The 56,671-nt window shown below is 74.5% G+C and carries 48 protein-coding genes and 1 pseudogene (2 of these 49 only partly in view); 25 read left to right on the forward strand and 24 right to left on the reverse strand.

Annotation, left to right across the window (positions count from 1 at the left end; genetic code table 11):
* On the reverse strand, positions 1 to 481 hold the 5' end (the start) of the coding sequence (locus tag ACZ4U4_RS06090) for an MFS transporter (RefSeq protein ID WP_467869410.1). 758 nt of this gene lie to the left of the window's left edge; the window shows 481 of its 1,239 coding nt (coding positions 1-481); it begins with the start codon at positions 479 to 481; its stop codon lies beyond the left edge, outside the window.
* Positions 482 to 579: 98 nt separating this feature from the next.
* On the opposite strand from ACZ4U4_RS06090, the gene ACZ4U4_RS06095 reads away from it, so the two are divergent.
* The gene (locus tag ACZ4U4_RS06095) at positions 580 to 1,374 is read left to right on the forward strand and encodes an AraC family transcriptional regulator (RefSeq protein WP_467869412.1); all 795 of its coding nucleotides are present in this window, start codon (positions 580 to 582) and stop codon (positions 1,372 to 1,374) included.
* Positions 1,375 to 1,414: 40 nt separating this feature from the next.
* Here the strand turns inward: ACZ4U4_RS06095 and ACZ4U4_RS06100 are convergent, their stop codons facing one another.
* On the reverse strand, positions 1,415 to 2,410 hold the full coding sequence (locus ACZ4U4_RS06100; RefSeq protein ID WP_467869793.1) for an alpha/beta hydrolase: 996 nt from the start codon (positions 2,408 to 2,410) through the stop codon (positions 1,415 to 1,417).
* Between the two features lie 338 nt (positions 2,411 to 2,748).
* Here ACZ4U4_RS06100 and ACZ4U4_RS06105 point away from each other — a divergent pair, with 338 nt between their 5' ends.
* From ACZ4U4_RS06105 to ACZ4U4_RS06125, 5 genes are all read left to right on the forward strand, one after another.
* Positions 2,749 to 5,721 (forward strand): AfsR/SARP family transcriptional regulator, encoded by a 2,973-nt coding sequence (locus tag ACZ4U4_RS06105; RefSeq protein WP_467869414.1) that lies wholly within the window; start codon positions 2,749 to 2,751, stop codon positions 5,719 to 5,721.
* Positions 5,722 to 6,024: 303 nt separating this feature from the next.
* Complete coding sequence (rsgA, locus tag ACZ4U4_RS06110) at positions 6,025 to 7,245, forward strand: ribosome small subunit-dependent GTPase A (RefSeq protein ID WP_467869416.1); 1,221 nt, start codon at positions 6,025 to 6,027, stop codon at positions 7,243 to 7,245.
* A 250-nt stretch (positions 7,246 to 7,495) separates the two neighbouring features.
* Positions 7,496 to 8,662, forward strand: a complete 1,167-nt coding sequence (locus ACZ4U4_RS06115; RefSeq protein WP_467869418.1) for an acyl-CoA dehydrogenase family protein — start codon at positions 7,496 to 7,498, stop codon at positions 8,660 to 8,662.
* Between the two features lie 35 nt (positions 8,663 to 8,697).
* Positions 8,698 to 9,060 carry a hypothetical protein gene (locus tag ACZ4U4_RS06120; RefSeq protein WP_467869420.1) on the forward strand — a complete coding sequence of 121 codons (363 nt, stop codon included), beginning with the start codon at positions 8,698 to 8,700 and terminating at the stop codon, positions 9,058 to 9,060.
* On the forward strand, positions 9,057 to 9,830 hold the full coding sequence (locus ACZ4U4_RS06125; RefSeq protein WP_467869422.1) for an SDR family NAD(P)-dependent oxidoreductase: 774 nt from the start codon (positions 9,057 to 9,059) through the stop codon (positions 9,828 to 9,830). The genes ACZ4U4_RS06120 and ACZ4U4_RS06125 overlap by 4 nt, the downstream gene beginning before the upstream one ends.
* Positions 9,831 to 9,898: 68 nt before the next feature.
* Here ACZ4U4_RS06125 and ACZ4U4_RS06130 read toward each other — a convergent pair whose 3' ends face one another.
* From ACZ4U4_RS06130 to ACZ4U4_RS06140, 3 genes are read right to left on the reverse strand one after another with little or no spacing between them, the layout of a single operon-like run.
* The gene (locus tag ACZ4U4_RS06130; protein WP_467869424.1) at positions 9,899 to 10,900 is read right to left on the reverse strand and encodes a 3-hydroxyacyl-CoA dehydrogenase NAD-binding domain-containing protein; all 1,002 of its coding nucleotides are present in this window, start codon (positions 10,898 to 10,900) and stop codon (positions 9,899 to 9,901) included.
* Entirely contained in the window at positions 10,897 to 12,009 is a 1,113-nt protein-coding gene (locus ACZ4U4_RS06135; protein WP_467869426.1) for an NAD/NADP-dependent octopine/nopaline dehydrogenase family protein, read from the reverse strand. The genes ACZ4U4_RS06130 and ACZ4U4_RS06135 overlap by 4 nt, the downstream gene beginning before the upstream one ends.
* Before the next feature lie 34 nt (positions 12,010 to 12,043).
* Complete coding sequence (locus ACZ4U4_RS06140; protein WP_467869428.1) at positions 12,044 to 13,429, reverse strand: MFS transporter; 1,386 nt, start codon at positions 13,427 to 13,429, stop codon at positions 12,044 to 12,046.
* 312 nt (positions 13,430 to 13,741) lie between these two features.
* Here ACZ4U4_RS06140 and ACZ4U4_RS06145 point away from each other — a divergent pair, with 312 nt between their 5' ends.
* Positions 13,742 to 15,208: an AlkA N-terminal domain-containing protein gene (locus ACZ4U4_RS06145; protein ID WP_467869430.1), complete on the forward strand. Its 1,467-nt coding sequence runs from the start codon at positions 13,742 to 13,744 to the stop codon at positions 15,206 to 15,208.
* A 16-nt stretch (positions 15,209 to 15,224) separates the two neighbouring features.
* On the opposite strand, the gene ACZ4U4_RS06150 is transcribed toward ACZ4U4_RS06145, so the two are convergent.
* Positions 15,225 to 15,707: a DUF456 domain-containing protein gene (locus ACZ4U4_RS06150; RefSeq protein WP_467869432.1), complete on the reverse strand. Its 483-nt coding sequence runs from the start codon at positions 15,705 to 15,707 to the stop codon at positions 15,225 to 15,227.
* Between the two features lie 2,497 nt (positions 15,708 to 18,204).
* Between ACZ4U4_RS06150 and ACZ4U4_RS06155 the strand changes: the two are divergent.
* The 3 genes and pseudogenes from ACZ4U4_RS06155 to ACZ4U4_RS06165 all read left to right on the forward strand — a co-directional run.
* Positions 18,205 to 18,585 (forward strand): annotated as a pseudogene (locus ACZ4U4_RS06155) (PP2C family serine/threonine-protein phosphatase); the annotation flags it as partial.
* A 121-nt stretch (positions 18,586 to 18,706) separates the two neighbouring features.
* Positions 18,707 to 20,449: a pyruvate dehydrogenase gene (locus ACZ4U4_RS06160; RefSeq protein WP_467869434.1), complete on the forward strand. Its 1,743-nt coding sequence runs from the start codon at positions 18,707 to 18,709 to the stop codon at positions 20,447 to 20,449.
* Positions 20,450 to 20,626: 177 nt separating this feature from the next.
* The gene (locus tag ACZ4U4_RS06165) at positions 20,627 to 21,100 is read left to right on the forward strand and encodes an ATP-binding protein (protein WP_467869436.1); all 474 of its coding nucleotides are present in this window, start codon (positions 20,627 to 20,629) and stop codon (positions 21,098 to 21,100) included.
* Positions 21,101 to 21,145: 45 nt separating this feature from the next.
* Here ACZ4U4_RS06165 and ACZ4U4_RS06170 read toward each other — a convergent pair whose 3' ends face one another.
* From ACZ4U4_RS06170 to ACZ4U4_RS06190, 5 genes are all read right to left on the reverse strand, one after another.
* Entirely contained in the window at positions 21,146 to 22,249 is a 1,104-nt protein-coding gene (locus tag ACZ4U4_RS06170) for a DUF2637 domain-containing protein (RefSeq protein WP_467869438.1), read from the reverse strand.
* A 182-nt stretch (positions 22,250 to 22,431) separates the two neighbouring features.
* Positions 22,432 to 23,778: a ricin-type beta-trefoil lectin domain protein gene (locus tag ACZ4U4_RS06175; RefSeq protein WP_467869440.1), complete on the reverse strand. Its 1,347-nt coding sequence runs from the start codon at positions 23,776 to 23,778 to the stop codon at positions 22,432 to 22,434.
* Positions 23,779 to 23,876: 98 nt separating this feature from the next.
* On the reverse strand, positions 23,877 to 25,406 hold the full coding sequence (locus ACZ4U4_RS06180; RefSeq protein ID WP_467869442.1) for a DUF6056 family protein: 1,530 nt from the start codon (positions 25,404 to 25,406) through the stop codon (positions 23,877 to 23,879).
* Positions 25,407 to 25,461: 55 nt separating this feature from the next.
* Positions 25,462 to 26,913, reverse strand: a complete 1,452-nt coding sequence (locus ACZ4U4_RS06185; protein WP_467869444.1) for a glycosyltransferase — start codon at positions 26,911 to 26,913, stop codon at positions 25,462 to 25,464.
* Positions 26,914 to 27,260: 347 nt separating this feature from the next.
* Positions 27,261 to 27,863, reverse strand: coding sequence for a TetR/AcrR family transcriptional regulator (locus ACZ4U4_RS06190; protein WP_467869446.1), 603 nt, complete (start codon positions 27,861 to 27,863; stop codon positions 27,261 to 27,263).
* A gap of 39 nt (positions 27,864 to 27,902) precedes the next feature.
* Between ACZ4U4_RS06190 and ACZ4U4_RS06195 the strand changes: the two genes are divergently transcribed.
* Positions 27,903 to 28,913: a hypothetical protein gene (locus tag ACZ4U4_RS06195; protein WP_467869448.1), complete on the forward strand. Its 1,011-nt coding sequence runs from the start codon at positions 27,903 to 27,905 to the stop codon at positions 28,911 to 28,913.
* Between the two features lie 7 nt (positions 28,914 to 28,920).
* Here ACZ4U4_RS06195 and ACZ4U4_RS06200 read toward each other — a convergent pair whose 3' ends face one another.
* A complete protein-coding gene (locus ACZ4U4_RS06200) occupies positions 28,921 to 29,760 on the reverse strand; it encodes a (2Fe-2S)-binding protein (RefSeq protein ID WP_467869450.1) in 840 nt (279 codons plus the stop codon).
* Between the two features lie 127 nt (positions 29,761 to 29,887).
* On the opposite strand from ACZ4U4_RS06200, the gene ACZ4U4_RS06205 reads away from it, so the two are divergent.
* Positions 29,888 to 30,703 (forward strand): GntR family transcriptional regulator, encoded by an 816-nt coding sequence (locus ACZ4U4_RS06205; protein WP_467869452.1) that lies wholly within the window; start codon positions 29,888 to 29,890, stop codon positions 30,701 to 30,703.
* 44 nt (positions 30,704 to 30,747) lie between these two features.
* On the opposite strand, the gene ACZ4U4_RS06210 is transcribed toward ACZ4U4_RS06205, so the two are convergent.
* From ACZ4U4_RS06210 to ACZ4U4_RS06220, 3 genes are all read right to left on the reverse strand, one after another.
* Entirely contained in the window at positions 30,748 to 31,614 is an 867-nt protein-coding gene (locus ACZ4U4_RS06210) for a hypothetical protein (RefSeq protein WP_467869454.1), read from the reverse strand.
* A gap of 335 nt (positions 31,615 to 31,949) precedes the next feature.
* A complete protein-coding gene (locus ACZ4U4_RS06215) occupies positions 31,950 to 32,873 on the reverse strand; it encodes a hypothetical protein (RefSeq protein WP_467869456.1) in 924 nt (307 codons plus the stop codon).
* Between the two features lie 395 nt (positions 32,874 to 33,268).
* Entirely contained in the window at positions 33,269 to 34,921 is a 1,653-nt protein-coding gene (locus tag ACZ4U4_RS06220; RefSeq protein WP_467869458.1) for a PucR family transcriptional regulator, read from the reverse strand.
* Between the two features lie 298 nt (positions 34,922 to 35,219).
* Between ACZ4U4_RS06220 and ACZ4U4_RS06225 the strand changes: the two genes are divergently transcribed.
* From ACZ4U4_RS06225 to ACZ4U4_RS06245, 5 genes are all read left to right on the forward strand, one after another.
* Positions 35,220 to 36,107: an FAD binding domain-containing protein gene (locus ACZ4U4_RS06225; protein ID WP_467869460.1), complete on the forward strand. Its 888-nt coding sequence runs from the start codon at positions 35,220 to 35,222 to the stop codon at positions 36,105 to 36,107.
* A complete protein-coding gene (locus ACZ4U4_RS06230; RefSeq protein WP_467869462.1) occupies positions 36,098 to 36,685 on the forward strand; it encodes a (2Fe-2S)-binding protein in 588 nt (195 codons plus the stop codon). Before ACZ4U4_RS06225 ends, ACZ4U4_RS06230 begins: the two co-directional genes overlap by 10 nt.
* A 2-nt stretch (positions 36,686 to 36,687) precedes the next feature.
* Entirely contained in the window at positions 36,688 to 39,072 is a 2,385-nt protein-coding gene (locus tag ACZ4U4_RS06235) for a xanthine dehydrogenase family protein molybdopterin-binding subunit (RefSeq protein WP_467869464.1), read from the forward strand.
* A gap of 164 nt (positions 39,073 to 39,236) precedes the next feature.
* Entirely contained in the window at positions 39,237 to 40,694 is a 1,458-nt protein-coding gene (locus tag ACZ4U4_RS06240; RefSeq protein WP_467869466.1) for an NCS2 family permease, read from the forward strand.
* 34 nt (positions 40,695 to 40,728) lie between these two features.
* Positions 40,729 to 41,898 (forward strand): XdhC family protein, encoded by a 1,170-nt coding sequence (locus ACZ4U4_RS06245; RefSeq protein WP_467869468.1) that lies wholly within the window; start codon positions 40,729 to 40,731, stop codon positions 41,896 to 41,898.
* Positions 41,899 to 41,934: 36 nt separating this feature from the next.
* On the opposite strand, the gene ACZ4U4_RS06250 is transcribed toward ACZ4U4_RS06245, so the two are convergent.
* On the reverse strand, positions 41,935 to 42,516 hold the full coding sequence (locus ACZ4U4_RS06250; RefSeq protein ID WP_467869470.1) for a GNAT family N-acetyltransferase: 582 nt from the start codon (positions 42,514 to 42,516) through the stop codon (positions 41,935 to 41,937).
* Positions 42,517 to 42,611: 95 nt separating this feature from the next.
* Entirely contained in the window at positions 42,612 to 43,445 is an 834-nt protein-coding gene (locus ACZ4U4_RS06255; protein ID WP_467869794.1) for a helix-turn-helix transcriptional regulator, read from the reverse strand.
* A gap of 128 nt (positions 43,446 to 43,573) precedes the next feature.
* Here ACZ4U4_RS06255 and ACZ4U4_RS06260 point away from each other — a divergent pair, with 128 nt between their 5' ends.
* The 3 genes from ACZ4U4_RS06260 (at position 43,574) to ACZ4U4_RS06270 (ending at position 47,755) form a co-directional block, all read left to right on the forward strand.
* Entirely contained in the window at positions 43,574 to 45,277 is a 1,704-nt protein-coding gene (locus ACZ4U4_RS06260) for an AMP-binding protein (RefSeq protein WP_467869472.1), read from the forward strand.
* Positions 45,274 to 46,941 carry an AMP-binding protein gene (locus tag ACZ4U4_RS06265; RefSeq protein ID WP_467869474.1) on the forward strand — a complete coding sequence of 556 codons (1,668 nt, stop codon included), beginning with the start codon at positions 45,274 to 45,276 and terminating at the stop codon, positions 46,939 to 46,941. Before ACZ4U4_RS06260 ends, ACZ4U4_RS06265 begins: the two co-directional genes overlap by 4 nt.
* A 172-nt stretch (positions 46,942 to 47,113) precedes the next feature.
* Positions 47,114 to 47,755, forward strand: a complete 642-nt coding sequence (locus tag ACZ4U4_RS06270; RefSeq protein WP_467869476.1) for a class I SAM-dependent methyltransferase — start codon at positions 47,114 to 47,116, stop codon at positions 47,753 to 47,755.
* A gap of 31 nt (positions 47,756 to 47,786) precedes the next feature.
* On the opposite strand, the gene ACZ4U4_RS06275 is transcribed toward ACZ4U4_RS06270, so the two are convergent.
* The 7 genes from ACZ4U4_RS06275 to ACZ4U4_RS06305 all read right to left on the reverse strand — a co-directional run bounded on the left by ACZ4U4_RS06275 (position 47,787) and on the right by ACZ4U4_RS06305 (position 54,704).
* The gene (locus tag ACZ4U4_RS06275) at positions 47,787 to 48,167 is read right to left on the reverse strand and encodes an MmcQ/YjbR family DNA-binding protein (protein ID WP_467869478.1); all 381 of its coding nucleotides are present in this window, start codon (positions 48,165 to 48,167) and stop codon (positions 47,787 to 47,789) included.
* Positions 48,168 to 48,261: 94 nt separating this feature from the next.
* The gene (locus ACZ4U4_RS06280) at positions 48,262 to 48,774 is read right to left on the reverse strand and encodes a GNAT family N-acetyltransferase (protein ID WP_467869480.1); all 513 of its coding nucleotides are present in this window, start codon (positions 48,772 to 48,774) and stop codon (positions 48,262 to 48,264) included.
* Between the two features lie 79 nt (positions 48,775 to 48,853).
* The gene (locus ACZ4U4_RS06285) at positions 48,854 to 49,579 is read right to left on the reverse strand and encodes a hypothetical protein (RefSeq protein WP_467869482.1); all 726 of its coding nucleotides are present in this window, start codon (positions 49,577 to 49,579) and stop codon (positions 48,854 to 48,856) included.
* A gap of 528 nt (positions 49,580 to 50,107) precedes the next feature.
* Positions 50,108 to 51,580: a catalase gene (locus tag ACZ4U4_RS06290; protein ID WP_467869484.1), complete on the reverse strand. Its 1,473-nt coding sequence runs from the start codon at positions 51,578 to 51,580 to the stop codon at positions 50,108 to 50,110.
* Between the two features lie 205 nt (positions 51,581 to 51,785).
* A complete protein-coding gene (locus tag ACZ4U4_RS06295; protein ID WP_467869486.1) occupies positions 51,786 to 52,925 on the reverse strand; it encodes a thiamine pyrophosphate-binding protein in 1,140 nt (379 codons plus the stop codon).
* A gap of 8 nt (positions 52,926 to 52,933) precedes the next feature.
* Positions 52,934 to 53,830, reverse strand: coding sequence for a 2-hydroxy-3-oxopropionate reductase (locus tag ACZ4U4_RS06300; protein ID WP_467869488.1), 897 nt, complete (start codon positions 53,828 to 53,830; stop codon positions 52,934 to 52,936).
* Positions 53,831 to 53,867: 37 nt separating this feature from the next.
* Positions 53,868 to 54,704, reverse strand: coding sequence for a TIM barrel protein (locus ACZ4U4_RS06305; protein WP_467869490.1), 837 nt, complete (start codon positions 54,702 to 54,704; stop codon positions 53,868 to 53,870).
* 193 nt (positions 54,705 to 54,897) lie between these two features.
* On the opposite strand from ACZ4U4_RS06305, the gene ACZ4U4_RS06310 reads away from it, so the two are divergent.
* The 5 genes from ACZ4U4_RS06310 to pucL all read left to right on the forward strand — a co-directional run.
* Positions 54,898 to 55,152, forward strand: coding sequence for a YkoF family thiamine-binding protein (locus ACZ4U4_RS06310; protein WP_467869796.1), 255 nt, complete (start codon positions 54,898 to 54,900; stop codon positions 55,150 to 55,152).
* Positions 55,149 to 55,529, forward strand: coding sequence for a helix-turn-helix domain-containing protein (locus tag ACZ4U4_RS06315; RefSeq protein ID WP_467869492.1), 381 nt, complete (start codon positions 55,149 to 55,151; stop codon positions 55,527 to 55,529). Before ACZ4U4_RS06310 ends, ACZ4U4_RS06315 begins: the two co-directional genes overlap by 4 nt.
* 170 nt (positions 55,530 to 55,699) lie before the next feature.
* A complete protein-coding gene (gene uraD, locus ACZ4U4_RS06320) occupies positions 55,700 to 56,221 on the forward strand; it encodes a 2-oxo-4-hydroxy-4-carboxy-5-ureidoimidazoline decarboxylase (RefSeq protein WP_467869494.1) in 522 nt (173 codons plus the stop codon).
* A complete protein-coding gene (gene uraH / locus ACZ4U4_RS06325; protein ID WP_467869496.1) occupies positions 56,218 to 56,622 on the forward strand; it encodes a hydroxyisourate hydrolase in 405 nt (134 codons plus the stop codon). The genes uraD and uraH overlap by 4 nt, the downstream gene beginning before the upstream one ends.
* Positions 56,623 to 56,629: 7 nt before the next feature.
* Positions 56,630 to 56,671: the 5' end (the start) of a factor-independent urate hydroxylase gene (pucL, locus tag ACZ4U4_RS06330; protein WP_467869498.1), read on the forward strand. It continues 918 nt past the right edge of the window; the window shows 42 of its 960 coding nt (coding positions 1-42); the start codon lies at positions 56,630 to 56,632; the stop codon falls past the right edge of the window.

The following is a 56,671-nucleotide window of genomic DNA, read 5'->3' on the forward strand; positions in this document are numbered from 1 at the left end:
CGCCCTGCACCGTGCCGACGATCCGGCCGCGCCCGGCCGCCGGACCGCCCGACGCGTCCGCCAGCGCCACCGCGAGCGGGGTGAGCAGCTGCGGCACCGGCGACAGCACCCCGAGCGCGAACCCCGCCACCAGCAGGCACCACACCGACGGCGCCACCGCACACACCGCGAGCGCCGCCGCCGACCCCCACCCGAGCGTGAGGATCAGCCGCCGCCGGTCGTGGCTGTCACCCGCCGGCACCAGCAGCAGAATGCCCGCCGCGTACCCCGCCTGGGTGACGGTCGGCAGCGCCCCGAGCGTCCCGGCACCCGCGCCGAACGAGCGTGCCACGGCGTCCAGCAGCGGCTGGTTGAGATAGACGTTGGCGGCCGTGACGGCGGCGGCGACCGCCAGCAACGGCACCGGCGACCGGCCGCCCGGCACCGTCAGGCCGCCCGTCGTACCGCCGCTGACCTGGGAAGAAGGAGTGGTTTGCTTCACAGCCCCCGACGCTAGGGCGGCGCCGGACGGCATACTTTCGAACCCCGGCCGTCCCCTGTCGAGAACCGGCCGGGACGGCGGCGGAAAGGAGCGGCACCGTGTACGGCAAGAGCGAGGACCGGGACGACTACCAGCACGTCCCCCGGCCGCTGGCCGCGATGGCCCGCGACCTCCCCGACGGCCACCACATCCCGCCCCACCGCCACCGCCGCCACCAACTCCTCTACGGCACCACCGGCGCGATCACCGTCACCACCGCCCACGGCGCCTGGATCGTCCCCGCCACCCGCGCCGCCTGGCTCCCGGCCGGGCTCACCCACGCGATGACCTGCGCCGGAGCCGTCGCGATGCGCACCCTCTACATCGACCCGGCCGCCGCCGGACACCTCCCCACCGACCCCGCCGTGGTCCCCGTCTCCCCGCTGCTGCGCGAACTCATCGACGAGGCCACCCGCATCCCCGTCACCTACGACCCCGACGGCCGCGACGGCGCCCTGATGCGGCTGCTCCTCCTCCAGCTCGCCCCGGAACCGCTCCCCGCACTCCATCTGCCCGCCCCCGGCGACGCCCAGCTGGACGGGGTCTGCGCGGCCGTCCGCCGCGACCCGGGCGCGCGCTGGTCCACCGCCGACCTCGCCGCCCACGCCCACCTCAGCCCCCGCGGGCTGCACCGCCGCTTCACCGCCGCGACGGGCATGAGCCCCGCCCGCTGGGTCCAGCAGGCCCGGCTGCTCCACGCGGTCACCCTGCTGGCCGCCGGCACCCCCGTCACCGCCGTCTCCGGCGCCCTCGGCTACGCCACCCCGAGCGCCTTCACCGCGATGTTCCGCCGCACCCTCGGCACCACCCCCAGCGGCTACTTCACCGCCGCGCCGCCCGCCCCGGAGCGGTGACGGGGCGGCCGGAACCACCGGACCGGCCGCCCCTGCCGTCTCACGCCTTCCGCAGCCGCGCGACGATCCCGTCGATGTCGTCCTGCGCCCGCGCGGGACGGACGAAGTGCCCACCGGGCTCCTCGTGCGCCTCGTACCGGATCCCGGCACCGTCCAGCGCGGCCCGGAACTCCTGCTGGCCGCGGAGGACCTCGGTCTCGTTGAGCAGGTCGAACGGGTCGACGGGGTTGGGGCTCGTCCCGGCGACCAGGAAGACCCGCTTGCCGCGGAAGCTCTCCAGGTGCTCCATCGGGTTGTCGGCGCTGACCTTCGCCTCGTCCCACAGCGGCGCCCCGTAGATGGTGCCGCCCGCCAGGTCCAGCGCGGCGGCGGAGACGTTCGCCCAGTTGGCGACGGCGCCCAGGTCGCGGCGGAGGCTCGGCGGACCCGAGTGCGCACTGACCGACGCGAAGCGGTCCGGGTACTTCGTCGCGTACTTCAGCGCCCCGAAGCCGCCCATCGAGAACCCGCCGACGGCCCGGCCGTCGTACTCCGCGTACGTCCGGAAGTTCGCCTCGACCCACGGCATCAGCTGGGCCATGTGGAACGTCTCCCAGTTGCGGGGCCCGGTGTTGGAGTTGACCGGGTTCGAGTACCAGCCGGCGTGGCCGCCGTCGGGCATCACGACGATCAGCGGCCGCCCGGCGGTCAGCCGGCGGATGCCGAGCCGGTCCCAGGTCATGAAGTCCTGGTCGGTGCCGCCGCCGTGGAAGAGGTAGAGGACCGGGTAGGTGCGCTCGCCGGTGTGGTAGTCGTCCGGCAGCAGGACGTTGACGGCGGGCTGCCAGGCGACGGCGTCGGTCGCGAAGCGGTAGAACCACATCCGCGCGTCGTGCTCGTCGCGCTCGACGACGCGCAGCCCGGCGCCGTCGCCCGGCGCCGCACCGGCGGGAGCCGCGGCCGCCAGGACCCCCGCCCCGCCCAGCGCCAGCGCGGCGGATACCCCGCCGACGGCCTTCAGCACGTTCCGTCGGCTCGTGCGGTGCTCGCTCAACATGACCTCCAGGTCGGAAGGCGGCACGGCCGAGGCACGTGCCGCGGAAAGCTCGGGTACGCCACCGCGGCCCGCCGCCGGGCGGTACGCCCGCGGGAGCCGGGGAGTCCGGGGGCGTGACCCGTGCGCCGGCACCCGGGAGCGCGCCGCCGCGGCACCCGGCGCACCACAGCGGGCGCACGCCCCCTGCCTCGCGTCCGCTGCCCGCCATCGCCGTTCCCCCATGCCCCGTCGGTCCCCCGTGTCCCCCGCGTCCCCGTGGCGCCGGTGGTGACGCGCCCACCCTTGCGGCGGGCGCTGAAATGCCGATGAAATTCTGTGGAGGCGACAGGGGGACGGACGTGGACGGAGACTTCGGACCGGACGGGGAAGCACGCCGGCGCATCGCGGTGCTGGGGCCGGTACGTGCCTGGCGCGACGGCACACCGCTGGAGTTGGGGCCGGTACGGCGGCGGGCGGTACTGGCCGCCCTGGCGCTGCGGCCGGACACCCGCGTCAGCCATGAGCAACTGCTCGACGACGTCTGGGGCGACCGGCCACCGCCCTCCGGCCGCCGGGTCCTGCCCAGCTACGTCTATCCGCTGCGCAAGGCCCTCGACCCGCCGGGCACCCCGCTCACGGACTCGGTGATCCGCAGCGACCGCGGCGGCTACCGCCTGTGCACCGACGCCGTCCGCCTCGACACCACGGAGCTGGCCGCCCACACCGCCGCCGCCCACCGCGCCCGCGCCGCTGGCGACCCGGCCACCGCCGCCGACCACTTCGGCCGGGCGCTCGCCCTCTTCGGCGACGAACCGCTGACCGGCCTCCCGGGCCCCTTCGCCCACGCCGAACGCCAACGCCTCGCCCGGCACCGCCCCGCGCTCCGCCACGACCGGCTGGCCTGCCTGGTCGACCTCGGCCGGTGCGCCGAAACCCTCGACGGCCTCGCCGCGCTCTGCGCCGCCGACCCCTACGACGAGGCGCTGGCCGCACTGCGGATGCGCGCCCTGTACGGCGCCGGACGGCAGGCCGCGGCGCTCGCCGTCCACCAGGAGATGCGCACCCGGCTCCGCGACGAACTCGGCGTCGACCCCGGCGAGGAGCTGCGCCGCGCCCACCAGGCGGTGCTCCGCCGCGACGACGCACAGCTCCGCGGCCCCCGCGCACCCGGCACCACACCCCCGCCCGGACCGGCGCCGCGCCCCCGCCGCACCGTCGACGACCTCCCCGCCGGACCCACCCGCCTCATCGGCCGGGACGCCGAACACGCCCTGCTCACCGAGGAGTCGCCGTCCGACGGCGTCACCGTCCTCGCCGTCGACGGCGTCGCGGGCGTCGGCAAGAGCGCCTTCGTCCTGCACACCGCCCACACCCTCCGCCACCGCCACCCCGACGGCTGCCTCTTCATCGACCTGCGCACCCACAGCACCGGCGCACGCCCCCTCGCCCCGCAGCGGGTGCTGCGGCGGCTGCTGCGCGCGGTCGGCGCGTCCGGCAGCGAGGTCCCCGAGGACCTCGACGACCTGACCGCCGCCTGGCGCGCCGCGACCAGCGCCCTGCGGCTGCTCCTCGTCCTCGACGACGTACGCGACGCCGAGCAGATACGGCCGCTGCTGCCCGCCGGGCCCGGCAGCACGGTGCTCGTGGCGGGCCGCCGGCGCCTGCCCGGACTCGACGCCGACCGCCGCGTCACCCTCGAACCGCTGGACGGCGGCGACGGACTGGCCCTCCTCCGCGACCTCGTCGGCGCCGCCCGCGCCGACCGCGAACCGGCCGCCATCCGCCAACTGGTCCGCCTCTGTGACGGCCTCCCGCTCGCCCTGCGCATCGCCGGGGCCCGCCTCCAGACCCGCCCCGCCTGGACCCTCGCCTCCCTGGTGGAGCGGATGACCGGCGACGAACGGCGGCTGGGCGAACTCCGCGCCGGCGACCGCAGCGTGGAGGCCGCGTTCCGGCTCTCGTACGACCATCTCGCCCCCGAGCAGCGGCGCGGCTTCCGGGCGCTCGGCCTCGCCCCGACCGTCGAGTTCGACGTCCTGGCCTCGACGGCGATGCTGCACCGGCCGCCCCGGGAGACCGAACACCTGCTGGAGAGCCTGGTCGACGCCGGCCTGCTCCACCAGCCGGGGCCCGGCCGCTACCGCCTGCACGACCTGGTCCGGGCGCACGCCCGCCGTCTCGCCGCGGAGACCCCCGACGAGTCCGCCGCGGCCCGCACCGCCGGACTGCGGCTCTACCTCGACGCGGGCCGCCTCACCAGCGACTGGGGCCCCGAGGGCTTCCCCACCGGCCCGCGGCCCGGCGCCGCCCCGTTCACCGGCCGGCAGGACGCCGACGACTGGCTGGACGCGGCGGGCGGTGAACTCGCCGACGTCGTCGCCCACGCCGCGGCACTCGGCGAGACCGACCACGCCTGCTGGATCGCCGAAGCGCTCAGCGACTACTTCGCCCGCCGGGGCCGCTACCACGAGTGCCGCGCCGCACTGCGCACCGCGCTCACCCACGCCGAGGCGTGCGGCGACCCGCGGATGCCCGGTGCGCTGCGCAACTGCCTGGGCATCACCGACCTCTACCAGGGCCGCCACGACCAGGGGCGCGCCTGGTTCACCGAGGTGCTGCAACGCGACGGCACCCACCCCGACCTGTACGAACAGGCCCGGGCCCTCGGCGGGTTGGGCGCCGTCGAACTCCAGGCGGGCCGCCCCGAGCACGCCCTCGTCCACCTCACCGCCGCCCTGGCCGTCGCCCGCCGCCTGGGTGACAACTGGCTCAACGCCATGGGCCTGTGCGTCCTCGGCGCTCTCCACCACACCCGCCACCGCCACGCGCAGGCGCTCGCCTGCTACACCGCCGCCCTCACCCACGCCGAGGCCAACGGCCGCCCCCGCATGATCAGCAAAACCCTCGCCTCCACCGCCGACGTCCACCTCGACCTCGGCCACTTCGGCGAGGCCCGCGCGCTCTACCGGCACGCCGCCGACCTGGCACAGCGCTCCGGCGACACCCTGCTGCACGCGATCATCCTGACCCGCATGGGCTCCGCCGAACACGGCGCCGGCAACCTCCCCGCCGCCCTCGCCCTCCACCACCAGGCCCTCGCCCGCCACCACACCCTCTCCCCGCTCACCGAACCCCACCGCGACCGCCTGGAGATGGACATCCGCAACCGCCTGGGCCGCACCTACTCCGCCGCCGGCCGCCTCCCCGAGGCCCGCGAACAGTTCCGCACCGTCCTCACCCTCCCCGGCGCCGACACCCACCCCGACCAACGCGCCCTGGCCCTGGAGGCACTCCGGGAGAGCGGGGCGGAGGGGCGGGGGGAGTTGCCGTGAGGGGCGCCGGTCGGGGCGGCCCGCCCGCGGTGAGCGGCCGCGGGGAAAACCGGTGGTGCGGGCGGGCGCCGGAGGGCTACCGTCGAGGCGTTGCGGACGGCGCCGACGGGGCCTCGTCGCAGAGGAAGAGGGAGGTGCGGCTGATGGCTGCCGTTGCGAGGGGCATCGCCCCGCTCCAGAAGCTCATACCGTCCACCTCCGTGGCCACCGGCTGACCCACGACCGACGGCGTACGCCGTCACCTCACGCCTGCCCGCACCCTGGGCCGGGGCGTGCGGCCGGGGCCCGTGCGAAGGGCCTTCCTTGTCTTCCTTCCTTTCTTCCGCTCTCTCCTCCTCTCCTTCTCCGTCCGCGGCCTCCGCGGACACCTCCTCGCCCCGCCCCGCCGTTCCCGGGGCACACACTCCGGATGCCGCGCCGACGCTCGCCGCGTACGGCTGGGACGACGGCTTCGCGGACGGCTTCGCGCCGTACGCCGACCGTGGCTTCGTCCCCGGCCGCATCATCCGCGTGGACCGGGGCCGGGTGGACGCCGTGGTGCCGGACGGTGCCGGTGTGCGGACCGTGCTCGTGGATACCGCGCCGGTGGCGACGGGCGATCCGCTGCGGGTGCCGTGCACCGGTGACTGGGCCGTCATCGACCTGGAGAACGGCCGGGTCGGGCCGCAACTCGACGGTCTCGTCCGGGCGTTGTTGCCGCGCCGTACCGCGTTCGTGCGGTCGGCGTCGTCGAAACGGTCGGACGGGCAGATCCTCGCGGCCAACGTCGATCACGCGGCGATCGCGGTGTCGCTCGCCGAACCGCTCGACCTGGGCCGGGTCGAACGGTTCGTCTCCCTCGCCTGGGAGAGCGGCGCGCAGCCGCTGCTGGCGCTGACCAAGGCGGACCTCGTGGCGGACGAGGCGTGTGCGGCGCAGCTCGTCGCGGACGTCGAAGGCGCGGCGCCGGGTGTGCGGGTGCTGGCCGTCAGCGCCGAGACAGGGGCGGGCGTCGAGGCGCTGGCCGCCGCGCTCGCCGGCGGGACCACGGTGCTGCTGGGCCGGTCCGGCGCCGGCAAGTCGACCCTCGCCAACGTCCTCGCCGGGCGGCCCGTTCAGCGGGTACAGGCCATCCGCGACCGCGACGGCAAGGGCCGGCACACCACCACGACCCGCGATCTGCTGCCGCTGCCCGGCGGTGGCGTGCTGATCGACACCCCGGGGCTGCGGGGCGTCGGCATGTACGACGCCGAGGGCGGGCTCAGCCGGACGTTCGCGGACGTCGAGGAGCTGGCCGAGCGGTGCCGCTTCCCCGATTGCGCGCACGGCACGGAGCCGGACTGCGCGGTGCGCGACGCGGTCGAGGGCGGCCGGCTGGCCGCCCGGCGCCTGGACAGCTACCGCAAGCTGCAGCGCGAGAACCGCCGCATCGTGGCGAAGACCGATGTCCGCCTCCGGGCCGAGATGCGCCGCGAGTGGCGGCTGAAGCAGGCCGAGGGGCGGGAGAGGTCGGCGCGGAAGAGGGGGACCGGCCGGCGGGGGTAGGGCCGTGCAGGGCGGGAGCGACGCCGCCGGGTCCGGAGTGTGGACCTCGGCGACGGGGCTCCCGCCCGGCGCGCGGGTGGGCCGGAACAGGTGTCGCCGCCCCCGGTGGCCGGCCATGCCGCGCAGCCCCGTAAGGAAAAGCTTCGGCCGGGTACGTCCGGCTGCCCCGTTGAGGCGTGCCATGCCCGCGCTTAGTTTGTGGGCGGGGCGATACGCAGAGGTCGCCCGGCCGTCGGCGGAGGGTGTGGTCATGACGCATGCGAAGGACGATCTCCCGTCAGCCGCTGCTCCGGTGGCGAGTTCGAGCGGCACGGCGTTCGAGCACGTCCTGGAACTGGTCGCGCGGCGGCGCGCCGAATTCGAGGAGAAGCGGCATGTTCCCCGGGATGTGATCGCCGCCTTCAAGGAGGCCGGTATCTACCGCGTCGCGACCCCACGGCGGTTCGGCGGCGAACCGCTGCCGCCGGGCCGGTTCCTCCGGATCGTCGAGCGGATCTCCGCCGTCGACGCCTCCGCCGGGTGGGTGGCCAGCTTCGGCTCCTCCCTGGGGTATCTCGCCGCGCTGCCGCCGGACACCCAGGCCGAGCTGTACGCGAACGGGCCCGATGTCGTCTTCGCCGCCGGACTCTTCCCGGTCCAGCCGGCCGAGCCGGTCGGCGGCGGCTACCGGATCTCCGGGCGCTGGAAGTTCGCCAGCGGCTGTCTGGGCGCGGATGTGCTGGGTGTGGGGATCAAGGCCGGCCAGGACCGGGCGGGCCGCCCGCTGACCGCGCTGCTGCGGCCCGAACAGGTCGAGATCGCCGAGAACTGGCAGGTCATCGGCATGCGCGGCACCGGCAGCCATGACCTCGTCGTCGACGGCGCCGTGGTCCCCGAGGAGTGGACGTTCGTCCGCGGCGGCCCGCCCACGATCGACGAGCCCCTCTACCGCTACCCGACGGTCCCCTACGCCGCGCAGGTCCTGGCGGCGGTGGGCCTCGGGGTGGCCCGCGCCGCCCTCGACCAGGTGATCTCCGAGGGCGGACGGGCGAGCTACACGGGCGGGCCGGTCGCCGCGGACCGTGCCTCGTACCGCATCTCCGTAGGACGCTCCGAGGCGCAACTGCGGTCGGTCCGCGCCTTCTTCCACGACATCACGGAGGAGGTGTGGCAGACCGTCGAGCGCGGTGACCCGGCCACCGACCGGCAGACCGGTCTGCTCCGCCTTGCCGCGGCGCATGCCGCCAAGACGTCGTTCGAGGTGGTCCGGGACGCCTACCAGCTCGCGGGAATCCGGGCCATCGCCGACGACAGCCCCATGCAGCGCTATCTGCGCGACGCCTCGGTGGTCCCGCAGCACGCGTTCCTCCAGGAGACCATGTACGACGGCGCAGGGGCCGTGCTTCTGGACGCCCGGCCCTTCCCCGGGTTTCTCTGAACACTCCGCCCGCCACCCATCGGAAAGGCACCACCATGTCCGGCACCCCTGACGCGCCCCTGCGCGTCCTCTTCTGCATCGGCGTCAACCAGAACTTCTTCGACCTGCCGACCGGGCAGCACAAGGCCGTCTGGGACGGCACCGTGACCATGCTCGAGCAGCTGCACGACATGCCCGGCGTCGAGGTGCTCGGCACGATGGACGACGACCAGCACATGGTCGGCCCGTCCGACTCCTGGCCGTGGACCTGCTACGTCCTCGCGGACGTCGCGGACCAGCGCACGGTCGCCGACGCCTGCAACCTCTTCCGCGCCGTCCAGGTCGGCGAGTACGGGCTGTGGCGCTACATGAAGATCGAGGCCCGTATCGGCCGCCCGCTGCCGGAGGTGACGCGATGAGCCCCGAGACGACGGACGGGAACGCCCCCGCCCGGCAGGTGGCCCTGGTCACGGGCGCGGCGGGCGGACTCGGCAGCTGTATCGCCCGGCGCCTGCACGACCGGGGATTCCGGGTGGCGCTGACCGATCTGGACGCCGCTGCGGCCGACGGCGCGGCGAAGGAGCTGGACCCCACCGGCGGGAGCGCAGTCGGACTGGCTCTGGACGTACGCGACAAGGACGCCTTCGCCGCCGTACGCGACGTGCTGACCGAACGGTGGGGCGCCGTGCACGTCCTGGTGAACAACGCGGGGCACTCCAAGGTCGAGGCGCTGATGGAGATCACCCCGGAGAGCTTCTCCGGGGTGATCGACACCAATCTCAACGGCACGTTCTACGGCTGCCAGGTGTTCGGCCAGTACTTCGCGGAGCGCGGCTACGGACGCATCGTCAACATCGCCTCCCTCGCCGGACAGAACGGCGGCACGGCCACCGGGGCCCACTACGCCGCGGCGAAGGGCGGCGTCGCCACGCTCACCAAGGTCTTCGCCCGCGATCTGGCCCCCCGGGGCGTGACGGTCAACGCCATCTCGCCCGGCCCGCAGGAGCTGCCCGTCGTCCGGCGCACCGTCGCCCCGGAGAAGCTGGCGCAGACCGAGGCCATGATCCCGGTGGGGCGGCTGGGGCGCCCGGAGTTCATCGCGGACATGGCCGTCCTGCTGTCCTCGGCGCACGCGGACACGGTCACCGGCGCCTGCTGGGACGCCAACGGCGGCCTCCACATGCGCTGACCCGGCCTTACGAGTCCCCGCGGGCACCGGCACCGACCGCCGTGCCCGCGGGGGCCTTCCGGCGCGGCTCAGCCCTGCTCCGGCGGCGCGGCCGGCCGCTCCGGAAAGGCGGCGTCGGCACGGAGCCCGGCCTCCCGGAGGCGGAGCAGCTCCTCGAACTCCCGGATGCGGCCCGCCTGGTACGCGGGGACGTCCTCGGACACGTAGTCGTAGAAGCCGGCGCCGTCCTGGAGGCCCCGGCGCCGGGCCGTCATGTTCTCCTCGACCACCGCGGGCGCGCGGAACCGGTCGCCCAGTTCGGCGGCGAGGTAGCGCGACGCGTAGTACAAGGTGTCCCCGCCGCCCCAGTCGATGAATTCGAGCGGGCCCAGCACGGAGAAGCGGGGGCCGAGCCCGGCGCGTACCGCCTGATCGATGTCGGCAGCGCTCGCGACGCCCTCCTCGACCATCCGCGCGGCCTCGTTCATCACGAGGGCCTGGAGCCGGGGGACGATGTACCCGGCCGTCGGCCCGCAGACGACCGGGACCTTGCCGATGTCCCGCAGCAGCGCGGTCAGCCGGGTCACCTGGCCGGGGTCGGTGCGGTCGCTGCGGCTGACCTCGACCAGCGGCATGAGGTCGGCGGGGTTGAGCCAGTGGGCGTTCACCACACGGCTGCCGTCGCCGACCAGTTCGGCGAGGTCCGTGACGAGGAACGTCGAGGTGGTGGAGGCGATGACCGCCGTACCCGGCGCGGCGGCGGCCACCCACGCCAGCACGGACCGCTTGACCTCCAGGACCTCGGGGACCGCCTCGAAGATCACATCCGCCGCGGCGAGCGGGGCCGCGGCCGCCGCGCGGCCGCACACGGTGAGCCGTGGCGCCCGCCCGGGCACGGGGGCGGGACGCGCACCCAGCCGTTCCAGGACCTTGCGCTCGGCCGCTCGCCGGTAGCCGACCCGGTCCTCGTCCGTCTCCTTGACGTCCGCCAGGGTCACGTCCCGCCCCGCGGCCAGGAAGGCGAGCGCGATGCCCTGCCCCATACGGCCCGCGCCGACGATCACCACGCGGAGGTGCTCCGTGTCCGTCACCGTGAAAACCCTTCCTGCAACAGCTCGGTGAGTGCGGGACGCGTCAGACCGGCGAGCCCCGACGACTCCAAGGTGCGGCCCCGGGCGTACAGATCGGTACCGGTGACGGCCGAGGCGATGCTCAGCAGGCCCTGTGCGACCGGCGTCGGGCACCCCGCCCACCTCCCCACGGACACCAGGAACGACAGTCCGAGGCGGGTGTCCTCCTGGAGGTAGCGGTGGTGGAGCAGATCGATCGGCTCCCGCCAGTCGCCGCTGTCGGTGAGCCTGCCGTGGGCCGTGCGCCCGTACATCCACTCCTCGCCCGCCGTCGCGTAGTGGTCGGCGAGCGGGAAGTGCGGGGCGCCGTACCCCAATGCCTCGCGCACCGCGATGCGTTCGGCGTCGAGGGCGTCGGTCACCCGCCGGACCGACGGCTGGGTGCCTTCGGCATGGATGTCCCAGGAGCCACCGTGCTCCAGGGGGCCGGCGTTCATGAGGATCAGCGGCGGATGGATCACCGGCCCCGCGTTCATGAGCGCACCGCTCAGGGCGTCCTCGACCGGTTCGACCGACGGATACGCCGCGCGCAGCACCCGGAACGCGGCGTCGGCCGACCGGGCGGGGAAGACGCCGGTGGGCAGCCGGGTGGCGTACGCGCTGACCGCCACCTCGTCCGGACCACGGGTGCGGGCGAGATAGGGCAGCGTGCCACTCTCGGCGAACGCGACCTCCGCGCGGTTCCCCGCATCGGCCAGGGCCCTGGCGAACAGCACCGTGCCGAACGTGCCGGGCGGCAGCAGCACCACCTGTCCGTCACCGAGCAGCGGCGCCAGACGGGGCGCCAGGTCCGCGTGCGCGGTGGCCGGCAGCGGGACGACCACGAGCCGGGCGCCGCGCACCGCCTCCGCCAGGTCCGCCACGGGCCGGACCGCCCCGGCCCGTGGCACGGCGCCGACCGGGATCCGCCGCAGGCCCCGGTGGTCCCGGAGCCCGAGGGCGCCGCGCTCGCCCAGGGCGGCCAGGGCCGGGGTGTTCCGTCGCCACCAGCGCACGGTGTGGCCGCCGTCCGCGAGCGCGGCGGCCGCGGCGAAGGCGCCGTGCCCGCCGCCGAGAATGGTGAGGTCCATGGGGTGCCGTTCCCTTCGGTGGGGCGGACCGTGCTCAGCCGACCGCGCCGTCCGGGACCGTGTCCAGCGGTTCCCGGGCGGCCAACCGCTCCTGACGGGCCATGCTGTGGCGGAAGGGCGCACAGCCGAGCCACAGCAGGACGATGCTGAGGACGCCGGCGATGCCGTACACGAGCGACAGCGACGTACCGATACGTGTCTCGGAGCCGAGGACCTTGTCGGTGACCAGGGCGACCAGCGTGGTGCCGCCGCCCACGGCGCTCAGGCTCAACACCATCAGGAACAGCGCCGACACCTGGGCGCGCACCTGGTTCGGGCTGAGCACCTGCATGGCGGCGGTCGACGCGGGCATCGCGAACGAGCCGAAGAACATGGTGACCGCGAGCAGCGCCAGCGACAGCCACACCGGCCTGACGTGCGGGAAGAGGACGACCGGGAGCAGCATGCCGACGGCTCCGACCACCCCGGCGCGCATCGCCCCGTCCGGGTGACCGCGGTGGGTGAGCCGGTCGACGAGCCAGCCGCCGAAGAGGACCCCCGCGCCGTTGGCCACCAGCACGACGGCGCCCAGCGCGTACCCCACCCGGGTCGGGTCCATCCCGAACGTACGGATGTAGAAGGCCGGTGCCCACGACATGAGGCCGAGGAGCACCATTCCGTAGAGGGAGAAGCCCACGACGTGGTAGGAGAACGTCTTCGTATGGCTGCGGAGGAAGGCGAACGCCTCGCGCAGCGCCACCTTCCGCACGGCCCCCGAGGCGTCCCGGGCCAGTCCGTGCCGGGCCGGGTCGCGTACCGTCAGCAGGAACAGCAGCGCCAGCAGCAGCCCGGGCAGACCGAGGACGAAGAAGGTCAGCTGCCAGGCGTGGACGTCACCGACCAGCGGCAGGGAGAGCGTGTCGACGTCCTTGACCAGGCCGATGACGTATCCGCCGATGAAGAAGGCGGCGCTGCCCCCGAGGAACGAGCCGAGCGCGTAGACGCCGAGGGCGCGGCCCAGCCGCTCCTTGGGGAACATGTCGCTGAACATCGAGTAGGCGGCGGGCGTCAGCGCCGCCTCCCCGACGCCCACGCCCACCCGGGCGAGGAACATCTGCGCAAAGCTCCTGCTGAGGCCGGAGAGCGTGGTGGCCAGGCTCCACAGGGCGATACCGACGGAGATGATCACGGGGCGGGAGCGGCGGTCCGCCAGCGTGGCGATGGGCAGTCCCATCACCGCGTACAGGATGGAGAAGGCGAGCCCGCTGAGCAGGCTGAACTGGGTGTCCGTCAGGCTGAGATCGCGCTTTATGGGCTCGATCATCAGGGACAGTGCCTGGCGGTCGACGAACGACAGCACGTACGCGGCCGTACATATGGCCACGACATAGCTCCGGTACCGCGTGGAGCCGGGGTTCTCAGGGGTCAGTTGCTCGGTCATGAACGGCGCCTCATCGGGGGACGGTGGTGCCCGGAACGCGGTGGAGCCTGGAAGGAGCGAAGGCCCATACCGTAACCGTGCTCCCACGGCCCGGCCAGGTCGGGAATCCCGGTGCCGCAGCGGGGACTTCCCGCACCGGAACCAGGGAATCTGCGTCGTCCGCGGAGCCGTGTCCGCCAGATATCAATGGCCGGGAACCAATCATTTGTGTCGCATTGGATCGCTCGGTGGGTGATGCACCGCCCGCTCCGTCCCACCCCCACGTCCGATTTCCGCCGGTCCGGGCCCGGGGCGCGGCGCACACTGGAACACGTGAGGGATGACGAGACCAGGTACGAAGCGGTGTCGAGCCGGGACGCGCGGTTCGACGGGGAGTTCTTCTTCGCCGTGACGACGACCGGCATCTACTGCCGGCCGAGCTGTCCCGCGGTCACCCCGAAACGCGCCAACGTCCGGTTCTTCCCGTCGGCCGCCGCCGCGCAGGCGGGCGGTTTCCGGGCCTGCCGCCGCTGCCGCCCGGACGCCGTACCGGGCTCCGCCGAGTGGAACGTCCGGGCCGACCTGGTCGGCCGGGCCGTGCGCTTCATCGGCGACGGCGTCGTCGACCGCGAGGGCGTCGCCGGGCTCGCCCGCCGCCTCGGCTACAGCACCCGCCAGGTGCAGCGGCAGCTCACCGCCGAGCTGGGCGCGGGCCCGGTGGCGCTGGCCCGGGCGCGCCGCGCGCACACCGCGCGGGTGCTGCTCCAGACCACCGAGCTGCCCGTCACGGAGCTGGCGTTCGCCGCCGGATTCGCCTCCATCCGGCAGTTCAACGACACGATGCGGGAGATCTACGCCGCCACCCCGCGCGAGCTGCGCGCCGCCGCGCCGCCCGGCCCGGCCCGCTCCGGCACCCGGCGCGCGGCGGACGGCCCCGCGCCCCACGGCATACCGCTGCGCCTGGCCCACCGCGGCCCGTACGCCGCCACCGCGCTCTTCGACTTCCTCGCGGCCGAAGCCGTGCCCGGGATCGAGGAGACGGTCGGCCCGCGCGGCCGCCGCACCTACCGGCGCACCCTGCGGCTCAGCTACGGCACCGCCATCGCCGAGGTCGACGAGGCCACCGGCGGCGCGGCCCGGCGGCGGCCGCGCGCGGGGGAGCGGGCCCCGGACGGCGGCGGCTGGCTGGAGTGCCGGCTGCGGCTGACCGACCCGCGTGATCTGGCCACCGCCGTCGAGCGGCTGCGGCGCCTCTTCGACCTGGACGCCGACCCGTACGCCGTCACCGAGCGGCTCGGCGGCGATCCGCTGCTGGGCCCGCTCGTCGCCGCCTGCCCGGGGCTGCGGTCACCGGGCGCGGCCGACCCCGAGGAACTGGCCGTACGGACCGTGCTCGGCGGGCCCCCGGAGCGCGCCGCGGAGCTGGTCGCCGCCCACGGCAAGCCGCTGGACGCCGCCGACGGCGGCCTCACCCATGTGTTCCCGGCCCCCGGCGCCCTCCTCTCCGCCGAGGTCCCGGCCCCGGTACGGGCGCTGTGCGCGGCGCTCGCCGACACCACCCTCGACCTCGGGGCGGGCGCCGACCGCGCCGCGGCCGCACACGTCCTGCGGACGCTGCCGGGTGTCGGTCCCCGGGCCGTCGGCCACGTCCGGATGCGGGCCCTGGGCGACCCCGACGCGGGCCCGGACGGCGCGCCCGAGGCATGGCGGCCGTGGCGCGCCTACGCCCTGCACCACCTGTGGAACGCGGGGCTGGTCCCGCCCGGCGAGTTCGCCCTGCCCGCGCCCGCCACCCGGTGACCGCCGGGACCACGCCTCACCCCGCGAGCACCGCCCCGGCCCACGCCCCCACCACCAGCAGACAGGCGAACAGCTCCACCAGCACGCTCAGCCCGACGGCCCGCATCGCCGTACGGGTGGCGGCCCAGGCGTCGCCGTGGCTGCCCAGCCGGACCCGTTCCAGCAGATAGTGCGCGCCGAGGGCACAGAGCGGGGCACCGATCACGGGGATCACGAAGAACCCGACGATCCCGGCGGCGCCGGAGAGGAACAGCACGCGGTACGGGGTCCCCACGGCCCGCAGGCTGCGCGTCGGCAGCAGGAACTTCACCGCCTGCTGGATCAGGAGCAGCGCGGTGGCGGCGATCAGCACCGTCCACGCCAGTGACGTCTGCTCCGTCATCGCCCACCACAGCACCCCCGCCCAGACGATGGGCGTCCCGGGGACGCCGGGCACCAGCACCCCGAACAGTCCGAGCAGCAGCACCAGCCCGACGGCGCACAGCTGCCACCCGCTCATGAAGCGCCCCCACCGGGCCGTTCCACCGTCCCCGCCACGGCGGTGCCCCGTTCCGGCACGCTGCGCACGCTCATGGCCCAAGCCTGCCGGACGTGACCCGAACGCGCTCCCCGGACCGGTCCCACCGGGACGCCCGGCCCCCGCTCCCGTGGTACGCGCCCGCCGGGCCCGCTCCGCCACTCGGCCGGGGTGGCCCGAGGACCGGGTGGGCCGTCCGGCGGAACGTCCGGGCGAACACATCTTCGCGCCCTGTTTCCCCGCCGCCGGCGCGTGGACAATACGGCGCATGAACCAGCAGGGCGCACCATGCCGCGGACCGGAGGACGACTGGTGGCGGCAGCTTTACGGCGACATCCGTCCGGACCGGGACCCTCCGGGCCACGGCCCCGGCACCCCGGTCCCGGCCCTCCCCGCACCCACCGACACCGGCCCGTCCGGAGCCACCGACACCCTGGACGAACGTGTCGCATCGGCGCTCCGGGCGCTGAACGCGCCACCGGGGGTGTCGCCGGATGCGCCGAGCGCGCACAGTGCGCCGAGTGGGCCGAGTGTCCTGAGCGGGCAGGGCGTCCCGGGGGGCCTGAGCGGGCAGGGCGTCCCGGGTGCCTTGAGCGGCCATGGCGTTCCGGGGGCCCTGGGCGGCCAGGGCGTACCGAGTACCCCGGTTGCCCCGGCCGGTCCCGCGGGGCCGACGGTGCCGGGCCCGGCTGTGGGGGCCCCGGATGCCGCGACGGTGTCCCCGGGTTCCTCGTCTTCCTCCGTTCCCCCCGCTTCCTCCGTGACGTCTCAGGATGCGCCCGTCCCGCCGCCCGAGCCCTCCACGGCGGGCCCGGAGCTGCCCGCCGCGACGGGGGACTCGGCCGCCACGGTTCCGCCGCCCTCCGCCCCGGTGTCCCCGGACGGGGCGCCTCCGCTCCCGGCCGGGCCGGTGGCCGATGCGCCCCGCCCCGCCCCGCTGCCGACCGTCGGGCTGCTCCCGCCCGGGCTGCTGCCGCCGGAGGAGCTGCCGGTCGGCCTGTCCGCCGCCGACGCACCGCCATGGCCGTTCCGCTCCGGGACGCTGCCGCCCGGACTGCTGCCCCCGGAAGAACTGCCCTCCGCCCGCCGCGACATGGGCGTACGCACGCCACCCGCACCCCGGCCGCTCCCCGACGAGCGGCCACCGACGGCTGAACCCGAGGCCCCGGCACAACCGCCACCTGCTGTTTCGGAGCCTTCGGCGCCGACGGGTCCGGAGCCGACGGGTCCGGAGCCCGCGCCCCGAGTCGAGGCGCTCCCCGACGCCGAGGAGGCGTCGAGGAGCGGGGAGGCACCGGACGCCGAGGACGGTCCGGCGTCCGGGAGCGGGCCGGAGGCGGAGCCTTCCGCCGAAGCTACGGCGGACGCGGAGCCGTCGCCGTCCGACGAGACGCCGACGGCGGACGCGGAGGCCGCGCCGTCCTACGAGGCCCCGAAGCCGGAAGCGGAGTCCGCACCGTCCGACGGGGCCCCGAAGCCGGACGCAAAGCCCGCACCGTCCAACGAGGCCCCCAAGCCGGACGCAGAAGCGCCGCCCACCGCCGGCTCGCCGGAGCCCACCTCCGTAGCCCCGGAGCCCGCCGACGCCCCGGGCGACCCGGCCGGACGGACGGCCGAGCCCGAGCGTCCCGACCCCCTCGAAACCGCCCCGGAGCCCCGGCCCGAACCGGACAGGGAGGCTGCTCCCGCCCTCGCACCCGAACCGGCCGCCGAAGCCGCACAGCCCCCGGAAGCCGCCCCGCCACCCGAAGCCCCACCGGCCACCGTCCCCGCCACGGCAGCCGAAAGCGCCCCGGAACCCCTGGACGTCCCGGAACCCCCACCGGCCCCAGGCACTCCGACCACCCCGCCCCCCGTCTTCATCGGCGACCGTCCGCCCACCTACGCCGCCGAGCCCGTGGCGTTGCCCGTGGCCGATCCCGCGGCGATGGGGGAGTTGGTGCCCGACACCGTGCTGGACGGGGCGCAGTACGGCTCGCTCACCTTGCGGGCCGTGTCGCAGCGGGGGGACTCGGCGCGTTACCGGGGTGCGCCGCGCCGGGACGCGCTGCTGCTGGCGCGGTTCGGGAGCGGCGCGCAGACCCTGATCCTGGCGGCCGTCGCGTCCGGGCCCGCCGTCGGGGACCCGCGGGCGGCGCACGACGTCTGTGCCTGGATCGGCGGGGCGGTGGGGCGCAGTTGCACCCGATTGGCGGAGGACCTGCGTACGGACCACCGCAGCGCCCTGCGTTCGGGGCTCCAGCGGCTCGCCGACCGTGGCTACGGCAAGCTGCGGGAGCGGGGGGGGGGGGGGGGGGGGGGGGGGGGGGGGGGGGGGGGGGGCGGGGGGGGGGGGGGGGGGGGGGGGGGGGGTGGGGGGGGGGGGGGGGTGGGTTTGCCCACGCCCCCCCCCCCCCCCCCCCCCCCCCCCCCCCCCCCCCCCCCCCACCCCCCCCCCCGCCCCCCCCCCCCCCCCCCCCCCCCCCCCCCCCCCCCCCCGGTGCGCTGTCTGCTGCTGCCCGCCGACCCGGCGTGCCGTACGCGGGTCTTCTTCGGCGTCGGCGAGGGCGGTTTCCTGCGGCTCCGCGACGGGGTCTGGGAAGACCTCGAACCGTCGGCCACCGGCCCGGAGGCGGACGGCTCCCCGGGCCCCGCGCCGTTCCTCTTCACGACCGTCACCGGGCACCGCGGTGACGCCCTGCTGCTGTGCAGTGCCGGACTCGCCGAACCCCTCGCCGACGAACCCGCGCTCGCCGACCGTCTCGCCGCCGACTTCTCCGGCCCGCGGCCGCCCGGCCTGACCTCCTTCCTCGCCTCCGCCCAGGTCCGGGTCAAGGGCCATGCCCGCGACCGCACGGCCGTCGGGGTGTGGGACACGTAGCGGGGGGCCAGGCGGGCCGCCCCGCTGCCGCCCGCCCGGGTGGCAGCGGAGGCGGAGCCCGGCGCCTCATGGGTTCATGGGAGGGACGGCTCACCGACGGCGGCGAAGGAGCGAGCGGGACATGGCGAAGCAGACCGTGGCCGAGCAATTCGTGGACATCCTGGCGCGGGCCGGGGTGCAACGGCTGTACGGCGTCGTCGGTGACAGTCTCAACCCCGTCGTCGACGCGATCCGCCGCTCGCGGGCGGTCGACTGGGTCCAGGTGCGGCACGAGGAGACCGCCGCGTTCGCCGCGGGCGCCGAGGCGCAGCTCACCGGCAAGCTCACCGCCTGCGCCGGGTCCTGCGGCCCCGGCAACCTCCACCTCATCAACGGGCTCTTCGACGCCCACCGCTCGATGGCCCCGGTCCTCGCGCTCGCCTCGCACATCCCCTCCAGCGAGATCGGCACCGGCTACTTCCAGGAGACCCACCCGGACCGGCTGTTCGCCGAGTGCAGCCACTACAGCGAGATGATCTCCAGCCGGCGGCAGATGCCGCGGGTCCTGCAGACCGCCATCCAGCACGCCGTCGGCCGCAGCGGCGTCTCCGTCGTCTCGCTGCCCGGCGACATCGCGGCCGAGGCGGCACCCGACCGCGCCATCGAACACGCGCTGGTCACCGCCCGTCCGTCGGTCCGCCCCGGCGACGCCGAGATCGACCGGCTCGCCGAACTCGTCGACGCGGCAGGCAAGATCACCCTCTTCTGCGGCAGCGGCACCGCGGGCGCCCACGCCGAGGTGATGGAGTTCGCCGAACGCGTCAAGGCGCCCGTCGGCCACGCCCTGCGCGGCAAGGAGTGGATCCAGTACGACAACCCGTACGACGTCGGCATGAGCGGACTGCTCGGCTACGGCGCCGCGTACGAGGCGACCCACGAGTGCGATCTGCTGATCCTCCTCGGCACCGACTTCCCGTACAACGCGTTCCTCCCCGACGACGTGAAGATCGTCCAGATCGACGTCCGGCCCGAACACCTCGGCCGCCGCTCGCAGCTGGCCCTCGGCGTCTGGGGCGACGTCCGTGAGACGTTGCGCTGTCTGACGCCCAAGGTGCAGATCAAGTCACAGCGCGCCTTCCTCGACCGGATGCTGAAGAAGCACGCCGACGCGCTGGAGGGCGTGGTCAGCGCGTACACCCGCAAAGTCGAGAAGCACATCCCGATCCACCCGGAGTACGTCGCCTCCGTACTCGACGACGAGGCCGACGACGATGCGGTGTTCACCGTCGACACCGGTATGTGCAACGTCTGGGCCGCCCGCTATCTGACGCCCAACGGCCGCCGCCGGGTGATCGGATCGTTCACCCACGGCTCGATGGCGAACGCGCTGCCGCAGGCGATCGGCGCGCAGTTCATCGACCCGGGACGGCAGGTCGTGTCGATGTCCGGCGACGGCGGTTTCACGATGCTGATGGGCGACTTCCTCACGCTCGTCCAGTACGACCTGCCGGTCAAGGTGGTGCTGTTCAACAACTCCTCGCTCGGCATGGTCGAGCTGGAGATGCTGGTCGCGGGCCTGCCGTCGTACGGGACCACCAACCGCAACCCGGACTTCGCCGCGGTCGCCCGGGCGGCGGGGGCGCACGGGATCCGGGTGGAGAAGCCCAAACAGCTGCGGGGCGCGCTGCGCGAGGCGTTCGCGCACAAGGGGCCCGCACTGGTCGACGTCGTCACCGACCCCAACGCGCTCTCCATCCCGCCGAAGGTCAGCGCCGAGATGGTGTCCGGGTTCGCGCTCTCCGCCGGGAAGATCGTGCTGGACGGCGGCGTCGGACGGATGCTTCAGATGGCGCGGTCCAACCTGCGCAACATTCCCCGTATGTGACGAGACGTCATGCAAGAGGTGAACGGAGAATGTCCGGATCGCGGCGTTCCGCGTGCGGCCCGGACGCTCGGTGGGGTGGACCTGTGAAAGTCGAAGCATGTCGCCTTTCCCCGTGGGCATGCATCTCCGTGAGGCTGTTCGAGAGAGCCGGTGGGACGTCTGGGGGGCGGGGGAGAGATGCGTCAGCCTGTGCGACGCGAGGACGGCGAGCGACACGGCGCGGCGGCCGAGGGGGGCCGGGGCACCGCGGTGGTCGCCCGCGCACCACGAGTGCTGGAACGAAGAATCCGCCCCGCCGATCTGGAGGCGGTCGCGGAAGTGCGGCACGCGTTACAGGAGTTGCTGCACCGCTGGGACGGCCCGGCGTCCGCCGGGCTCTGCGACACGGCGGCGCTGCTCGTCAGCGAGCTGGTCACCAACGCCCTGGTGCACACCACCGGCGGCGCACTGCTCACCGCCACCGTCACCGACCGCCTCCGGGTCGAGGTGCGGGACTGCGCCTCCGCCCGCCCCGAGCCGCGCCCGCCGACAGGCGACGGCACCTCCGGCCGGGGCCTGATCCTCGTCCGCTCCCTGGCCGACGCCTGGGGCGTACGGCCGCACGGCCTCGGCAAGAGCGTCTGGTTCGAGCTGGGCGGCGGACCGGCCTGAGACGCGCCCACGGGGCGGGCGCCCCGGCGCGGTCCGCCGGGTCCGTCAGCCGAACTGCCGCTCGATCTCGGCGAGTTTCTCCTCCAGGGAGTCCAGCCGCGGCAGCGTCTGGGTGTCGTCCTCCGCCGTCAGATCGACGGTCTGCGAAGGCGCCCCGGCGGCCCGGGCGGCATCGGCCTCGGCGCCGCTGACGGCCTTCAGCGCCGGGCGGGGCTGCGAGGGCAGGTCGCCCGCGGGCGACTGCGCCGCCGCGCCGACGGGCTGCGGCGCACCGGCCGCGGTGGGCTCCGGCGGTGCACCGGCCGGGCTCCCGGACGGCTCCACCGGCAGCTGCCGCGCCGCCCGGCGCAGGCCCCAGCTCCGGTGCTGCCGGTTGAGCGCCCGGATCCGGGCCCGGTCGATCCGCCCCTGGTCGCGGCGGCGGATCCGGCGCAGGTTCTTCTCCCGGCGGTCCTCGCGGACCTCCTCCACCGCCTCGTCCAGCGAGCGCACGCCCTCCAGCAGCATCAGCGACCAGGCGGCGAACGTCTCCCGCGGTGCCCGCAGCCACCGCACCACCCGGATCTGCGGCAGCGGCCGGGGCACCAGACCCTGCTCGCGCAGGGCCGCGCGGCGGGTCTGCTTCAGCGCCCGGTCGAAGAGGACGGCCGCCGACAGCGACATCCCGGCGAAGAACTGCGGTGCGCCCGCGTGGTCCAGGCCCCGCGGCGCGTGCACCCAGTTGAACCAGGCGGCGGCCCCGGCGAACGTCCACACCAGCATCCGCGAGCCGAGCGCCGCGTCACCGTGGCTGGCCTCGCGCACGGCGAGCACGGAGCAGAACATCGCCGCGCCGTCGAGGCCGAACGGGACGAGGTACTCCCAGCCGCCGGAGAGGTTGAGGTTCTGCTTGCCGAAGCCGACCAGACCGTGGAAGGACAGCGCCGCGGCCACCGCCGCGCAGCAGAACAGCAGCAGGTAGGAGGCCATGGCGTACACGGTCTCCTTGCGGCGGCGGCGCTCCTCGCTGCGCTCCCAGGAGTCCTCGCCGGCCGACGGTCGCTTCGCCGCCCGCCTGCTGAACAGCAGCACACCCCCGGCGGTCAGCACCCCGGCGAGCAGCAGCACCCCCGGAACCAGCCAGTCCAGTGCCGTGTCGGTCATTCTCATTCGGGGATCCTTCGGGTAGTGGTACGCGTTTTCGCGCGCCACCTTGACGGAAGTCGCCGCCCGCGCCCCGGGATTCGGGACAAGTGAACGCCAAGGGGTGCAAGGAGCCCCGCCCCTGTCGGCGTGTCCGTCGAACGTACGTGGCGGCGTGCCAGGTTGCGTTCGATATCGACGCGGTGGAGTCAGCGACGCCAGAGGAGTTCCGGGCGGTACGGCGTGCAGGGGGCCAGGCGCAGGGCGGGCGCGGGCCGGACCATGTCGTCCTGGGAGAGGCAGCGGTCGCCGGAGCCGATCCGGCCCCGGCCGTCGGTCCACCACCTCTGGCCCGAAGGCCCGTCGCACGGCGCGAGGCCCGGTGCGGCGGCGGCCGTCAGACAGAGCCCTCCGGTCGCCGGCCGCAGCCGCCCGCCGGGGCCGAACGTCCACGACTGGGCCGGGGAGCCGTCGCACGGCCGGGTGCGGGCGGCCGGGGCGGCGCCCGCGTCCAGGCAGCGTTCCACGGCGCCGCGCCGGTCCGTGCCGCCGATGCCCGACATGATCTCGCCGCCCCGCGGCGCCCGGTGCGTCCGCGGGTACTCCCGCAGCAGCCACCCCCGGTACAGACCCGTCGGATGCGGCTGGGGGCAGCGGAGCGGGACGCAGGTGACGCCGCGCAGATAGGCGTCGAACCCGTCCGTCTTCCGGACCGCCTGCTCCGGCGTCAGGTTGGGGGGCAGGGTGCTCAGCGGGTAGCCGAGGTACCCGCGGACGTCGGGGCGGCCTTGGACGGCGAAGGCGGCCCGCCGGAAGTAGCGGGCGGCGACGGCGTGGTCGCTGTGGTCGGCGAGCGGGTCGGCGGGGGCGCCGAAGCGCGTGGCGTCGAAGTCCAGCGTCCGGAAACTGTCCGTGTCCCCCGTCGAGGCCAGCACGGCCAGGGCGTCGACGAGGGAGCTGTCGGTGTAGGCGCGGGTGCCGTCGGTCGAGTGCAGGACGCGCTGTTCGCCGCGGAAGAGCTTCAGCAGGCTCTGCCGGTGGTGCGCGGCGCTGCCCTCGCCGTACGGGAAGCCGTCCGGCAGGCCGAAGAACGTCAGCCGGACCTCGGGCCGTCCGGCCAGCGTGAACGACGGGAGGTGCGCCGCCCGCACCGGGAGGTCGTCGCGCCGCCAGACGTTCGGGGCACCGGCCAGCTGCGCGTAGGCGGCGCGGACGCCGTGCTCGCGGTCGAGGACGTAGCCGCTGAGCGGCGCCGCGTGGCCCGCGTCGCCGGTGGTCAGATAGACGGTGTGCACCGGGCACCGGGCGGACAGCAGCTGCTGGAGCTGCGGGGTGACGAAGAGCAGGTCGTCGTCCTCGTGGGCGACGCCCACCAGCGTCCGCCGGCAGGGCGCGGCCCGGTCGCCGCCCCGGGCCTGCGCCGCATCGCCGGTGGCGGCGGGGCCGGTGGGCGTCAGCAGGGCGGCCAGCGTCAGGGCGAGAAGCAGCAGGAGCGCCGTCACCGTGAGCGGGCCGGGGCGCGGGCGCCGCCCGGCCGTGCGGGGTCCGTCACCCATGCGCCCTCCCGGTGTACCTGGGCGGCCGTCGCCGCGGGGCGGGCCGCGCACTGAGCGTCCCGCCACGGCCGCGGACGGAAACCGGCGCGCCGCGGCGTTCACCCGGCCGGCCGCACCGGGGGCCAGGGCTGCCGGGTCCCGCGGGTGAGGTGGTCGACGTGGTAGTAGCGCGCGACGCACGGCGCCGACCAGCGCGGAGTGCCGTGCGCATCGAACGGCTCCGTCATCCGGGCGATGACGAGCGGGGTGTACGCCACCGTCCGCGCCCCGGTGGCCGCCGCGGCGCGCAGCGAGCGGTCCTGCCGCTCCCACGCCTGCGCCCGGGCCCGCATCGCGGTGTCGAGGTGCACCAGGCCGGCCAGGAGCGCGGCGCAGACCACCGCACACACCGCCGCGGCGGCCAGCGCCGGCGGGCCGGTCCGCCGCACCCGCCGCCGTACCGCGCGGCCCAGCAGCACGCCCGCGCCGACCAGCAGCACCAGGTAGAGGAAGACGAAGTCGTTCCAGATACGGGTCGAGGACGTCACATGGCCGCCGAAGACCGGATACGCCAGCAGCGTGCACAGATAGCCGGAGAGCAGGAAGACCACGACACCGGCGGTGGCCAACGCGGCGGCGCCGCGCGGCGGGCGGGGCGGGCCGTCGCCGGTGCGCCGGGTGAGCAGGGCGAGCAGCACACCGACGGCGACGGCGGCGAGATAGGGCCAGTTCGTCAGCAGCATGCCGAGGATGCGGCCGAAGCCCTCCAGGGAGCCGAGCAGCGAATCGGGGGCGAACAGCTGCGAGGTGGCCGCGTCGTGCCGCTCGCGGCGGATCCGCAGCCCCGGGGAGGTGTAGAGCAGCACCCCGCCGATCAGGCACCCCGCCAGGCCCGCCGCACACCAGCGCCGCAGGAACGGCCGCATCCGCTCCCCGGCGATCCGCCCGGCCAGCAGCCAGGCGGCGGCCAGCACCAGGACGGCGACGACGGTGGTCTCCTCCGACAACGTCGCCATCAGGGCGCCCGCGACGAGCACGGTGCCCAGGGCCGCCCGCCGCCCGGTGCGCGTCCGGGCCCGCAGCAGCGGCAGCGCCGCCGCGCAGGCCAGCACCGGCGGCAGGGTGTGTGACACCGACGCGGCGGGCCAGAAGAACGTCTTGTACGTGTTCCGGGAGGCGAAGAGGAAGAGCGCGAGGGTGACGGCGGCGACGAGCGGTGCGGTCCCGGCGGGCGCCGTGACGGCGGCCCGGCGCAGCGCCGCCGCCATCACGACCCACAGGATTCCCAGCATCAGGACGCCGCTGAGCAGCGGGAACCACTGGTGGCCCGCCACGTCGAACTTCGCGTACGCGCCGACCAGCAGGGCGTTGACGACGCGCCCGTTGTCCTTGGTGTAGAAGGTGTCGACCAGCGCGGAGATGCCGCCGTCGCGGACCACCGGCAGGAAGCACCACTCGTCGCCGCTCGGCCGCACCCGGCGGCCCGACCACGACGCGACGGCGAGGAGCGTCAGCGGCGCCAGGGTGAGCAGCGCCACCCAGCGGCCACCGGGCCGGGCGGCGGGCTCCGGTGCGCCGGGCGCCCGCACCGGCTGCGGCGCCGGGCCCGGTTCGCGGGGGACGGTGGTGCCGGTGGCGCGGTCGGCCATGGCGGTACTGCCTTTCGACGTCGCCGCCCGCGCGGGCGGCCGGTCCGTGAGGTGGTCAGCCCGCTTCGGGCCGGTCGGCCGGACGCCCGAGCGGCGCGGCCGTCCGGCGCGGAGGGGCGGACGCCGCGCCGCCGGAGGTGATGGCCCACCGGGCGAGCAGGAAGGTGACGGGGGTGACGAGGACCCCGGCGGCGAGCGCGGCGAGGTTCCGGTCCATCCCGAACCGGCTGACCGCGACGTAGAGCAGCGCACCGGACGCCACCAGGTTGAAGACGCTCGACAGCGGATAGCGCGCAAGCCCCCGCCAGGTGGGCCGGGTGTGGCAGGTGAACCGCGCGTTGAGCAGGAACGACCCGACCGTGCTGACCGCGTAGCCCAGGACGTGCGCGGCGAGGTAGGGGATGGTGCGGTTGAGCGCGGCGTAGACGGCGAGGTAGACGGCGGTGTTGGCGAAGCCGATCAGGACGAACACCGCGAACTGCCGCGGGAGCCGCGGCAGCTGCAACGCCGGGCGCGGTGCGGGCTCCGGCCCGATCGCCGCCGTCGCCGGTACGGTCACGGGCGCCGGATCGGCCGCCGGAGCGGCGTCGGTCTCCCGGACGACATACGGCGGCCGGCGTTTCGCCTCGTGGTAAATGCGGCCCACGTATTCGCCGATGACGCCGAGCGTGACGAGCTGAATTCCGCTCAGCGCCACGATGGCGGTCAGCAGCGTCGCATAGCCCGGTACGTTCGCACCGTTCAGCGCGACATTGGCGACGACCCACAGGGCGTAGGCGAGCGCCGAGAGGAAGACCCAGAGTCCGCCGTAGATGGCGAGGCGCAGCGGGCGGTTGTTGAACGAGAGAAGGCCGTCGATACCGTAATTCAGCAGTCTTCTGCTGCCCCATTTCGAACAGCCGGCGGCGCGTTCGGCATTGCGGTACCGGAAGGTGACCGTCTCGAATCCGATCCAGGAGAAGATGCCTTTCGAGAACCGGTTGTTCTCCGGCAGCGACAGCACGCTGTCCACCGCGCGCCGCGACAGCAGCCGGAAATCCCCGGCGCCGTCCACGAGTTCCACGTCCATGAAGCGGCGCACCAGCGCGTAGTAGGTGCGGCTGAGCGCGGTGCGCGCCAGGCCGTCACCGGCGCGGTCCCGCCGCGGGACGACCTGGTCGTAGCCGTGCCGCTGGAGGGCGACCATCCGCGGGATCAGCTCCGGCGGGTGCTGGAGGTCGGCGTCCATCAGCACCACCGCCCGGCCGCGGGACATGCGCAGCCCCGCGAGCATGGCGGCCTCCTTGCCGAAGTTGCGGCTGAAGAAGGTGTAGCGCACGCGGGGATCGGCCGCGGCGAGGGCGCGCAGCAGCGCTCCGGTGCCGTCGGCGCTCCCGTCGTCGACGTAGCAGATCTCGAAGGGCTCCCCGGTGCCGCCGAGGGTGGCGACGAGCGCCGAATGGAATTTCTCGATGACGTCGGCCTCGTTGAAGCACGGCACCACAACCGAGATCTGAAGAGTGGTCACCTTGCTCTCCTCGCATCGGAACGGATGATTTCCGTACCGGATCGGGCCGTGTGCCGCGGCGGAACGGGCGGGTGCCGGAGCCCGGTACGCCGTTCCGGAATTCGGGTGATGGCCCCGGCATTCCTCTGCACGGCACGGGCGGCCCGGCTCCCCTTCACACCCCACGGCCGCATCTCATCACAGAACGCGCGCCACGCATTCGCCACACGCCACCGGGTTCCGGACTGACCCGATCGGCCCAATCCCCGTCTTTTCCCGGCGAGGACGGGAAAAGACGGGGCGAACGCTTTACGCGGTAGGAACGCCTATCCCTACGCGGGGAGTTGACTGCAGCCGCTTCACCTCCATCACTCCGGAGGCATCTCCCGGCGTCCCGTCAACCACGACAGGATCAGCCGGAGTTCGGCGGTGGTGGTGTCGCGTTCGGTGGCGTCGGCGGTGAGATGGGCGGCGTCGATCAGGTGGCGGATCCAGCGGGCGGCGGACGGCGCGGGCAGCGGCAGGGCCCGCCCGGGGCGCTCCGCCAGGCGTTCCAGCAGGGTCGTCAACGCCTCCTGGAGCTGCGCGTCGAGGGCGGCGAGCAGCCGGGCGAACTCCGGGTCGCGGTTGGCCTGGAGGAGGGCGGCGGAGGCGAGGCCGGGCGCCAGCGGGTCGGTGAGTTCGTCGATGAGATGACCGGTGAGCAGGTCGAGCCCGGTATCCGCATCGGGCGCGGCCAGCGCTTCGGCGCAGCGCCGGGCCGTCCGCGGCAGATCGTCGGCGAAGACCGCGTGGAACAGCTCCCGTTTGGTGGCGAAGTAGTGGAAGAGGGTGCCGGAGCCGATACCGGCCCGGCGGCAGACCGCCGCGGTGCTGGTGCCGTCGACGCCATGGGCGGCGAACTCGGCGGCCGCCGCCTCGACGATCGCGGCGCGGCGGCGGGCATGGACTTCGGGGTTCACGGTACGCACCCCTGAATAATAGAGTGGCTGCTCTGTTAATGTGCCCGGGTGTCCTCAGAGACTGCTCCCCTCGCCCCGACCGTCCGGCGGCCGTGGTGGCGCCGTGCCGCGCCGGTCACCGGCCTGCTCCTGCTGTCGCCGTACTGCGCCGAATATCTGATCGGCTATCAGGGCGTGCTCACCGGCCCCGTCGATCTGCTGGTCGCCGTGGCGTTCGTGCTGCCGCTCTACGGTGCGCCCGCGGTGCTCATCCGCGACCTCACCCGGCGCACCGGCCGCGGCTGGCCGACGCTGCTGCTGCTCGCCACGGCGGCGGGGCTGATCCAGGCGGGCTGGATCGACCAATCGCTCTTCAACCACCGGGACTTCGCCGACGGCCCGCTCCCCACCCTGCTGCCCGGACTCGACGTCGACGCCGCCCAGCTGCTGACCTTCCTCGTCGGCCATGTGGTCTGGAGCTTCGGCGCGCCCGTCGCCGTGATCGAGTCCTGCGTACCGGGCCGCGCCGGACGCCCCTGGCTGGGCCGGAAGGGGACGGCGGTGCTCGCCGTGGTCTATCTGGCCGGTGCGGTCTTCTTCACCTACCAGCTGGTCGTCCTGCCGGACTTCCACGCGCGGCCCGGGCAACTCGTCGCCGTCGGGGTGGCGGTGGCGGCGGCCGTCGGCGCCGCCTTCGCGCTGCCGCGGCGGACCGCACGGGCGACCGGCACCGTCCCGCCGCCGTGGTGCGCGGGGGTCGTGGCGCTGGTGCTGCTCACCGCGTTCGTCACCCTCGTCGACCAGTGGGCCTGGCGCGGGGTGGCCGTCGCGCTCGCCGCGCTGACGGTCCTCGGGGCGCTGCTCGCGTACGGGGCGCAGCGGCCGGGGTGGGGCCGCGGCCACCGGCTGGCCGTCGCCGCCGCCGCGCTGCTGCTCTACGCCGCCCTCGCCTTCGCCGTGAACCCGGAGCACACCCCGCAGCCGGTGCTGTACGCCTCGCGCGGCGCCGCCCTGCTGGGCGTGGTGGCGCTACTGGCCGTCGCGGCGCGCCGCACCGTACGGGCCCGGCCGGTGGGCTGAACCGGGCTCAGCCGGTGGCGGTCAGCCGGGCGATGCGGTCGGCGTCGCAGGTGCGGGGGCAGGTGACACAGGTGTCCTCGGGGCGCAGCGTGTAGAACATGCAGCAACTGGCGCGGTCCCGGGTCGGCAGCGCCGCACCGTCCGGACCGGTCAGCTCGCGGAACGCGGCGGAGCCGACGTACGGAGCGGTGCCGCCGGGCAGCAGCCGCTCCAGCTCGGCGACGGCGCGCCGCTCCTCGCCCAGCAGATGCCCGAGGTACCACAGCCCCTCGACGATCTCGTCGGACACCATGCCCCACAGGGCGCGCGGCCCGCGCCGCATCCGGCCGCGGAAGCCGTCGAGCACCGGCCCCAGATGCCCGGCCACCGCCTCGCGCACCGCGGCGCGCAGCGCCTCCTCGTCGGGGACCACCCGCGCCCCGGGCAGCTCCGCCGCCGGGTCCCCGGGAAGACAGGCGAACGAGGTGACCCGTACCGCCATCCGGCCCTCGTCCCGCCGGAAGGCGACATCGGCGGCGGGCAGCGACGGCACCCGGCGGTGCAGGAACCACGGCACGGTGATCAGCAGACAGGCGGGCCAGGCGTAGCGGTGCAGGGCGAAGGAGGCCACGACGTCGGGCCGGCCGCGGGTGCCGTAATCCCGCTGGATCTGCGCATCGTCCCAGGTGAGGAAGGTTTCCAGGGCTTCGCCGCCGGCCGCCAGGGCCGCGGCGGTCACCCAGCCGTCGCCCTCCGGCAGGGCCGCGTCCGCCTCGGTGACCCGCAGCGCGGGGAAGACCTCGGTCAGCCGTGCATAGGCGCCGGAGAGGGGTGAGGTGCGGGCGGACGTGGCGAGGGCAGAGGGCATGCGGAGACCACCGAATCGCGATCGTTAGCAGGTAAGGCTTACCTTAACGGAAGCGTACCCGTGGGGCGCGAGCTGGGAACCTTCGCCCGTGGCGCCTAAAGTGCGGGGGATGTCAGGAGACGCCCCCATGGAACAGGCCACAGCGGACCACGGACCGGCGGCCCGTCCCCGGGTGCCCGCCCAGGCCGGTCCGGTCGCGGACCGGAGCGGACCCACGGCGGAGCGGACCGCTCCCGGCGCGGACGGAGAGGAGCGCGCCGCCCCCGGGGCGGCCGCCGCCGGGCCCCGGCCCGGGACCGTGCCGCCCGTCGTCCGGCCGCGCCGCCACTCCGTGCGCGCGCAGATCCTCGCGGCGCTGCGGCAGTCGCTGCTCGCCGGGGAGCTGACGCAGGGGGAGGTGTACTCCGCGCCCGCGCTCGCCGGGCGGTACGGCGTCTCGGCGACCCCGGTGCGGGAGGCGATGCAGCAGCTCGCGGGCGAGGGCGCCGTCGAGGTGGTGCCCAACCGCGGCTTCCGGGTCGCCGAGCACAGCGTCCGCGACCTCGCCGAGGTGGCGGAGGTCCGGGCGATGCTGGAGGTCCCGGTGGTGGTCCGGCTGGCGGGCGCGGTGCTCGGCCCGGAGCGCTGGGAGGGGCTGCGGGCCCTGGCCGCCGACGGGGTCGCTGCCGCGGCGTGCGGGGACCGCCCCGGGTACGCCGAGGCGGACCGGGCCTTCCACCACGCCCTGATGTCCCTCACCGGCAACCGCCGGCTCGCCGCGGTCGTCGACGACCTGCTGCGCCGGGCCCGCCGCCCGGCCGGCGGCCCCCGCCCGCGCCCGGCGGACCTCCAGGCGGACGCCGCGCAGCACCTGACGCTGGTGGACGCGCTGGCCGCCGGTGAGGCGGACCGCGCCGAACGCCTCGCCCGCGACCATCTCTCCCTCGCCCGCCACCGGTTCTGAGCCGCCCGGCCGGTGATCCGGCCGGGCCGCCCGTACGGGTGCGGTCAGTCCGTCACCAGCTTCTCCAGCGGGAGCGCCGCGACATCGGCGGCGGGGCGGGAGAGATAGAAGTCGGCGTGGTAGAAACCGTCGGCCTCCTTGCCGGCGGTCGGCAGGGCGTGCTCCGCCAGCGCCGCGAAGGCCGCCCGCCGCTCACCGGCGCCCGCGAACCGGCGCTGGCGAAACGTTCGGGCGGGCAGCTTCTCCGTCACCAGCCCGGCGCGTGACAGCAGGTCGGACACCGGGCCGTACGAGACGGTGCGCAGCACGAACGCGGCGATCCACGGCGGCGCGGTCACCGCGTCGAGGAGATGCCCGAACGTGCGGGCCGTGATGTAGCCGACGCCACCGGTGACGGTGATCAGATCGGTGCCGGCGAGCGCGGCGCGCAGCTCGGGGGTGGGCGGCGCGGTCTCCAGGTTCTCCGCGAACCCCGCGTCCAGCAGCCCGGCCCCGCGCCCGTAGCGCACGGCCAGGTCCGCCGCGTCGATCCCGGTGAGGTGGACCGCATCGGCCCGCCGCCGGGTGGCGAAGTACGCCCGGTCGGCCGCCACCCGCTCCGCGCCGTCCGGACCGGGGGCGGTGTAGCGGTCGTAGAGGTCGGCGAGGGTCAGCTGGTGGTTGAGGAGCGCGGCGTTGATGCCGTACGAGCAGCACAGATCGACGACGCGCAACGGCGGGCGGTCCGTGCGGCGGCGGTGCAGGGCGTCCACGGCGGCGCGGAACACCGCCTGGCCGTGGTGGGGTATCTGGTAGTCGAGCGGCTGGAGCGTCGTGAAGTAGCGGCGTGGATCCGGGCAGTTGTAGATCGCCTCGAAATCAGCCTTGCCCCAGTCGGACGAGGTGGTGGGGCGGTGCGCTTCAGTTGCCACGGATGCCTCCTGAAAGCTCTGCCGAACAGCGGGGGACCGGACCAGCATCCAGCCCGGACCCCGGGGCGACACCGTCACTTGCGGCCATTTTCGGCGCTCCGGTCCGGGCCCGGAGCCTCCGCGACGGCCGTCGGGTACGGCCGGGATGCCCTGGCTGCGCGGGTACGGCGGCCCGCCCCGGCGGCCGTTCCGGCCCCGCCGCCGTAGGTTTTCGGCCGATGACGCCGCGGAGGGGCATGGCCGACGCCAAGGGGTTGACGGGGTACCCGCGGTGGCACAAGGGGCGCGGCCCCGGGGCGCGGCGGGGCCGCCCCGGGGCCGCGGTCACCTCGCCGTCACGCGGGCTCCCCGCCCGGCCCGTCCGCGCCGCCGTCCTCGTCCAGCAGGGCGCGGGGGAAGCGCCCGGTGAGCCAGGTGGGGAGGCCGCCCATGAGGCGGAAGAGGCGGGCCGCCTCGGTGAGCAGGTGGTCGGCGTCGGCCTCCGGCGCCGCGTCCGCCAGGGCGACCAGCGCGGGCGCCGTACCGACCAGGAAGCCCAACTCCTCCCGGATCCGCAGCGATTCGGTGAAGCCGTGCCGCGCCTCCGCCAGCTCGCCGTCCCGCAGGGCGAGTCCGGCGAGATGGCGCCAGGTGGCGGAGAGCAGCAGGGCATCCCCGGCGGCGGTGGCGCCGGCGTGGGCCCGGCGGTAGGCGGCGCGGGCGGACTGCGGGCTGTCCGCGACATGTTCGGACATCAGCCCGCGCCGGAAGTCCAGCAGCGGTCGCCCGGGTGCACCGGGTGCCAGGAGCGCCGCGGCCCGGCCGAGTGCGGAGCGGGCCTCGTCGGCGCGGTCGCGGACGCCCAACACCGTTGCGGTGTAGGCGAGATGGCCGCGTTCGCAGGCCGCGCCGCCGCGCTCCGCGTCGTCGGCGGCGAGCGCCTCGGCGGTGCGCAGTGCGTCCTCCGCCGCCGCCCAGCCCGCGGCGGTGTACATACAGCGCTCCACCAGGAGGGCGGCGCGGTGCAGGGCGACCGGTGCGCTGCGGGCGGCGTGCGGCTCCAGCAGCGCCGCGGCATCGTCCCAGCAGCCGCGGGAGCGCAGCCGCCACACGGCGCGGTCGAGCGGGTCGTCGCCGGGCGTACGGGCCGCGGGGGCCGGGGGTGGGGCGGGGGCCCGGCGGGCCGCTGCCGAAGTCGTGGATCGCGGGGACACAGGGGACGCGGTGGCGTCCGGGGATCCCTCGGGTTTCGCGGATTTCGGCATAGCGGGATCCGCCACCTTGCCCTCCCGAGCGCGCCATTGAGCTGGAAATGGAAGCCGTGGCCGAAGCCGTGGGCGCATCTCAGCACGGATTCCGTGGCGCGGCCAAGGGCTCGGGTGAAAGTTTTCACAATCACCGGGAACTGCTCCGGTCCGGAGCAACGGCCGGTGATCACCGGGCCGCCGGGCCGGGCGCACACCCGGCGCACCCGGCGCACACCGCCCTGACGTCGCCCGATCGTGGTACCCCGAACGGGCCGGGGAGCGGGGCGGACACGGCCGGCCCCGGCGCGGCGTCCTCGGTCCCCGCGCGGCCCGGCCCCCTGCGGCGTCGGCGGTTTCTGCACCCGCCTGCACCGGCGTACGCCCCGCCCCGGGGCGCCACGGATCCGGTGGCGGCGGGCCGCCCCGCCTCAGCTCATCCGCAGCGCGAGGAAGAAGTCGAGCTTGTCCTCCAGGCGGGAGAGGTCACGGCCCGTCAGCTGCTCGATGCGGCCCACGCGGTAGCGCAGGGTGTTGACGTGCAGATGCAGGCGTCCGGCGCAGCGGGTCCACGACCCGTCGCAGTCCAGGAACGCCTCCAGGGTGGGGATCAACTCGGCGCGGTGGCGGCGGTCGTAGTCGCGCAGCGGGTCCAGCAGCCGTGCGGTGAAGGCGCGTCGTACGTCGTCGGGGACGAACGGCAGCAGCAGGACGTGCGAGGCCAGCTCCTCGTGTCCGGCGGTGCAGACCCGGCCGGGGCGGGCGGCGGCGACCCGGCGGGCGTGCCGGGCCTCCTCCAGGGCGCCGCGGAGTCCGTCGGCGGAGTGCACGGGCGCGCTGACGCCGATCGTCAGGCGGCCGTCGTCGGCCAGCCCGTGGCCGAGCGGCTCCTCGACGGCGGCGAGCAGTGCGGTGGCGTGCAGCCCCTCGCCCTCGCCGTCGGCGGTGGCGGGCAGCGGTACCAGCGCCACCGCCTCGTCGCCGGTGTGCGCCACGGCGATCCGGTCGGACGCCTCCGGGCCGGAGGCGCCGGGGGCCACCAGGACCTCCTCCAGCAGTGCCTGTGCCGCCGGGCCGCCCGAGCCCTCGTCGCCGTCCCACTCGACGCGGGCCACCACGATCTGCCAGTGCGGTGCGCCGCCCGGTCCGGGCAGCAGCACCGGGGCGGCCAGCCGCAGCCGGGCCGCGATCTCGGTGGCGGCGGCGCCCGTCTGGACCAGCTCCAGCACCTCCTGGGCGAGCCGCCGCCGCACCGTACGCGCGGCGTCGCGCCGCTCGCGTTCGACGGCGATCAGCTGGGTGACGCCCTGGAGCAGGTCGAGCCGTTCGGCGGGCCAGTCCGCGATGTCCGCCTCGACGGCCAGCAGCCACTCCGACAGCAGCGTCTCGCGCCCCTCCCCGCCGTCCTGGCGTACCGGGAAGAGGGCGTACGCGGTGTCGTCGAGGGTGACGCGGCAGGGGCCGGGGCGGCCCTCGCGGGCGGCGGCCAGATGGGCGCCGGCCAGCTGTGCGCCCCTGCCCTCGGGCAGCTCGGGGCCCTGGTCGGTCAGGGTCGATCCGGCGATCTGCCGGCCGGTGGGGGAGAGGACCCAGGCACGCAGGTCGAGATCGGAGCCGAGGAGGTCCAGGACGACGTCCGGGCCGCCGCCCGCCGGGCCGGAGGTCATCATGCGGCGGTGCCGGTCGACGACGGCGGCGAGGTCGCCGGCGCGCTCGGCGGAGACCTGGCGGACGACGTACTCGGTGATGGAGGCGAACGAGACGGCCTCGGCGACGGCGAAGAGCGGCAGCCGGTGGCGGGCGCACGCCTCGACCAGGTCCTCGGGGACGGGGCCCAGCTCCGCGGTGCCCGCCCCCAGCCCGGCGACGCCCTCGGCGACCAGGATGCGGACGAACCGCTCGGCGTCGCCCGGCTCGCGGCGCCAGGCCAGACCGGTCAGGACCAGTTCGCCGCCGGAGAGGTAGCGGCTGGGGTCGCGCAGGTCGGTGGTCATGATGGAGCGGACCGAGCGCTCCAGCTCGTCCTCGCCCCCGAGCAGGGTCAGGCCCAGGGATGCCGTGTCCAGGAGTGCGCGGAGCCGCATGACCTCGCCCGCCGATCTGTGCTGTGTGGTGGTGCCGTGAATGCCGCGAGGTGTACCGACCCCGCCTTTCGTTCGAATCTACAAGACATGCCGTGTGGCCAGCCAACCGCTTCATGGTTTCGGTGACTGCACCCCGGGGCGCGGGGCCGCGTTGACTGGCATCGACGGCATGAACAGGACATGAACTGCTCGCCGGCGGCGCGACCGGTGGCACCCCACCGTGGGTGGCGAGCGAGAGTCTTCTGTGAGATTCCACTACTTTGCCCTACTTCGCCCTTATTCCTGGAAGAGAGCCGTGATGGACTTCCTTCGCCCCGCCACCTGGGAGGAGGCGCTCGCCGCGAAGGCCGAGCACCCCTCGGCGGTACCCCTCGCGGGCGGCACGGACGTGATGGTCGAGATCAACTTCGACCACCGCCGGCCCGCGTACCTGCTGGACCTCAACCGCATCGGCGACCTGGAGGAGTGGGAGACCGGGGAGCGGACCGTACGCCTGGGCGCGTCGGTCCCGTACACGAAGATCATGGAGAATCTCCGCACCGAGCTGCCCGGGCTGGCGCTCGCCGCGCACACCGTGGCCTCCCCGCAGATCCGCAACCGCGGCGGCGTCGGCGGCAACCTCGGCACCGCCTCCCCGGCGGGCGACGCCCACCCCGCGCTGCTGGCCTCCGGCGCCGAGGTCGAGGCCGAGTCGGTACGCGGCCGCCGGATGATCCCGATCGACGACTTCTACCGCGGCGTCAAACGCAACGCCCTGGAGCCGGACGAGCTGATCCGCGCCGTCCACATCCCCAAGGCCACCGGACCCCAGCAGTTCTCCAAGGTCGGCACCCGCAACGCCATGGTCATCGCGGTCTGCGCCTTCGGCCTCGCCCTCCACCCCGGCACCCGCACCGTGCGCACCGGCATCGGCTCCGCCGCCCCCACCCCCGTACGCGCCAGGGCCGCCGAGGAGTTCCTCGCCGCGGCGCTGGACGAGGCCGGGCTGTGGGAGTCGGGCGGACCGCTCCCGCCGTCCCTCGCCCGGGAGTTCGGGCAGCTCGCGGCCGGCGCCTGCAACCCCATCGACGACGTCCGCGGCAGCGCCGCCTACCGCCGCCACGCGGTCGGCGTGATGGCCCGCCGCACGCTCGGCTGGACCTGGGAGTCCTACCGCGGACAGGAGAGGAGCGCACAGTGCGCGTGAACATCACCGTCAACGGCCGCCCCCAGCAGGCCGACGACGTCTGGGAGGGCGAGAGCCTGCTGTACGTGCTGCGCGAGCGGCTCGGCCTGCCCGGCTCCAAGAACGCCTGTGAGCAGGGCGAATGCGGTTCCTGCACGGTCCGTCTGGACGGCGTGCCGGTCTGCTCCTGCCTGGTCGCCGCCGGACAGGCCGAGGGCCGCGAGGTCGTCACCGTCGAAGGGCTGGCGGACCTCGCGGAGGAGCGCGCCGGAGGCGGCTGCGCCGCCGGACCCTGCGGCACCGACCCCGACGCCGCCCGCCGCTGGCAGGCCCGGCCCGCCCCCGGCACCGACGCGCAACTCGCCCCCGTCCAACAGGCGTTCATCGACGCCGGTGCCGTCCAGTGCGGTTTCTGCACCCCGGGCCTGCTGGTCGCCGCCGACGAACTCCTGGAACGCAACACCGAGCCCTCCGACGCCGACATCCGCGAGGCGCTCTCCGGCAACCTCTGCCGCTGCACCGGCTACGAGAAGATCCTCGACGCGGTCCGCCTCGCGGCCACCCGCGCCGCCGCCCCGACCGCCGAGAAGGGGGCCTGACCATGGCCGGAGTCACCCGCACCCCCACCGGCCTCACCCAGGGCTCCACCGCCCCGGCCGGTATCGGCGCCTCCACGCTCCGCCCCGACGGCACCCTCAAGGTCACCGGCGAGTTCGCGTACGCCTCCGACCTGTGGCACGAGGACATGCTCTGGGGCCACACCCTGCGCTCCACCGTCGCCCACGCCGAGATCGTCTCCCTCGACACCTCCGAGGCGCTGGCGACCCCCGGCGTGTACGCGGTCCTCACCTACGACGACCTGCCCACCGAGGTCAAGCACTACGGCCTGGAGGTCCGGGACACCCCGGTCCTCGCCGACGGCCGGGTGCGCCACCACGGCGAGCCGGTCGCACTGATCGCCGCCGACCACCCGGAGACCGCCCGCCGCGCCGCCGCCAAGATCAAGGTCGAGTACGCGGAGCTGCCGGTCGTCACCGACGAGGCGTCCGCGACCGCCGACGGCGCCCCGCTCGTCCACGAACACCGCACCGACCACCACGCCGCGCACGTCCCGCACCCCAACATCGTCCACCGCCAGCCCATCCTCCGCGGCGACGCGGACGCCGCGGCCCGGCGCGCCGATGTGATCATCACCGGCGACTACGTCTTCGGCATGCAGGACCAGGCGTTCCTCGGCCCGGAGTCGGGGCTCGCGGTGCCCGCCGAGGACGGCGGCGTCGACCTCTACGTCGCCACCCAGTGGCTCCACGCCGACCTCCGGCAGATCGCCCCCGTCCTCGGACTGCCCGAGGAGAAGGTCCGGATGACGCTCTCCGGCGTCGGCGGCGCCTTCGGCGGCCGCGAGGACCTGTCGATGCAGATCCACGGCTGTCTGCTGGCGCTCCGCACCGGCAAACCCGTCAAGATCGTCTACAACCGCTTCGAGTCCTTCTTCGGCCATGTCCACCGCCACCCCGCCAAGCTCCACTACGAGCACGGCGCCACCAAGGACGGCAAGCTCACCCACATCAGGTGCCGCATCGTCCTCGACGGCGGCGCCTACGCCTCCTCCTCCCCGGCGGTCGTCGGCAACGCCGCCTCCCTCGCCGTCGGCCCGTACGCCGTCGACGACGTGGCGATCGAGGCGCTCGCCCTCTACTCCAACAACCCGCCCTGCGGCGCGATGCGCGGCTTCGGCGCCGTCCAGGCGTGCTTCGCGTACGAGGCGCAGATGGACAAGGTCGCCACGGCGCTCGGCATGGACCCGGTGGAGTTCCGCCGGATCAACGCCATGGAGCAGGGCACGCTCATGCCGACCGGGCAGCCCGTCGACTCCCCGGCGCCCGTCGCCGAACTGCTGCGCCGGGTCAAGGCGATGCCGCTGCCGCCGGAGCAGCAGTGGGAGACCACCGAGGGCGCCGACATCCGGGCGCTGCCCGGCGGCCTCTCCAACACCACCCACGGCGAGGACGTGGTGCGCGGCGTCGGCTACGCCGTCGGCATCAAGAACGTCGGCTTCTCCGAGGGGTTCGACGACTACTCGACGGCCCGGGTGCGGCTGGAGGTGGTCGGCGGCGAACCGGTCGTCACCGTGCACACCGCGATGGCCGAGGTAGGCCAGGGCGGCGTCACCGTCCATGCCCAGATCGCCCGCACCGAGCTGGGCGTCCGGCAGGTGACGATCCACCCCGCCGACACCCGGGTCGGCTCGGCCGGTTCCACCTCCGCCTCCCGGCAGACGTACATGACCGGCGGCGCGGTGAAGAACACCTGCGAGGCGGTGCGGGAGAAGGTGCTCCAGCTGGGCCGGGAGCGGTTCGGCGCGTACCACCCGGCGTGGGCGACGGCCGAACTCCTGCTGGAGGACGGCAAGGTCACCACCGACGGCGGGGAGGTGCTGGCGGATCTCGCGGACGTCCTGGGGGAGGAGACCGTCGATCTGGAGCTGGAGTTCCGGCACCGGCCCACCGAACCGTTCGACCTGCGCACCGGCCAGGGCCGCGGCCACGTCCAGTACTCCTTCGCCGCGCACCGTGCCGTCGTGGAGGTGGACACCGCCCTCGGCCTGGTCAAGGTCGTCGAACTGGCCTGTGCGCAGGACGTCGGCAAGGCGCTCAACCCGCTGTCGGTGGTCGGCCAGATCCAGGGCGGCACCACGCAGGGTCTGGGCGTCGCCGTGATGGAGGAGATCCTCGTCGACCCGGCGACCGCCAAGGTCCGCAACCCCTCCTTCACCGACTACCTCATCCCCACCATCCTGGACACCCCGACCATCCCGGTCGACGTCCTCGAACTCGCCGACGACGCCGCCCCGTACGGGCTGCGCGGCATCGGCGAGGCCCCGACCCTCTCGTCCACCCCGGCCGTCCTCGCGGCCATCCGCGACGCGACGGGCCTGGAACTGAACAGGACACCGGTGCGGCCCGAACACCTCACCGGCAACTGAGCCACCGGGCCGGGCGTGCGCCGTACCGCCGCCCGGCCCGGCCGCCGTCCGCGCAGTGCCGGACGGCCCCTCCGTCTCGGGCCGTCCCCCGGGTCGTGCAGCCGATGTTCCGTCCCGGAGCCCGCCCGGCGCGGGCTCCCTTCGCCCCCTGGGAGCCAGGCACCATGACCCCTCAGCCCACCCGGCCACCGACGACGGCGGACGACGCGGGCCGCGGCGCGCGTCAGCCCGCCGGACGCGCGTGGCTCGACCGGTACTTCCACATCTCCGACCGGGGCTCGACGCCCGCCCGCGAAATACGTGGCGGGATCACGACGTTCATGGCGATGTGTTACATCCTGCTGCTCAACCCGCTGATCCTCGGCACCCCCGACGTCACCGGTCACGCACCGCCGCACGCCGCGGCGGTCACCGCGACGGCGCTGGGCGCGGCGCTGTGCACCCTGCTGATGGGGTTCGTCGGCAAGGTGCCGCTCGCGCTGGCCGCCGGGCTCAACGTCTCGGCGGCGCTGACCACGCAGGTCGTCCCGCATCTGACGTGGCCGCAGGCGATGGGCATGTGCGTGCTCTACGGCACGGTGATCATGCTGCTGGTGGTCACCGGCCTCCGCGAGATGATCATGAACGCGCTCCCGCAGCCCCTCAAGCACGCCATCACCATGGGCATCGGGATGTTCGTCGCCCTCCTCGGGCTGGTCAAGGCCGGATTCGTCGGCAAGGGCGAGGGCGGCCCGCTCACCCTCGGGCTCACCGGCAACCTCTCCGGCTGGCCGGTGCTCTTCTTCTGCCTCACCCTGCTGCTGATCTTCATGCTCCAGGCCCGCAGGGTGCCCGGAGCCCTCCTCATCGGCATCGTCGCCGGCAGCGTGGTCTCCGTCGCCGTCACCAAGATCGCCGGGCTGACCGACAAGGACTGGCAGGGCACCGCCCCCGCCCTGCACGGCAGTGCCGTCGCCGCCCCCGACTTCGGCCTCTTCGGGCACGTCGAGTTCGGCGGCTGGCAGTCCCTGGGCGGTCTCGGCATCGGCATGATCGTCTTCACGCTGGTGCTCGCCGGGTTCTTCGACGCGATGGCCACCATCATCGGCGTCGGCACCGAGGCACGCCTCGCCGACGACCAGGGACGGATGCCGGGCCTGTCCCGCGCGCTCTTCGTGGACGGGGCCGGCGGAGCCATCGGCGGAGTGACCGGCGGCTCCGGTCAGACCGTCTTCATCGAATCGGCGAGCGGCGCCGGCGAGGGCGCCCGGACGGGCCTGTCGGCGGTGGTCACCGGCCTCCTCTTCGCCGCCTGCCTGTTCTTCACCCCGCTCACCCAACTGGTCCCGGCGCAGGTGGCGTCGGCCGCCCTCGTCGTCATCGGCGCGATGATGATGAGCGCGGCCGCCCATGTCGACTGGAGCGACCGGGCGACTTCCGTCCCGGTCTTCCTCACCGTCGCCCTGATGCCGTTCACTTATCAAATAACCGCGGGCGTCGGCGCCGGCGTCATCTCCTACACCGCCATCCGGGCGGCACAGGGCAGCTGGCGTGCGGTGGGGGGCTTCATGTGGGCGCTGACGTTGGTCTTCGTCGTCTACTTCGCCCTTCACCCGATAGAGAGCTGGCTCGGCGTCAGGTAACCTCCGCCCGCCAACCGTCCCTGAGGAGAACGAGATGCTGGACATCGCCGACGACCTGCACCGGTGGGTCGAGCAGCGGCGCGACTTCGCGGTGGCCACCGTCGTGGCCACCCACGGCAGCGCACCGCGCCACCCCGGTGCCGCACTCGCCGTGGACGCCGACGGCACGGCCATCGGCTCGGTCTCCGGCGGATGTGTGGAGGGCGCGGTCTACGAGCTGTGCCAGGAAGCTCTCGCGAGCGGCGAGACGGTCCGCGAGAGCTTCGGCTTCAGCGACGAGGACGCCTTCGCCGTGGGCCTGACCTGCGGCGGCACCATCGACATACTCGTCACCCCGGTCCGCGCCGCGGACGTGTCGCACGCCCCGGACGGTGCGCGGACGGCGGACGCCGCCCCGCTCGCCGGGGCGCTGGCCGCCGCCGCCCGCGGGGACGCGGCGGCCCTCACCCGCGTGGTGCAGGGCCCGCCCGCCCTCCTGGGCCGCGCCCTGCTGGTACGCCCCGACGGCACCGTCACCGGCACCCTCGGCGGCCACCGCGACCTGGACCGCACCGCCGCCGCCGAGACCCGGGCGCTGCTGGAGGCGGGGCGTACCGCCACCGTCGAGATCGGCGCGGACGGGTCGCGGTGCGGGGAGCCGGTGACGCTGCTGGTGGAGAGTGCGGTGCCGGCGCCGCGGATGCTGGTCTTCGGCGCGATCGACTTCGCCGCCGCGCTGGTGCGGGTGGGGAAGTTCCTCGGCTACCACGTCACGGTCTGCGACGCCCGGCCCGTCTTCGCCACCGCCGGCCGCTTCCCCGACGCCGACGAGATCGTCATCGACTGGCCGCACCGCTACCTCGACTCCCAGGAGCTGGACGCCCGCGCGGTGCTCTGCGTCCTCACCCACGACGCCAAGTTCGACGTCCCGCTGCTGGAGCGCGCGCTGCGGCTCCCGGTGGCGTACGTCGGCGCGATGGGCTCCCGCCGCACCCACCTCGACCGCCTGGAACGGCTGCGCGAGGCCGGACTGACGGAGCTGGAGCTGCACCGGCTGCGCTCCCCGATCGGCCTCGACCTCGGCGCCCGCACCCCGGAGGAGACCGCGCTGTCCATCGCCGCCGAGATCGTCGCCAACCGCCGCGGCGGCACCGGCGTCCCGCTCACCGGTGCCCACACGCCCATCCACCGGGACCCGCCGCCGCGGATAGGTTCGGTCGCCTGACGCGGACCGCTCGGGTACGGGGGCGGGCGTCGCGGCTCAGGCGGGGGCGCCCGCCCGCCCGGCGTCGCCCGCCCACTCCGTCCGCAGCGCCGCCATCACCAGGACGTCGTGCCAGGCCCCGTCCCAGCGCAGCGCCTGCCGCATCCGGCCCTCCACCGTGAAACCGCAGCGTTCGTAGGCGCGTTGGGCGCGGTGGTTGAAGTCCCAGACCTCCAGCTGGACGCGGTGCAGCCGGACGCGGTCGAAGGCGTGGCCGAGCAGCAGCCGCACGGCCTCGCTGCCCAGCCCGCGGTCGGTGGCCCCGGCGACCAGCAGGATGCGCAGGGCGGCGTGGGCGTTGTGCGGATCGACGTCCATCAGCGCGATGTCCCCGAGGAACCGCCCGCTCTCCCGGTCCTCGACGGCGAGATCGAGCCGCCCGGCCCGCGTCACCGCCCCGGCACACCACGCCTCGATCTCCTCCAGGCCGAAGTCCCGGTGACTCCCCGTCAGCCGCCGGATCTCCGGGTCCCGCGTCGCGGCGTGGTAGTCGGCGGCGTGCCGTACGTCCAGCGGTACGAGCCGGATCCGGTCCCCGGTCAGCACGGGCTTCTCGTCGAGCGCGGAGGTATCGATCATGCGGGGATGATGACGGCCGGGGCGCGGGTGCGGCAACGCTGTTTCCCGGGGGCGGGAGGCCGGGCCGTGCCTCGTGGCTCACCCGCGCCCCCGCCCTACGGCAACACCCCCGCCCGCCGCGCCGCGATCACCGCCTGCATCCGGGAGCGGGCGCCCAACTTCCGCATGGCCGAGCGGAGATAGCTCTTGACGGTCTCCGGGCGCAGGCCCAGCCGTTCCGCCGCCTCGGCGTTGGCGGCGCCCGCCGCGATGCAGACCAGGACGTCCACCTCGCGCGGCGCCAGCGCCGGCGTCTCACGCGGTGCGGGGAGCGCGGGCGCCTCGCCGGGCGGCGCCGCGCGGTCCGGGGAGGCGGCGGCGAGCCGGCCGCAGGCCGTCAGCATCTCCTGGCGCAGCAGCGGATCGGCGATCCGGTGGGCCAGGGTCCACAGATCGCCGTGGGCCTCGCGGACCTCCTCCCACCGCGCCGAATCGGCGGCCGGCTGCCGCGCCGCCGCCAGCAGCCGCGCCGCCTCGTCCTGGAGCAGCAGCGCCTCCTCCAGCTCCCGCGCCGCGTCCATCGCCGCCGACAGCGGGCCGTCACCGAGCCGCACCGGGGTGCGCAACGCGCCGTACAGCACCCCGCGCACCCGCCGCCGTACGACCACCGGCACCGCCACCACCGACCGCAGCCCCTCGGTGGCGACCACCGCGTCGTACTCGTGGCTGATCACCACGGAGGAGTGGTAGTCGGTCACCGTGAACGGGCGGCGCAGCGCCACCGCCTTGCCGCCGACGCCGTTGCCGTGGTGGATGTCGAGGCCGCGTAGCGCGGCGGTCGCCGTACCGGCCAGGGAACTGAGCCGGTAGCGTCCGTTCCCGCCGTGCAGTCCGCCGAACGCCACCGGCAGTCCACTGCCGCGCCGCAACCGCGCCAGAGCCGCCCCCAGGTCTGCGGACGTGTCCGTCCCCGGCTCGCCGTACACCCATAACCTCCGCTTCCCCCCGTACGGGGGTGGTGAGACATGCGTCACTGATTACACGATGTCCACCAGGCGTGGGGCAATGAGGAGGACACATGTCGGACAGGGACGGGACGCAGCAGGGCCGCTCGCCGGACGCGACCGAGGAGTTCCGGGCCGCCCGGGACCTCCTGGTGCGCTTCCGCGACGACTACGAGGGCGCCCGCACACATTTCCGCTGGCCCCGGCCGGCCCACTTCAACTGGGCGCTGGACTGGTTCGACGTCATCGCCCGCGACAACGACCGCACCGCCCTCCACATCGTCGAGGAGGACGGGACCGAGAACCGCATCAGCTTCGACGCGATGCGCCGCCGCTCGGACCGCACCGCCTCCTGGCTCGCGGCCCACGGCGTCCGCCCCGGCGACCGCATCGTGGTGATGCTCGGCAACCAGGCCGAACTGTGGGAGACCGCGCTCGCCGCGATGAAGCTGCGCGCCGTGGTGATCCCCGCGACACCGCTGCTCGGCCCCGCCGACCTCACCGACCGCATCGCCCGCGGCAAGGCCCGCTTCGTCATCGTCCGCGCCGAGGACACCGCCAAGTTCGAGCAGGTCCCCGGCGACTACACCCGCATCGCGGTCGGCGGCGCCCCCGAGGGCTGGCTGGCGTACGAGGAGGCGCGGGCGGCGTCCGAGGCGTTCGAGCCGACCGGACCGACCCGGGCCGACGACCCGCTGATGCTCTACTTCACCTCCGGCACCACCGCCCGCCCCAAGCTCGTCGAGCACACCCACACCTCGTACCCGGTCGGCCATCTGGCGACGATGTACTGGATCGGGCTGCGCCCCGGCGATGTGCATCTGAACATCTCGTCACCCGGCTGGGCCAAGCACGCCTGGTCCAATCTCTTCGCCCCGTGGAATGCCGAGGCGACCGTCTTCATCCATAACTACACCCGCTTCGACGCGGGCCGGTTGATGGCCGAGATGGACCGCGCCGGGGTGACCAGCTTCTGCGCACCTCCGACGGTCTGGCGGATGCTCATCCAGGCCGACCTGTCGGCGCTCAGGCACCCGCCGCGGGAGATCGTCGCGGCCGGCGAACCGCTCAACCCGGAGATCATCGAGCAGGTCCGCGCCGCCTGGGGCGTGACCATCCGCGACGGCTTCGGGCAGACCGAGACCGCCGTCCAGGTCGCCAACACGCCTGGTCAGCTCCTCAAGCCCGGCTCGATGGGCCGCCCCACACCCGGCTACGACGTCGTCCTGCTCGACCCGGTCACCGGCGCCCCGGCCGACGAGGGCGAGATCGCGCTGAACCTCTCCTCGTCCCCGGTCGGCCTGATGGCCTGCTACCACGGTGACCCGGAGCGCACCGCCGAGGTGATGGCGGACGGCTACTACCGCACCGGCGACATCGGCGCGCGCGACGCCGACGGCCGGCTCACCTATGTCGGGCGCGCCGACGACGTGTTCAAGGCGTCCGACTACAAGATCTCCCCGTTCGAGCTGGAGAGCGCGCTCCTGGAGCACGAGGCGGTCGCCGAGGCGGCCGTCGTGCCGGCGCCCGATCCGCTGCGGCTCGCCGTCCCCAAGGCGTACGTCGTGCTGGCCGAGGGGTGGGAGCCGGGACCGGAGACCGCCAGGGCGCTGTTCGCCCACTCCCGCGACGTGCTCGCCCCGTACAAGCGCATCCGGCGGCTGGAGTTCGCCGAGCTGCCCAAGACCGTCTCCGGCAAGATCCGCCGGATCGAGCTGCGCGAACGTACCGCGCAGGGCGACGGCGGCGCCGAATACCGGGAGGAGAACCACCGATGACCCCACCCGCCACGGAGACCGCGGCCGCACCGCCCCCGGACGGCACGGCAGCCGCCTACGCCCGCGGGGACACCGGCCGGCCGCTGATCCACCGCACCATCGGCGCCGACCTCGCCCGTACCGCCGAGCGGTTCGGCGACCGCGAGGCGCTGGTCGACGTCCCCTCCGGGCGCCGCTGGACCTACCGGGAGCTGGACCACGACGTCGACGAGGTCGCGCTCGGGCTGCTCGCCCACGGCATCGGCAACGGCGACCGGGTCGGCATCTGGTCGCCCAACTGCCCCGAATGGCTGCTCCTCCAGTACGCCACCGCCCGGATCGGCGCCATCCTCGTCAACGTCAACCCGGCCTACCGCACCCACGAACTCGGCTATGTGCTGCGGCAGTCCGGCACCCGGCTGCTGGTCGCCGCCACCGGCCACAAGAGCAGCGATTACCGGAAGATGGCCGCCGAGGTGCGCGGTGACTGCCCCGAGCTGCACAAGGTGGTGCACCTCGGCGACGCGGGCTGGGGCGAGCTGCTGGCGTCCGGCGCCGCGGTGCCCCGGGAGCGGCTGGCGGCCCGCGCCGCCGAGGTGTCGGCCGGCGACCCGGTCAACATCCAGTACACCTCCGGCACCACCGGCTTCCCCAAGGGCGCCACCCTCTCCCACCGCAACATCCTCAACAACGGCTTCTGGGTGGGGGAGACCGTCGGCTACACCGAGCACGACCGGATCTGCCTGCCGGTCCCCTTCTACCACTGCTTCGGCATGGTGATGGGCAACCTCGCGGCCACCTCGCACGGCGCCTGCGTCGTCATCCCCGCGCCCTCCTTCGAGGCGACCGCCACGCTCCGCGCCGTCCAGGACGAGCGGTGCACCTCGCTCTACGGCGTCCCCACGATGTTCATCGCCGAGCTGGACCACCCCGACTTCGCCGGGTACGACCTCTCGACGCTGCGCACCGGGATCATGGCGGGCTCGCCGTGCCCGGAGGAGATCATGAAGCGGGTGGTCGCCGAGATGCACATGGCGGAGGTGTCCATCTGCTACGGCATGACCGAGACCTCCCCGGTCTCCACCCAGACCCGCCGTGACGACGATCTGGAGCACCGTACGGCGACGGCGGGCCGGGTGCTGCCGCACATCGAGGTCAAGGTCGTCGACCCGGCGAGCGGCGAGACCGTGGAGCGCGGCGCGACGGGCGAACTGTGCACCCGCGGCTACAGCGTGATGCTCGGCTACTGGGAGGACGCCGAGCACACCGCGGAGGTCATCGACGCGGAGCGCTGGATGCACACCGGCGATCTGGCGGTGATGAACGACGACGGCTACGTCCGCATCGTCGGCCGCATCAAGGACATGATCATCCGCGGTGGCGAGAACGTCTATCCGCGGGAGATCGAGGAGTTCCTCCACGGCCACCCGAAGATCTCCGACGTCCAGGTGGTCGGCGTCCCGGACGCGAAGTACGGCGAGGCGATCGCCGCCGTCGTCATCCTCCGCGACCCCGCCGACCCGCTCACCCTCGACGAACTCACCGAGTTCTGCCGCGCCCGGCTCGCCCACTTCAAGATCCCCAGCCGGCTGGAGCTGGTCGAGGACTTCCCGATGACGGTCAGCGGCAAGGTCCGCAAGATCGAGCTGCGGGAGCGGCTGGCGGAGGAGGGGGACGAGGCGTAGACGGCGGGCCGGGCGGGCGCGGCGGCGAGGTCTCCGCCTACCGCCCGGCCCGGCAGACGCCGGCCGGGCTTGCCGTTCCGGCAACCTTCCTTGGCGCTCCCCGCACACGGCGTGATCCTGGCCGCCGGTGCGCCCGCCCGGCGCACCCGACCGCCGAGCACCGAGGAGCGCCATGTCCGCCACGCCCCCGACCACCGAACCGGCCCGCTTCTGGGAGGACCGCTACCGCGACAGCGACCGGGTCTGGAGCGGCAACCCCAACCCGCTGCTGGTCCGCGAGGTCGACGCCCTGACGCCCGGCACCGCCCTGGAACTGGGCTGCGGGGAGGGCGCCGACGCGGTCTGGCTCGCCGGGCGCGGCTGGCGCGTCACCGGCGTCGACATCTCCGCGACGGCCCTGGCGCGCGCGGCCGCCCACGCCGCGGAGGCGGGCGTCGCCGCCCGCACCGACTGGCAGCGCCACGAACTGGGCCACACCTTCCCGGAGGGGACGTACGACCTGGTCAGCGCACAGTTCCTGCAGTCGCCCGTGGCGCTGGACCAGGACCGTGTCCTGCGGCTGGCCGCCGAGGCGGTCGCCCCCGGCGGCACGCTGCTGCTGGTGCTGCACGGCGGCTGGCCGTCCTGGCAGGGCGAGCACGACCACCCCTTCGAGGTGGTCTTCCCGACGCTCGACGGCGTCCTGGAGCAGCTCGCGCTGCCGGAGACCTGGCAGGTGGTGACGCGGGAGGCGGTGGAGCGCCCGGCACCGTCGCCCACGGGCGAGCCGGGCACCCGGGTGGACCTGGTGTGGCGGCTGCACCGTACGGCCTGAAGCGGGCGAGGCGGCGCTTCCGGGGCGGCGTTCAGCCCCGGCGGGGCCGGTCCCGGTCGAGCCGCAGCCGTTCGGCGCGCGGCAGGCCCGCGACGACGAGGTCGTAGGAGTCCTCGATCATCTCCCGCACCAGCCGGTCGGGGAGCGAACCGGTCAGCGCGACGGTGTTCCAGTGCCGCTTGTTGAGGTGGTAGCCCGGGATGATCTCCGGGTGGGCGGCGCGCAGCTGCGGCGCCAGCTCGGGGTCGCACTTGAGGCTGACGGAGAGCGGATCGGCCGTCAGATCCGTCAGCGCGAAGATCTTTCCGCAGACCTTGAAGACGGAGAGATCGGGGCTGCGGGGGAAGGGGAACTCCTCGCCCGCGCCGTTCTGTTCCAGGCAGACGGCGCGTAGCGCCCGGGCGTCGATCATGGCGGCAATTATGCCGGGCGGCTGCCGGGGGAGTGGCGGGCGCGGCCGGCCGCCGTCCACGCCCGGCCTCCGCCCCGCAGCCGTCAGCCGCTGATCAGCCGGCCGCCTCCCGCCGCATGCACAGCCGGGGCCACCGGTCCAGGCCCAGCTCCGCCTCGTGGGCCCGGATCGCGCGCAGGCCGGGCGTCAGCTCCGCGTCGGTGAGCGGGCGGAAGCCGAGACGGGCGTAGTAGGGCGCGTTCCACGGCACGTCGCGGAAGGTCGTCAGGGTCAGCGGGCGGTCGCCGCCGTCGGCTGCGGCCCGGTCGATGAGTGCCTGCCCGATGCGGCGGTGGGCGTACGCGGGGGCCACCGACACCTGCTCGATGTGGGTGGCGCCGTCGACCGGCTCCCACATCAGATATCCGGCGAGACCGTCGCCCGGCCCGTCCTCCTCGTACGCCACGAGCAGCCGCCCGGCGCGCAGGCTCGCCGCGAGGACGGCGAGGGCGGGCGGTTCGTCCTCCGCGACGGAGGCCATGCCGACGTCGTGGAAGGGCGCGCCCGCGGCGCTCTCCAGGGAGCGCAGGGCGGGCAGTTCGGTGGCGAGGGCCGGGCGGATGATCATCCGCGGAGTCTGCGCCGACCGGGCGCGTTCCCGCAACCGGATTCCGGACGGGGGACGCGCCGGAGCGGACGGTCCCGCGTCACCCGCCCGGCTGCGCCCCGTTCCGGATCAGCTTGTCCGCGGCGTCGTTGACCGGCTGCGGGGTGCCCGTCAGGTCCATGACGAAGAGCGGGATGTGCAGGTCGTCGGCGCGGCAGCGGGCGTCGTGGGCGTAGCCGGCGAGGGAGAAGAAGACGGCGATGGCCGAGTCGTGGAGGCCGTTGAGCCAGACGCACTCGATCTCGCGCAGCGCCGTGGACCGCGTCGTCGGATCGACCTGCGCGACCACTCCGGTGCCCCGCAGATCCACCCCGGACGCCGTCCGTTCCTGGGTGCGGCGGACGTCGGTGAAGCCCAGCCACTTCAGATACTGCGCGGCGGCGGTGACGCAGTCCCGGGCGGTGCGGATGGTGACCGGCCGGAACGCGGGGCGCAGCACCTGGGGCGGGGCGGCCGGTGCCGTACCGCGGCTGCCCGGGGCGGCGGCGTGCGGCGGGGCGGGCGGGACCGGCACCACCGGGATGCGGACGACCGTGCCGCAGACACAGCCGGACTCCGGTGCGGGCCACTCGTCCTGGCGGCCGCAGAGTTCACAGCGGACCGCCACCCAGGAACCCTGCCAGGTGCGGTGCACGATCTCGACGGGGACGCCGCCGCGCAGCACCGGCACGGTCAGCGGCGCCCCGCACGCGCAGGGGAAGGTCGGCGGGGTGAAGGCGTTCTCGCGGCGGCACGTGGGGCACCGCACCGGCACGCTGTCGGCCATGGTCGCTCCTGGCATTCGATCGGTGGGCGGCGGCCTTCCGGCGCCGCACGCCCGCTGATTTCTGCCATCGTGCCCCCGAACATGCCGACCGGGGGCGGATTCGGGCCGATCGCCGCCGATCTCCGCCGGTCGGCCGGGGACACCGGGGGAGCGCACGGCCTCCGCGGGGCCCCGGCCCGGGCGCAGGGGGCGCGTACGCGGGCGCGTACCGCGCCCGTCGCGCGCCGCCAACGACACACGTACGGCCCGGATCCGTGACCGGCGGTTCCGGGCCGTACGCGGGTGGTTCCCGTCCGGCGACGCGCGTTTCGGGCGCGACAGGACAGCGCGGCGCCGGACGGAGTGTGTGGGTGGTGCAGAGGGGCGGGAGCGGCGGGCTCCGCGGCGGGGGAGGGCGCGCCTGCCGGGCGCGCGCTGCCACCGCACTGGTCTCCCCGGGCGCCGCGGAGCACCGCGCTTCCCTTCCGTACCGGCCGGCCACCCCTCAGCGGACCGGCCGGTACGGATGCGCGGGAAACCGACCTCCCGTCAGTCCTCGCGCAGTTCGCGGACCTTCGCCTCGACGCGCTTGCCGTACTCGGGGTCGGCGGCGTGGAAGTGGGCGAGGTTCTTCTCGATGACGTCCTCCCGGCCGACCTGCGAGAGGCCGCCGGCGATGTTGGCGATCAGCCGCTGCTTCTCGTCCTCGGACATCAGCCGGTACAACTCGCCTGCCTGGAAGAAGTCGTCGTCCTTGGAGTGTGCGGGCGCCGCGTGGGTGCCGACGTGGCCGTCCACGGCGAGCGGCGCGGCGAGCGGCCGGTCGCTCTGCACGGGCCCGCCGTAGGAGTTGGGCTCGTAGTTCTTCGCGTGCCGGTCGTAGGCGTTGGCGGCCATCAGGCCGTCCCGCCCGTAGTTGTTGGCGACGGTCGCCTTCGGGGCGTTGACCGGCAGCTGGGTGTGGTTGACGCCCAGGCGGTAGCGGTGCGCGTCGGCGTAGGCGAAGAGGCGGCCCTGGAGCATCTTGTCGGGCGACGGGCCGATACCGGGGACGAAGTTGTTCGGCGAGAAGGCGGACTGCTCGACCTCGGCGAAGACGTTGTCGGGGTTGCGGTCCAGTACCATGCGGCCGACCCGCTGGAGCGGGTAGTCCTTGTGCGGCCACACCTTGGTGAGGTCGAACGGGTTGAAGCGGTAGTCCGCCGCCTCGGCCACCGGCATGAGCTGCACATACAGCGTCCACGACGGGTACACGCCGCGCTCGATGGACTGCAGCAGGTCGGTCTGGTGGCTGTTGGGGTCGGTGCCGGACAGCTCGGCGCCCTGCTCGGCGCTGAGGCAGCGGATGCCCTGGTTCGTCTTGAAGTGGTACTTGACGAAGAAGGACTCGCCCTCGGCGTTCGTCCACTGGTAGGTGTGCGAGCCGTAGCCGTTCATGTGGCGGTACGACGCGGGGATGCCGCGGTCGCCCATCAGCCAGGTGACCTGGTGGGTGGCCTCGGGGGCGTGGGCCCAGAAGTCCCAGACGTTGTCCGGCTCCTGCTTGCTGGTGAACGGGTCGCGCTTCTGCGAGTGGATGAAGTCCGGGAACTTCAGCGGGTCCTTGATGAAGAAGACCGGGGTGTTGTTGCCGACGAGGTCGTAGTTGCCCTCCTCGGTGTAGAACTTCACGGCGAAGCCGCGGGGGTCGCGCGCCGCGTCCGGCCCGCCGAGGTTGTCGGCGACGGTCGAGAAGCGGATGAACAGCTCGGTGCGCTTCCCGACGGCGCTCAGGAAGTCGGCGCTGGTGAAGCCGGTGACGTCATCGGTCACCTCGAAGTGGCCGTAGGCGCCGGAGCCCCGGGCGTGCACGACGCGCTCCGGGATGCGCTCGCGGTTGAACCGCGCGAGCTTCTCCAGCAGATGCTGGTCCTGGAGGACGATCGGGCCGCCGACGCCGGCGGTGGAGGAGTTCTGGTTGTCGGCGACGGGGGCGCCGGACTCCGTGGTGAGAACGCGCGCGGTCGGCGTGGGCTTCGTCATGATGACCTTCCGTACGAGAGCGCGGAAGTTGGCTTCCGCATGTCGGGAGCGTAGGAACCGCCCCGACCAAACGTCAACAGTTTGTTGAAACAAGTGCGGGCAAAGAACTGCGGGTGAAGAACGGGGTGTTCCGGACGGCGGCCGCGCCTGGGCGCGACAGGACAGGTGTCGGCGCGGACGCCGTCCGGAAGTCTCGGTGCCCGGCTCACTCCCGGGCGGTGCGGGGCGGCCCGCCGGACGCGGGCACCGTGGCGTACCGGGCCCGGACCAGGACCGGCCGCCGGGTGGAGACCGCCTCCTTACGGGCCCAGGCGAGCGCGGAGCGCAGCTCCCCGGGCCCGTCGGCGGTGCGGCCCGCGCAGCCGTACGCCGCGACGAGCTTCACCAGGTCGGTGAAGGACGCGTCCTCCGCGGGCCCGGCCGGACCGGGCCCCGGCGGGAGCCCTGCGCGGCCCGGCGGCATCAGCAGCACCAGCGGGGCACCGCGGTGCGCCGCGAGGGCCAACTCCCCGGCGAGCGCCGGGAAGCCGTGCGGATCGTCGAGGAGGACGACCACGTCCGTGCCGTCCGCGCCGGTCGGCTCCGCCGCGTCCAGCGCCGTCCGGACGCCGAGCGCGGTGGGGATCTCCCAGCCCGGGGGACCGGCGGCGGTGGCCACCGCCCGCAACCGCCCGCCCCCGGCCGCCGCATACGCCGCGGCGTCCGCCCCCACCAGGTAGGTCTCCGCCCCGTCCGCCAGCCACCCGGCGATCTCCGGGTGCGCGGGAGGCGGCGGCTGCGCGGGCGGCGCCGGTGGCCGGGGCGGGCCGGGCGGTGCGTGCCGCCGGTCGCCGGGCCCGTCGGCCGGGACCGTGGCCGAGGCCACCGCCGCCGGCAGTTCGATCAGCACCGGGCCCGCGCGCCCCTCCCGCGCGGTCCACAGCGCCTCCCGGAACGCCCAGGCCAGCCGGGTGGGTTGCTCGACCCGGACCGCCCACTTCACCAGCGGACGGGCGAGGCGCACCAGGTCCGGGGCGCCGCCCGGGCCGGCCGGGGTGCCGGTGCCGACGACGCACACCAGCGGCACCGCGTCCGCCAGCGCCACGCCCAGCGCCGGGAGCACCCGGGCGGCACCGGTGTCGGCCGGTACCGCCGCGAGCGCCGCCCGGCCCCGGACGCGGGACCAGCCGATCGCCATGTGCGGCGCGCTCTCCGCGTGCCGGACCGCGATGCGCGTGATGCCGGGCCCGTCGAGCGCCGCGTAGAGCGGATCGAGCGTGGCGCCGGGGCAGCCGAAGACGGTGTCGCAGCCCGCCCGGCGCAGGGCGCGGACCACGCCGCGCAGCGCGGGGACACGCCGCGGCACGCCGCCCATCAGGCGTGGGCGCCGTGCCCGGACAGCCGCTCCACACCGCGCAGCAGGGCGGAGTGGTCGAGCCCGCCGTCACCCTGGGCGCGCAGCGAGGCCAGGAGGTTCGCGACGACCGCGCCGACCGGCAGCGCCGCCCCGACGTTGCGGGCCGCGTCGGTGACGATGCCCATGTCCTTGTGGTGCAGATCGATGCGGAAGCCGGGCGCGAAGTCGCGGTTCTTGAAGTTCTCCTTCTTCCGCGCCAGCACCGTGGACCCGGCCAGCCCGCCGCCGAGGACGTCGAGCGCCGCGCCGAGGTCGACGCCGGACTTCTCCAGGAAGACCACGGCCTCCGCGCACGCCTGGATGTTGACGGCGACGATCAGCTGGTTGGCGGCCTTGACCGTCTGTCCCGAGCCGTGCGGACCGCACCGCACGATGGTCCGGCCGAGCGCCTCGAAGAGCGGCTTGGCGGCGTCGAAGTCGGCCTGCTCACCGCCGACCATGATCGACAGCACCGCCTCGACGGCCCCGGCCTCACCGCCGGAGACCGGGGCGTCCAGCACCCGGATGCCCTTGGCGGCGGCGTTCGCGGCCAGATCGATGCTGGTCTGCGGGGTGATCGAGGACATGTCGATCAGCAGCGCGCCGTGCCGGGCGTGCTCCAGGATGCCGTCCGGGCCGTAGGCGATGGCCTCGACCTGCGGGGAGGCCGGGACCATCGTGATCACCACGTCCGCCGCGCGGACCGCGTCGGCGATCGACGCCGCGGCGGTGCCGCCGGCCGCGGCCAGCCGGTCGAGCTTGTCGGCCTCCAGGGTGTAGCCGGTCACCTCGTAACCGGCCTTGATCAGGTTCTCGGCCATGGGCGAGCCCATGATGCCGAGGCCGATCCACGCGATCTTGGGAAGGTTGCTCATCGTGAAGCCTCTTTCGCAGTCGGCGGGGGCGGCGGGGTCAGTGCGCGGCGCGCAGCGGCGCGGGCAGCCAGCCGAACGCGCCCGCGGAGGGGCCGTCGCCGGGCTTGTACTCCAGGCCGACGTAGCCGTCGTAGCCGTTCTTCCGCAGCCGGGCGAGCAGACCGGCGAACTCCAGATCGCCGGTGCCGGGCGCTCCGCGGCCGGGGTTGTCGGCGATCTGCACGTGTGCGGTCACGCCGGTGTACCGGTCGATGACCTCGTCGAGGTCCTCGCCGTTCATGGACAGGTGGTAGAGGTCCATCAGGAAGCGGGCGTTGTCCAGGCCGGTCGCGGCGTTCACCGCGTCGACGACCTCGACCGCCTTCGGCGCGGAGACGATCGGGCAGCGCGGCGACTCGGGGACGTTCAGCGCCTCGATCAGCAGGGTGCCGTCCGCGCCGACCGCCCGCGCCGCGAACGCGAGGTTCTCCAGCGCCAGCGTGTCCTGCTCGGCCGGGTCGACCCCCTCGACGCGGTTGCCGTAGAGCGCGTTGAAGGTGGTGCAGCCGAGCGAGCGGCCGAACTCCACCGCCACCGGGACGTTCGCGCGGAACCGCGCCGACTCCTCACCCGGCAGCGACAGCGCGCCGCGGTCCGGGCCGGGCAGCTGCCCCGCGTAGAAGTTCAGGCCGGTCAGGGCGGTGCCCGCGTCGCGCAGCGCATCGGCCAGGGCGTCGAGTTCGGAGCGCTCGGGGACCGGTGCGTCGGTCCACGGCCACCACAGCTCCACCGCCGTGAACCCCGCGGCCCGCGCGGCCGCCGGGCGCTCCAGCAGCGGGAGTTCGGTGAACAGGATCGACAGGTTGACGTTGAAGCGTGTGTCCGTGAATCCCATGAGGCCCGGCGCTCCTTCCGAGTGAGAGATCGGTGGGCAGGTGTCGCATGCTGGTGAATATTCTGCATGGTGGAATATTCTTTCTGCGTAACGGAACAGTGCCTGGCGGTCTCGACGGCTGTCAAGAGGGGGTCGGGGCATTTTCTGGTGGTGGCGGCGGCGCCCGCGTAGGTTGAGCGGCGTGCGATTGAAGCTGGAGTTCACGACCGAACCGTTCGATCTCGACGAGGCGCCCGCCCATGCGGTGGTGGCGCGCGAGGTCGTCTCGGGCGCCGGGCTGGACGCCGTCGACGTCGGCCCGTTCGGCAACACCGCCGAAGGCGACGCCGGACGGGTCCTCGACACGGTGACCGCCCTGCTGCGCGACGCCCTGGAGGCGGGCGCCACCCGCGTCTCCCTCCAGGTCAACGTGGTCGGCGACGCCGGCTCCGGGGAGGGTGCCCGGTGACGGACCCCGCGGACCACCCGTTCGTCCGGGCGGTCAAACCGCTGGTCGACGCCATGGGCGGGCAGATGGTCGCCCCCGGTCTCGCCCGGGGCGACGACGTCGTCCTCAGCTGGGAGGGTCAGGAGCGGGTCGCCGTGCGCCTGCCGCACCTGTCGGAATCGCTCGACCATCTGCTGGCCGAGTTGGAGCGCCGCCACGGAGTGCCGTTGGCCGATCTCGACCGTAAGGCCAAGCAGTCCGTCGTCCGCATCCTGGAGACCCGCGGCGCCTTCTCCGTCCGCCACGGCGTGGAGACCGTCGCCGGGGCGCTCGGCGTCTCCCGCTTCACCGTCTACAACTACCTGAACAGGGAGAACGCCGCGAAGCGGGAGGACTGACCCCAACGGCCGTACCACGGCGGCTGATCGGCGTACGCCGCCGTCCGGAACATCCGGGCGGCGGCTTTTGCGTTGCCGACTTTTCAACAAAGTGTTGACGTGATGTTGCCGGAGGTCTTAGCTGTTCCCCAGCCAGCAGAGCCATCAGCATCAGGCCACGGAGGCTTCCCGTGTCTTCGAGTACGACCCCGGGCCTCGCCCGGTTCAACGCTGCCGACGACGGTACGGCACTCGCCGCACTGCACGAGGTCTGCGCCAGCAGGGCATGGGGGAGCGCACTCGTCGCCCGTCGCCCGTACGCCACCACCGACGCCCTGTACGCAGCGAGCGACGCCGCCACGGCGGAGCTGACCGCGGACGATCTGGCGGAGGCGATGGCGGGGCACCCGCCCATCGGCCGGCCGAAACCCGGCGACCCCACCTCCTCCCGCGAGCAGAGCGGCATGGCTTCGGCCTCCGCCGCGCTCAAGGAGGAGATGCTCGACCTCAACCTCGCCTACCAGGAGAAGTTCGGGCATGTCTTCCTGATCTGCGCCTCCGGGCGCACCGGGGAGCAGATGAGGGACGCCGTCCGCGGACGCCTCGGCAACGCGCCGGAGCGGGAACGCGAGATCGTCCGGACGGAGCTGGGCAAGATCAACCGCATCCGTCTGCACCGTATGACGGAGACCGCCGAAGGAGACCCCGCATGAGCAGCGAGACGGCCGCACCGACGTCGGTGTCCACGCACATCCTGGACACCAGCGTGGGCCGCCCCGCGGAGGGCGTCGCCCTCACGCTCGCCGTGCGCTCCGGGCGCGAGGGCGACTGGCACGCCCACGGCGCCTCCGCGACCGACGCCGACGGACGCTGCAAAGACCTTCCGGCCCTGCCGGAAGGCACCACCCATGTACGCCTCGACTTCGCCGTCGAGGGGTACTTCGAGTCCCGCACCCGTCAGCAAGCCGAGGAACAGCAGGACGCCCCCCGCGTAAGGGACAGCGGTGCCTTCTTCCCGGAAGTGGCGATCACCTTCGCCGTCAAGCCGGGCGAGCACTACCACGTACCGCTGCTGCTCAACCCGTTCGGCTACTCCGTATACCGAGGGAGCTAGCACCGACATGACCGCCCACCGCCCTGCCACGCCCCGCCTTGTGATGCTC

Source organism: Streptomyces sp. NPDC029159 (assembly GCF_055564055.1).

Excerpts from the sequence above, each read along its gene's own strand:
- ACZ4U4_RS06100 (WP_467869793.1), bottom strand. The coding sequence starts at position 2,410 with ATGTTGAGCGAGCACCGCACGAGCCGACGGAACGTGCTGAAGGCCGTC.
- ACZ4U4_RS06115 (WP_467869418.1), top strand. The coding sequence starts at position 7,496 with ATGACGCATGCGAAGGACGATCTCCCGTCAGCCGCTGCTCCGGTGGCG.
- ACZ4U4_RS06120 (WP_467869420.1), top strand. The coding sequence starts at position 8,698 with ATGTCCGGCACCCCTGACGCGCCCCTGCGCGTCCTCTTCTGCATCGGC.
- ACZ4U4_RS06125 (WP_467869422.1), top strand. The coding sequence starts at position 9,057 with ATGAGCCCCGAGACGACGGACGGGAACGCCCCCGCCCGGCAGGTGGCC.
- ACZ4U4_RS06135 (WP_467869426.1), bottom strand. The coding sequence starts at position 12,009 with ATGGACCTCACCATTCTCGGCGGCGGGCACGGCGCCTTCGCCGCGGCC.
- ACZ4U4_RS06140 (WP_467869428.1), bottom strand. The coding sequence starts at position 13,429 with ATGACCGAGCAACTGACCCCTGAGAACCCCGGCTCCACGCGGTACCGG.
- ACZ4U4_RS06150 (WP_467869432.1), bottom strand. The coding sequence starts at position 15,707 with ATGAGCGGGTGGCAGCTGTGCGCCGTCGGGCTGGTGCTGCTGCTCGGA.
- ACZ4U4_RS06160 (WP_467869434.1), top strand. The coding sequence starts at position 18,707 with ATGGCGAAGCAGACCGTGGCCGAGCAATTCGTGGACATCCTGGCGCGG.
- ACZ4U4_RS06165 (WP_467869436.1), top strand. The coding sequence starts at position 20,627 with ATGCGTCAGCCTGTGCGACGCGAGGACGGCGAGCGACACGGCGCGGCG.
- ACZ4U4_RS06170 (WP_467869438.1), bottom strand. The coding sequence starts at position 22,249 with ATGAGAATGACCGACACGGCACTGGACTGGCTGGTTCCGGGGGTGCTG.
- ACZ4U4_RS06175 (WP_467869440.1), bottom strand. The coding sequence starts at position 23,778 with ATGGGTGACGGACCCCGCACGGCCGGGCGGCGCCCGCGCCCCGGCCCG.
- ACZ4U4_RS06180 (WP_467869442.1), bottom strand. The coding sequence starts at position 25,406 with ATGGCCGACCGCGCCACCGGCACCACCGTCCCCCGCGAACCGGGCCCG.
- ACZ4U4_RS06200 (WP_467869450.1), bottom strand. The coding sequence starts at position 29,760 with ATGCCCTCTGCCCTCGCCACGTCCGCCCGCACCTCACCCCTCTCCGGC.
- ACZ4U4_RS06205 (WP_467869452.1), top strand. The coding sequence starts at position 29,888 with ATGGAACAGGCCACAGCGGACCACGGACCGGCGGCCCGTCCCCGGGTG.
- ACZ4U4_RS06220 (WP_467869458.1), bottom strand. The coding sequence starts at position 34,921 with ATGCGGCTCCGCGCACTCCTGGACACGGCATCCCTGGGCCTGACCCTG.
- ACZ4U4_RS06225 (WP_467869460.1), top strand. The coding sequence starts at position 35,220 with ATGGACTTCCTTCGCCCCGCCACCTGGGAGGAGGCGCTCGCCGCGAAG.
- ACZ4U4_RS06235 (WP_467869464.1), top strand. The coding sequence starts at position 36,688 with ATGGCCGGAGTCACCCGCACCCCCACCGGCCTCACCCAGGGCTCCACC.
- ACZ4U4_RS06240 (WP_467869466.1), top strand. The coding sequence starts at position 39,237 with ATGACCCCTCAGCCCACCCGGCCACCGACGACGGCGGACGACGCGGGC.
- ACZ4U4_RS06245 (WP_467869468.1), top strand. The coding sequence starts at position 40,729 with ATGCTGGACATCGCCGACGACCTGCACCGGTGGGTCGAGCAGCGGCGC.
- ACZ4U4_RS06250 (WP_467869470.1), bottom strand. The coding sequence starts at position 42,516 with ATGATCGATACCTCCGCGCTCGACGAGAAGCCCGTGCTGACCGGGGAC.
- ACZ4U4_RS06260 (WP_467869472.1), top strand. The coding sequence starts at position 43,574 with ATGTCGGACAGGGACGGGACGCAGCAGGGCCGCTCGCCGGACGCGACC.
- ACZ4U4_RS06265 (WP_467869474.1), top strand. The coding sequence starts at position 45,274 with ATGACCCCACCCGCCACGGAGACCGCGGCCGCACCGCCCCCGGACGGC.
- ACZ4U4_RS06270 (WP_467869476.1), top strand. The coding sequence starts at position 47,114 with ATGTCCGCCACGCCCCCGACCACCGAACCGGCCCGCTTCTGGGAGGAC.
- ACZ4U4_RS06275 (WP_467869478.1), bottom strand. The coding sequence starts at position 48,167 with ATGATCGACGCCCGGGCGCTACGCGCCGTCTGCCTGGAACAGAACGGC.
- ACZ4U4_RS06280 (WP_467869480.1), bottom strand. The coding sequence starts at position 48,774 with ATGATCATCCGCCCGGCCCTCGCCACCGAACTGCCCGCCCTGCGCTCC.
- ACZ4U4_RS06285 (WP_467869482.1), bottom strand. The coding sequence starts at position 49,579 with ATGGCCGACAGCGTGCCGGTGCGGTGCCCCACGTGCCGCCGCGAGAAC.
- ACZ4U4_RS06290 (WP_467869484.1), bottom strand. The coding sequence starts at position 51,580 with ATGACGAAGCCCACGCCGACCGCGCGCGTTCTCACCACGGAGTCCGGC.
- ACZ4U4_RS06300 (WP_467869488.1), bottom strand. The coding sequence starts at position 53,830 with ATGAGCAACCTTCCCAAGATCGCGTGGATCGGCCTCGGCATCATGGGC.
- ACZ4U4_RS06305 (WP_467869490.1), bottom strand. The coding sequence starts at position 54,704 with ATGGGATTCACGGACACACGCTTCAACGTCAACCTGTCGATCCTGTTC.
- uraH (WP_467869496.1), top strand. The coding sequence starts at position 56,218 with ATGAGCAGCGAGACGGCCGCACCGACGTCGGTGTCCACGCACATCCTG.